Source organism: cyanobacterium endosymbiont of Rhopalodia gibberula (assembly GCF_003574135.1).
Lineage (GTDB): Bacteria > Cyanobacteriota > Cyanobacteriia > Cyanobacteriales > Microcystaceae > Rippkaea.
In genome coordinates, this window is record NZ_AP018341.1 from 1,960,832 (window position 1) to 2,018,502 (window position 57,671).

Consider the following 57,671-nt stretch of genomic DNA (forward strand, 5'->3'; position numbering starts at 1 on the left):
ATCCGGCAATTCCAGGTAACGTTAAGGTAACGCCAATCAAAGCGTAAAAAGCTAATGTGTATAAGGTATAAACCCCCAAGGCCAAATTAGCAATCATCCCAGGAAGGCGATAATAAATCGCCATGAAGATTAACACAAGGATCAACCCAGCCACCCCAGCATAAATGCTGCTTCGGATGCTTTCTTGTCCTAAAGTTGCCCCGACAGTACGGTTTTCCACCACTTCTACCGGAAATGGTAAAGATCCCCCGCGAATTTGAACGGCGAGTTCATTGGCACTATCAATAGTAAAATTCCCTGTGATGACAGCACTACCTCCCGTAATCCCAGTATTAGCAAACTCTACACCTACAATTGGAGCACTAATCAGTGTATCATCTAGAAAAATTCCGATACTACGACCAGTTCCCGCCAGATTTTTCGTGAGTTCGGCGAATTTTTTGCCCCCGTCATTATCAAATTCGATAGCCACCTCCCAACTAGTTCCTGCTTGGGTGGGACTAGGACGAGCATTCTTGAGGTTTTTTCCGTTTAAATCGACTGATTCAAACAAATCTAAGATAGCAAGGTTAGATTGTTTAATAGATTGAGTTAATTCGATAACACGTTCAGAATTTTCCTCTAATGTGCCATCACGCCTTAGAATTGCTAATTCTACTTCTAATTGTCGTTTAATCGTAAATTCCGCTTGAAACTGACCTTCAGTTCCTTGTTTTTGTTCTCGAAATTCCAATTGGGCGGTTCCTCCTAGCACCCGTTCAGCTTGTTGAGAATCAGTAACCCCTGGTAACTGGATAACGATTTTATCTTGTCCTAGGGTTTGCACAATGGGTTCAGCTACCCCCAAAGCGTTAACCCTATTCCCCAACACAACTTTCTGTGCTTCCAAGTCTTCTGGACTGATGTTTTGAATCTTGCCAGTGGGTTTAACTTGAATAGTTAACTGCGCCCCTCCTTTAAGGTCTAACCCTAATTGTAGGGGAATAGCTACTAAAATGGCGATCGCCCCAATAGCTAGGGCGGCGATTAAACCAAGGACTAAACGCTGTTGTTGCATGATAATTCCTTTATAAAGTTAGGGAAGAGGGGCAGACCGCAAAAGATGGACTCCTAGTCTTTCCTTTACATTTAAACCTGCAATGCGATTATTTTCCGCACTGCTTCAACAATTTTAGGAGGTTGAACAATAGTTAAATTTTCTAGGTTGCCGTTATAAGGGGTAGGGATGTCTTGGGATGATAAGCGAATAACAGGGGCATCCAATTCATCAAAAAAATTATCATTAATTAGAGCAATTAATTCAGCGGCAATTCCCCCTGTTTTCATGCATTCTTCCACAATAATCACCCTATGAGTTTTACTAATAGAATTCCCAATGGTTTCTAAGTCAAAGGGTTTGAGAGAAATTAAGTCAATAATTTCAGGGTCATACCCTTCTGGTTCTAATTTTTTCAACGCTTGAAGACAATGATGACGCATTCTAGAATAAGTCAATATAGTGACATCTTGCCCGGATCGAACGATTTCGGCCTTATCCAAGGGCACTATATATTCTGTATCGGGAAGTTTTTCTTTGAGATTATAGAGAAGAACGTGTTCAAAAAATAGAACAGGATTTTCATCTCGGATGGCTGCTTTAAGGAGTCCCTTGGCATTATAAGGAGTAGAACAGGCAACAATCTTAAGCCCAGGAACCGCATGGAAATAGGCTTCGAGGCGTTGAGAATGTTCAGCTCCTAACTGTCGTCCTACGCCACCTGGACCACGAATGACCATCGGAATTTTGAAGTTTCCTCCGGAGGTATATCGTAACATCCCTGCATTGTTAGCAATTTGATTAAAAGCTAGGAGTAAAAAACCCATGTTCATTCCTTCGATAATGGGGCGTAACCCTGTCATAGCAGCACCAACAGCCATTCCTGTAAAGCTATTTTCAGCGATCGGAGTATCGAGGACTCTTAGATCTCCATACTTTTTGTAGAGATCTTTTGTTACCTTGTAGGAACCACCATAGTGGCCTACATCTTCTCCTAAAACAAAGACTGTCTTGTCATATGCCATTTCTTCATCAATGGCTTGGCGGAGTGCGTTAAATAATAAAGTTTCTGCCATACATTCACCAGCGAGCGCACTTGTTATCCTATCATTTGAACTTCACATTTTAATCTTTTTGGTAGGCATCGTACCATGAGGTATTTTTTTAGATTATTCTATTAAATGTCCCCTACTTACTCTGAAATGATTAATCCTCAAGAAATTTATGATTTACTCCTAGATTATGGTACCGACACTACACCTATCCGAGAGGTTATCATCGGTTTAACCTGGACCATCTGTCATGGTGAAGAGATTGGACTGTGTATGAGTCCGACTATTCCTACACGTACCCTTTCTTGGTCAGGAACCCTAGTTAATCGAACTATAGCAGATATAGCCCCCTGGTTGCGATCTTGGGATGACTATCAAGCAACGATTGGAATGGCTGCAATTAATGCTGTAATCAATTCTAAGTCTAATCTCTCGGAAAAAAGTCAGCCTGTTCTTTCATCTGGTCCAGCTAATTTAGCAGTCTTTGAGCATTTTCTACCTCAATTGCGAGGAAAACGGGTTTCAGTCATTGGGCGCTACCCAGGGTTAAACCGTTACGAAACTGAAATGGCAATCAATATAATTGAACTCAAACCAAGGTCTGGCGACTTTCCCGCATCTGCATCAGAATACTTATTACCCGAGTCTGACTGGGTATTTCTAACGGGAACTTCTATACCAAATAAAACCTTTCCTCGCTTAGTAGAACTCTCTAGGGATGCAAAATTAGTGTTAATGGGACCAACAGTTCCCTGGTTAGCAGAGTTAGCCGAATTTGGGATAGATTACCTTGCAGGGGTGACCGTTATTGATCCCAACGCTTTACGACAGACTATTGCTGAAGGGGGTGGAGTTAGGATTTTTGAAACAGGGGTTCAGTACCGATTGTATGATTTTTCCTAACTATTTTGTATTTATACAATTTATTAACTTAAACAGAGTTAACATTGTTTCCAGTATTTCATCGATTTTTCTCTTTAACCAACAATAGATTATTAAATTTTCTGGAAAAAAGTATCCTAAACTCAAAAAATATGTGAGACAATCTGGCCATTAATCATAATTAATAGTTTATGTTAACTGTTGCCATCCCCAAAGGTGCACTTTTGTCCGATAGTATTAAACTCTTCCAAGAAATTGGATTAGATTTTGGTGTTTTTCTTGACCCCAAAAATCGTCAATTGCAAATTACAGACTCTACTAACACCGCTAAAGCATTATTAGTTCGGGCGACTGATGTCCCAGTTTATGTTGAATACGGACAAGCACAATTAGGCATTGTTGGCTATGATTTATTACTAGAAAAAACTCCCTTAGTAGCGGATTTAGCCGATCTGGCTTTTGGCTATTGTCGAATGTGTATTGCGGTATCTAAGACTAGTCTTTATAAACGTCCTGTTGATCTTCCCCCTCATGGTAGAGTAGCTTCTAAATTCGTTAATTGTGCTAAAAGTTATTTTTATAATTTAAATTTGCCCATAGAAATTATTACCCTTTATGGATCAGTTGAATTAGGACCTATAACCGGAATGTCAGAAGCAATTGTAGACTTAGTTTCTACCGGAAAAACGTTGAAACAAAATGGCTTGGTAGAAATTGATACGTTGTTTGAAAGTACCGCTCATTTAATTGCCCATCCTCTAAATTATCGCCTGAATTGCGATCAGATTAGTTTTTGGGTTGAAAAGATTAGAAAAATTAAAACCCGTAATTTATAGCGAAGAAATATAGCAAATAAAGCGCAATAGCACGATATTTTGTATATGTATTTTGAGCAAGAAAAGATTAAAAATTAAAACTAAATAAAGATCAAAATAATTATTATCAATTTAACTTGTTGATTCCGAAAATATCAAGAATTTCTATTACAGTCAACGGTAACTCTCTAATTGATAATACTGATATTAGGAATATGACTTTTTCTTTTCTTATTTAAGTGATAGTTTCGGTAAAACTATCACTTAAATACATAATTTAATTCCAGATATTTATTTTCTAAATAAAATCCTGTAACTAAAAATCCAGAAATATTTTTGTACACTCTGATTATCTAATCTTAACAAATCTTCAATTAATTAAAATTTTCTTTTTCCCTCAGAAGATTGCTATCTAAAGTTAATTTGATCACAGTCAGTATTATAAATTCTTTCTTCCAATTGCTTCTTAAATTAGTAGTGAAAGTATCAGATACTTTTTATAAAGTAAATCTTGAGAAAGCTATCGGGTGTATTAGCGCAGCATAATATACTAAAAAACCGTATACATACCACATTACAGTGCAATGAGGATTGTAGTCCGTTTCATCTCGAAATAACAAAAATTTGTCTAATGTATCTTAACTTAATATTTTTTTGATAAGTAGTCTTTCAATTATTTCTTTCTAATGCTAATTGAACCAATTGATCGACTAATTCAGGGAAGGAAACTCCTGTTGCTTTCCACAGTCGCGGATACATACTAAAAATAGTGAACCCTGGAAGGGTGTTAATTTCATTTACAAACACTTCTTGGCTATCCTCTACATAGAAAAAGTCTACCCGAGCTAGTCCCGCTCCATTTACTGCAGCAAACGCAAGGATGGCCATTTCTTGAATTTGAGTGATAATGTGGTCAGGAAGTTCAGCCGGAATACATAACTGCGCCTTACCACTTGTATATTTCGCCTCATAGTCGTAAAAATCAGTATTGTAAGTAATTTCCCCAATCACCGATGCTTTGGGGTTTTCATTGCCAAAAACTGCACATTCAACTTCTCTAGCGGCTACTCCCGTCTCAATGACAATGCGTCTGTCGTAACCTGCTGCATCATCCAAGGCTGCTTCAAGTTCTAAACGTGATCGCACCTTAGCAATTCCTACAGATGACCCTAAGTTAGCAGGCTTCACAAAACAGGGATAAGTTATAGTTTCTTCGATTCTATCGCAAAGTTTTGGAAAAGTGCAGGAATTAGACCAAATATCAGCTCGGTCTACCGCAATATATTTAACTTGGGGCAATCCTACCTGGGCAAAGACCATTTTCATTGCAATCTTATCCATGCCTACAGACGATCCTAAAACCCCACTCCCTACAAAAGGAGTTTGCATTAAGGTCAATAACCCTTGTACCGTCCCGTCTTCTCCATTTGGTCCGTGAAGAATGGGAAACCAAACATCCACTTCACTCACTTGGGGAGGAAATTGCCATAATTGTTGTGTGGTTGCATCTTTACAAGGCAAGGGAGTTCCTTGATCGAGTATCTGTTGTGCGGTATTTCCTGCTTGCCAAACTCCATTTTTTTGAATATACACAGGGAATACCTCGTATTTTTGGTAGTTTTCTGCAGTGTTTAAGGCAGTTGCGATTGCCTTTGCAGATTTTATAGAAACTTCATGTTCTCCTGATCGTCCCCCAAACAATAACCCTACCCGTAATTTGGTCATTAATTTTACTCCTTAATTCTTACAAACAGCAATTATACTTTCATACTATACTTTCATACTATAGATGACCTATCCTATCTTAAAGAAGTTCCACCACATTAACTAATGAAATAGGGAGAACTGGTTATTTTTATACTTCTAATGGTTATAACTTCTCTGAATAAATTAGCTGTCCTTTTTATTTAAAAGTAGAAAGTGATATAGGTGATTCATCCCAAAGAATTAGGAAGTTATGGTATAGATATCTAACGGAGTGATGCTCTTCACTCTTTGCACATAATAAAAACTAAAAATAAGTGTTTAACAAGTATCTTTATTTCTGTAGTTATAATAATTTATATCAAATCTTATTCAGAAAGATTTGTTTATGACTGGGACTGTTTTATCAATTACCAATAATATTATGTAATTAATGCCTACTACCCTCCATTTCAATTAGTCATCCGTAGTTAAAACTAAAATTAAACTGGTATGAAAATCTTTTAACTAAAATTATCTAAACTAATTTTAGTTAAAACAAAAAAGGTACGATAAAAAAATTACTTCAATTAGAATAATTCTATTATATTTATCTTTACATTAAATTAATTTGATTAAAATCAATACAATACCTACTATTATAAATCACCTTACTTATAAGTAAGGTGATTTATTTTAAAAAATTTTAGTTATTTTAGATAATAAAAAGTAGGGATTATTACTTTTATCTCAAAATAACCTAAAAAAGAAATATGAATTATATAGAGCATAATCTTATTTTTTAAAAAATATAAATGTTAAATATTTTAACTAGAGTTACTTATGAATTTGATTAAGATAAAAAATAAACATTCCAATTTACACTTATAAACCTAAATTAAATAAATTATTTTTTTTAAAAAAATGATTTATGATCTAAATCAACTGTGAATTTAATATATCTATACTCATCCTATTTTATGGACTTAAAATAGGATGTGATTGTAGTTATTATGCAGTTAATTGCAACCGAATTAATCCAGAGTGAAAAACTTCAAAAAAATTGAGAAATTAACTAATAAACTACAATAGTTGAGAATGGTATAGTTGTATAATATTGTTTCTAATTACAAAGACTATAATACTAAAAAATAGTAAATGTGTTACTAAATTGATTAGATTTAATTTAACAACAATTAATATTAATACGGACGGCTTTTTATGCCTAAGGTAAATTTATAATAATTAGTTTATTCTTTCAATGAAGTTTCCAGGTAGTTAAAACGCAATAAATATAAGTTGTTATTGAGTCTATTTTTAAATAAAACTAACTATCAGTTATTATCATTTCTTAAATGAAATGATAATAACTGATAGTTAGTTTTGCTCTATTGACAATCTCATTCATTAAATCGTTTAGTTTAGCATAATTTAATTAAAACATAATACTCATCGCGATACTGTTTATATAATTCAATTTAATATTTTTGACGATTCTATGATCAAACTTTGTCCTCATATATTTTATTTTCACATTACAGATTAGGTAGAACTAGATATTTTAGGATTAATTTAGCAATTAATGGCTAATTATCAAGATGAATAACTAAAAATATGAACAATTAATCAGGTTTTATAAACTAAAAAATAAAATTTAGCTAGTTCTCGACAAAATCCTATATTCCCATAGAAGTAATCAGACAATATCGAGAAAATCTAATTACCTTTATCAAACATCAAAATAACATTACCACAATCATCATCACATCTAGTTTTATAACCAATTTAGTTGATAAAAATACCCGGACTATAAAATAACTAGTGTGGAAATATCCTAGCTTAAATTACTTTACAAAAATCATACACTTCTCGGCAATAAATAATTAGTAATTGCTATATTTTTCTAGTATATGCCTTATATTTCCTCATTCCCAGGGAAATTATCATAACATTTTTCTATTGCTTTATTGGTCAAGAAACGTTTATAATAGACAGAAATAGAATTTTTAAAAAGTTTAGAAAATAATTTTAATGCTATTAAAAAAATAAACTGCTAATCCCCCAAGATGTCATATTATGATTACGGGAAACAATCATAAAAAAATCGTCAGGTCTTTAACCTTTCTACTTTCTTAAGTTTAACTCATACCAGGACTAAGCAAGATTAATTGTTGTTTACCCAACAACTAATTAAGTTTCGTCATCAACACCCTGTTTTTCGACGGCGTAAGTGGTTTCAAGGAAAAGCACTTCACGGATCAGACGTAAGGGAATTATTTGGTTTAATCCTAAAGGGTAAGAGATAACCGAGGAACAATGGGAAGACAGAAAGGTGAGGGCAATTAGCATTTTCCTCAACGGAGAAGGAATTAAAACCCTTAATATCGAGAGTAATTGTATAATTGATGCTGGTTTTCTTTTATTATTTAATGCTGAACAAAATACATTAGAGTTTACTTTTCCTTCTGACTCAAAAATTCAATAATGTAAAGTAGTAATTGATACTACTTTACATTATTGAATCGAGCAAAGAAAAGTTGATCAAGAAAATTGATCAGTTACTAGTATGAAAGGCAGATTATTGATGATTATATATTTAGAAAATATTTTATGATTTATATCATTTTTATAAATAATTTTATTATTGTCATTCTTTTTTCTTGTTAAAAATTTTAAAAAAAAATGTAGTTTTTATAGGGTATATAATTTAATTTAAAAATTAAATTATATATTATAAATTATTTTTAATTGTAATAAAATATTTCTTATCTATGAGAAATTCTAATTTTTTTGTGGGGCTTATATCCTAGACAGTAGTGTTTCTATACTATTTTTTACTGATCCACAAAGAAGAAACTGTAAGAATTAGTCCTATTGATTTTACTGAGACAGGAGTCTATTTATAATACCTTTAGCAGAAGACACCGAGTCTTTGAAGAATTAATTTGATGGAATCAGAATTCTGCATAATAGCATTAGAAATTTAACCCAGATTAAATCATAAATAACCACGACGAATTATTGACTTTTCAGTTAACTCCAGAAAATGCCGATGAAAATAAATATATTTATGAGTTAACGCAATATTTAATCATAAAACGATTTAAATACTTAAAACATACTGTTTACTAACTCTTTGAAAAGCTTTGTCAAAAAAGATTTCAATTAATGGTTTGTCATCGACACAATACGAAGCATGAGTGAGTCAAACTGAGTGATAGAATCTTGCTTTATAAGCTTTCTATCAAAAATATCTCTCAGATTGAACATTCGAGAAATCGAATGTTCAATCTGTCTTGTTACCCTTTTTGCTTGATTGATTGCTTATACTGATTTACTGAAAAAATCTTCTCATAATTGAGGATAAAAAGGTAAACTGGTTTTGTGTTATGCTGTTTTGTAAGTGACTACTTTAGTCTTGATTGTTAGTAATTGCTATTTTTTGATAATCATCAACATCGTCTTATTTTAACTTAGATACTGAGAATAACAACTGTGTTTCTAAATCTTGTTAAATTTACCTTGCACTAGGGTAAAATAAGAGCATAAATACTTATATTAGGCTGTTTATAGTAAAGGAAATACTTTGGAATTTATGCTGAGTGCTAAAAAACCGTACAAGTGGCTAAAAGACCTTGTAATTAACTTCGTTAACCATGAACATAATAAACAATCTAAAGTAATTAATCTATATAAAAACAAGGTTTATATCTAAGCTATTTAAAAACCTTAAAAAGATAAAAATCCTGAATAAAGATAGTAAATTAAGACAAGCGGAATGTCTAATTATATTCTCATCAACTTGGACTAAAGCTGCATATTATCTGTAGGAGTCAATGACCATTGACTCCTACAGATAATATGCAGCTAAACTTCAGGAAATTTATATAAATAGTCGAAGAGAACAAAATCATAAAAGAGTGAAGATGATAACCAACACTCCAAAAAATTAGATTGGCATATGGTACGATGGCTGTATACCTTTAAACTTTTGGCGACGGAACCTTAATTAATATTCAACAGTATGCCCTGTCCCTTCAATAATTTTTTTAATAGTTTCTTCAGAAACCGTTGTTTCAACAGTAACAATTTTTGTAGAAACATCAATAGATACGGTAGTCCCCGGCTTTTCACTTTGGACTGCTTTAGTGATAGTATTGGCGCAAGCTTCACAGGCAATAGTAGGGACTTTGAATGTGATATTCATAGCACAACTGGATCGTAATATATTTGAGATCATCCAAATTATAACTCAATCTAAATAAAATAAAGATCATCGTCAATAATATAATATTTCTATATTAATTAATAACTATTAACTATACGATAGCCATTACTAGTTTAAAGCTGAATATTTGGTACTATTTTTTATATAAATTTTACTTTATTTTTTATTTCTTCAAAAAATCTTATCCATAGAATATAGATTAAATTCTCATTTAATAATCTATCTTGGGATGAAAGCAATACTTTATGAGCATGAACGGATTTTTTAGAAGTCATAAATTGAGCTCAAGATCGTAATTTTTTCGTAATATCAGTGTAGATAGTAACTGGAAATTAATAGTTAATTTAGTTAGCTTGAATTAAGTACCCACAATTGTGTTCTCCTTTATTAATCCAGTGGGTTCTTTCAACAGTGCAATCAGGTAAAATTTCGGCAAACATTTCCAATTCGTGACCGCAGACTGTGGGGTAAGATTCAGCTACTTCAGAAATTGCACAATGGTGCTCTGCCAAGATATACCCTTCTTTTAAGGATTGACAACTATTTTTAGGATTAAATAAGTGTATTTCTGCCATATAACCTTCTTCTTGCCGTAATTTAACTAACTTACTTACCCTTTCTCCAAGTGGTCCATTACCAATGCGCTGGCGATAGTCTTCAGCTTTACGTTCCCATTGTTTGCGTAAAACTTCTCCTACCTGTTGTTCCCCTAAGGTCTCAGTGAGAGTTTTAAGGAAAGAAACTGCAAATTCTCCATAGCGACTAGGGAAGTGATCGCGTCCTTGTTTACTGAGATAATAAATATGTTGGGGCCTTCCTAAACCAACTTGTTGAGATTGATGTTGAATTAAGTCCTCAGTTTCCAAGTCTTTGAGGTGGCGGCGAGTTGCTTGAGGTGTAATTTCCAAAGCTTGGGCTAATTCAGAAGCCTTGGCTTGACCATGTTTAAGCAAATAATTCAGAATATCTTCTTTAGTTGAAGGGGGATGAATAATAGTCATCGTTTCGGTCACTGGCTAATTGGGTGGAACTGGGATAAGCAGTGGTATAGAAACGCTAGGAATATCTTAATCATTATGGCTTTATTCCTGATGCGCCGTTGTCAATAAATCTTCAAAAAAGATTTTAATGTGACTTTGACAACAATCACGTTGTTATTCTATTGTAGAATAAGGTTGAGCAATACAAAAATTGTTTTAGTAAACACAAGGACTTTTGCGAGAGAACCTCTCTGTCTGGACCGTCGTTGTCGACCGCATGTAACTAAAGCGCGTTTTTGACGATATATAAAATTGTGAGACCCAAAACATCTACTTCCGAGTGCGGTAGACTTTTCACCCTTGAAGCTGGGGACTCTCTAGATATCCTAAGAGAAATTATCAAATGGAAACGGAGAACAAACAACTTATGAGTGAGACATCAGTTAAAATCCTGGTTAACCAACCCTATAAATATGGGTTTGTTACCGATATAGAGTCCGATAAGCTCCCTCGTGGTATTAATGAGGATATTATTCGTCTGATTTCTGCGAAAAAAAAAGAACCGGACTTTATGTTGTCTTTTCGTCTAAAGGCTTACCGACAATGGCAAAAGATGACAGAGCCAACTTGGCCTCATGTCACTTATCCGCCCATTGACTATCAGAATATCATCTATTATTCTGCCCCTAAACAAAAGAAAGAAAAATTAGGCAGTCTTGATGAGGTTGACCCGACTTTACTTGAAACTTTCGAGAAGTTAGGTATTCCTCTATCTGAGCAAAAAAGATTAGGAAACGTAGCAGTGGATGCTATTTTTGACAGTGTTTCTGTAGCGACAACCTTTAAAGAAAAATTAGCTGAATCTGGGGTTATTTTTTGTTCCATTTCAGAAGCTTTACAAGAACATCCTGGTTTGGTTCAAAAATATCTCGGTTCAGTAGTTCCAGCCAATGATAATTTCTTTGCTGCTCTCAATGCAGCAGTTTTTAGTGATGGTTCTTTTGTATTTATACCCAAAGGGGTTAAATGCCCTATGGAACTATCTACTTATTTTCGGATTAACAGCGGAGATACAGGGCAATTTGAACGGACATTAATTGTGGCTGAAGAAAAAGCTTCTGTTAGCTATCTAGAAGGGTGTACCGCACCGATGTATGATAGTAATCAACTTCATGCTGCCGTAGTAGAGTTAGTAGCTTTAGATGATGCTGACATTAAATATTCTACTGTCCAAAATTGGTATGCAGGGGATGAAAATGGTAGAGGAGGAATCTATAACTTTGTTACTAAACGAGGTTTATGTAAAGGGGTTGATTCTAAGATTTCTTGGACTCAGGTAGAAACAGGTTCTGCTATTACTTGGAAATATCCGAGTTGTGTCTTAGTGGGTGATAACTCGGTTGGAGAATTTTATTCCATCGCTCTCACTAATAATAAACAACAGGCAGATACAGGAACGAAAATGATCCATATTGGCAAAAACACTCGTAGCACTATTATTTCTAAGGGTATTTCTGCGGGCGGTTCTAAAAACAGTTACCGTGGATTAGTAAAAATGGGACCAAAAGCTACAGGGTCAAGAAACTACTCCCAATGTGATTCAATGTTGATTGGAGATAAAGCTGAAGCTAATACCTTTCCTTACATTCAGGCAAATAATAATACTTCTACGGTAGAACATGAAGCTTCAACCTCTAAAATTGGAGAGGACCAATTATTCTACTTCGCCCAACGAGGGATCCCTGAAGAAGATGCTATCTCTATGTTAGTGAGTGGTTTTTGTAAAGATGTCCTTAGTGAGTTACCGATGGAATTTGCTGCCGAAGCTGATAGACTTCTAGGTCTTAAATTAGAAACATCTGTCGGCTAAGCTAGGGTAGATAATGCCCACTTTACTTCAAGTTTTAAACACACAAAGTCTAGTTATTAATTCTTACAAAAATCAATGAGTGAAGTTATCCTATCAGTTCAAAATCTAACAGCTAATGTTGAAGGAAAACCTATTCTAAAAGGTGTTAGCCTGGAAATCAAAGCCGGGGAAATTCATGCGATTATGGGAAGAAATGGGTCTGGTAAAAGTACTCTGTCAAAAGTGTTAGCGGGACATCCTGATTATGAAATAACTGGTGGAAATATAATTTATAAAGGGGAAGAAATTATTGGAAAAAGTCCAACTGAACGGGCAAATATGGGAATTTTTCTGGCTTTTCAGTATCCTTTAGAAATTCCAGGGGTAAGTAACTTAGATTTCCTGCGGGTGGCTTACAATGCTCATCGGAAATATCAGGGGCTAGAAGAAATTGACACCTTTGATTTTGAAGACTTAGTAGAAGAAAAGTTAGATGTTGTCAAGATGAGCCCTAGCTTTTTGGAAAGAAGTTTAAACGAAGGGTTTTCTGGGGGAGAAAAAAAACGCAATGAAGTTTTACAAATGGCCTTATTAGAACCTACCCTAGGCATTTTAGATGAGATTGATTCTGGACTAGATATCGATGCGTTAAGAATTGTTGCTAATGGAGTCAATAAATTGGCTACTGATGAGAACGCTTTTTTGTTGATTACCCACTACCAAAGGTTACTTAACTACATTGAACCCCAGTATATCCACGTAATGCACAATGGACAAATCGTAACGACAGGAGGAAAAGAGTTAGCTCTTGAGCTTGAAGAAAGCGGTTATGACTTTGTCGAAGAAAAGCTGTTGGCTAACGCCTAAAAGTATCCCCTAACAACTTAATAAATTATCCCATATCTGAATCTTTCATAAGGGAAGTGATTATATGACAACATCGATCATAAAAAAAAGTGCACGTATCAACCAAATTTGGGAGAATATTCTACTGGGATTGTCAAAAGAACGTCAATCTCAAGCAGTAGGTGAGCTGCAATTTCTATCAAAATTGCGGGAAGATGCAGTATCTGAGGCCCGGACACTGAACTTCCCGACAAGACAGGATGAAGATTGGAGATTTGCTGACTTGTCTGAATTGTCTAATATTCAGTTTAAACCGACAAAATCGGCTAATACCATTTCTCTAGAAAATTTATCCCCTTTCATATTACCCGAGGTACAAGAAAGTCGGCTCATTTTTGTTAATGGAGAGTATGTCCCTGAATTATCAAATTTATCTGCTTTACCTGAAGGGGTATATGTAGGAAATTTAATGGAGCTTCCCGAATCGAAGAAAGCCAAAGTTGTTCATTATCTGGGGAAAAATAACGAGGAAAAAGACTTTTTCACTCTGACAAATACGGCAGATCTTTATCAGATTGCTATCGTTTGGGTCGACCCAGATATTATTGTCGACGTTCCTATTGATTTAATTTTTGTATCTGTTCCTACAGATTCTCATAATTTAATTCAACCTCGTGTTTTAATGATAGCCGAAACAGGGTCAAATGTTACTTTTGTAGAAAATTATACGGCTATTGCCCAAGAATGTTCCAGTGTTGTAGAGAACAAACCTTATTTAGTAAATGGGGTAACAGAGATATTTTTGGAAAACAATGCCCACATTAATCATAGTCGAATTCAACGAGAATTAGGAGATAGCTTTCACATCGGAAAAACCACAATTACCCAAAATCAAGAGAGTCGTTATATTTGTAATGATATTAGTCTAGGTGCAAAACTCTCTCGCCACACTCTTAATGTGTTTCAACAAGGAAAGCAAACCGAAACTTACCTGAGTGGTCTGACAATGGTCGGAAGTTTACAGATTTCAGATACTCATAGCGCAGTCTATCTTGACTATCCCCATGGAACAATCCATCAATTACACAAATGTATCATTGATGATCATGGGCATGGGATATTTAACGGTAAAATTTTCGTTCAAAAACCAGCACAGTTAACTAATGCAACCCAATTAAACCGAAATTTGTTGCTATCTTCAAAAGCCCGTATTGATACTAAACCAGAATTACAAATTACTGCAGATAATGTTAAATGTTCTCACGGGGCAACTATTAGTCAATTAGAATCTGATGAACTCTTTTATTTACAAAGTCGTGGGTTAAGTCAAAACGACGCCCGTAACCTCTTAATTGATGCTTTTGCCACCGAAATCTTAGATAAACTTCCTCTTAAATCTCTGCGTCAAAGACTCGCTCAATGTGTTGCCTGTCGCACTTTAGAATCCTAAATAAATTATTAATTGCCTTAATAACTTATGTAGAAATATTTCAAGATGTTCAAGCCTCTAACTAACTCTTAACGTTTGAATTTGTCATGATTTCTGTAAAAGAAAAAACTCTCGCTGCTAAAGTTCGTTCTGATTTTCCAATTTTACACCAAGAAATTAACGGAAAGTCATTGGTTTATCTCGACAATGCTGCAACTTCTCAAAAACCTTTAATTGTCCTCGATACCCTGCGTCATTACTATGAAAAATATAACGCCAATGTTCATCGAGGGGCGCATAGTTTGAGTGTGCGGGCAACAGAAGCATATGAAGGGGCGAGAGACAAGGTAGCAAAATTTATCAATTCCGAATCATCTCAAGAAATTGTTTTTACTCGTAATGCTACAGAAGCCATTAATTTAGTCGCTTATAGTTGGGGATTAACCAACTTAAAGCCGGGAGATGAAATTATTATTTCCGTCATGGAACACCATAGTAATATTGTCCCCTGGCAAATGATAGCTCAAAAAACAGGGGCAGTAATCAAATATGTCTTCTTAACTGAACAAGAAGAATTTGATTTAGATCAGTTTAAATCCTTGTTATCTCGTAAGACAAGATTAGTAGCTATCGTCCATGTTTCTAATACGTTGGGCTGTATTAACCCAGTAAGAGAAATCACTTCTGCAGCTCATCAAGTGGGAGCAAAGGTATTAATTGATGCTTGTCAAAGTGCGCCCCATTTAGCTATTGATGTGCAGCACATTGGCTGTGATTGGTTGGTGGCTAGTGGACATAAAATGTGTGCTCCTACGGGAATTGGGTTTCTCTATGGTAAGAAAGAGATTTTAGAAGGTATGCCTCCTTTTCTTGGTGGAGGAGAAATGATAGGAGAGGTATTTCTTGAGGGGTTTACCCATGGAAAACTACCCCATAAATTTGAAGCAGGAACCCCTGCTGTTGGTGAAGTTATAGCCTTAGGAGCAGCAGTGGATTATTTAACAACTATTGGATTGGATAAAATCCATGTTTATGAAGAAGAATTGACTACCTATTTGTTTAAAAGATTAACAGAAATTTCTAAGATACGGATTTATGGATCTAAGTCTAATTTAGACGGTAAAGGAAGAGCAGCATTAGCTTCCTTTAATGTCGAAGGAATTCATGGGAGTGATTTATCAACCTTATTAGATAATGAAGGAATTTCCATTCGATCAGGACACCATTGCACTCAACCCTTACATCGCCTATTTAATGCCTCAGGAAGTGCCAGAGTAAGTTTATATTTTTATAATACCCTTGAGGAAATTGACAGCTTTATTTTAGCTTTAAAAGAAACGATTGATTTTTTCACTGAAATTATGTGATAATGAAAGACAGTCTGCGTTTTTTGGGGTGGGAAGGTCCCACCTCTTCTCATCTATTTTAGTATTTTCGCTTGAGTAATTGATAATTGCAAATATACAAAAAGTTGGTGAGAGTTATATTTCACTACTCTTCTGGACTAAGTGTGACGAGTTATTGAAATATGACTTCCTAATTTTTTTATGACTGTATTCTATAAACTACATAAGTTTGATTTTGATAAAAATCAAGACTTTAAATCTTTGTTTATTGTAATTTTATTACATCCCTTACAGAAGAAGCTATTTTACTAACTTTAAAATTTTTTCTAATCATTTCCCTAGAGTATGTTCCTTTTTTTACCCAAAATTCCTTGGAATCGCAAGACCATTAATTTAATTAAAATTAAGCAGGTAACCATCACACGAAATACACCTGTCTGATTCTGAGTAAACCTTCTTAATTGAGGGAGAATAAAACAATTTATATAATCATAACCCCAAATAATAATTGACCTTAAGATTATCCCTATGTTACTTTCTATACCTCCTAAAATAATAGAAATCCAAGTATTAAAAGTTAATAACAGTTCAGAACTTTTTTGATAAATAGTAGTTAATTGCTAAACAAAGAAAGATCTTATAATTTCTAAAATCGCTCCCTTAACAGGAAGGATTCTAATTTATAGAATAAAATGTTCTCCCCTAACGCTTTGGTAATATCTTCATCCTCTCTAATTACTTTTAAAATACGTCCCCAAGGGGAATAAACTAAAAATTATAATCCTGCATGAACAATGGCTAATGTCAATAAAGCTAACACCATCAATCCAGCTCTGTACGTATAGTTAGAAATAGTAACAGTCCCAGGAACTTAAAATAAGGTAATAAATAATGTGGTTAGAACTCTCCAAACAATCAAACTCAGAGGTTTTCTATGTTCAATACTTTTTCCTTGAATTCGTTGATATTGTCACCATTGTTAAGACAGGTTATTCCATAATAGCCATTCAGTATAAATTGTTAATAAGGTTAACACAGTGAGCAAAATAAATTTAGTCAATAGATTTTCTTTAAAATCTAAGGGAGTAGATAGTTTTTTGCCACAAAATTCTCACCTGTCAGCCATTCATCACTATTAACAATTAGGCAAATTAATTCAGATACACCAATGGTAATAATTGCTAAATAGTCTTCTCCTAAACGCAGTATCGATAGACCAATTCCTAACCCTAGAATCGCAAAAAAAATCGCTTCAATTAAGACAGCCAGAATAATAGGAAAGCCTTTAATCGTTAAGAGAGCAGACTTTAGCAAAGCTGTAGTGTAAGCTCCAAAGGTCATAAATACAACCACTCCGAAGTTGGTGAGTACTGTTGTAAATCTCCCATTGTAGGTTTAACCCTAATGCAAAAATACCATAGAAGGTTGATAAGATAACTAGAAAAACAATGTAATCACTGATAGCAAAAAGTTAATCCATAATATGGATGACTAATAGATAAATTAAGATATGGAGTAACTGTGATTGTATCGTCATTACGAGCAATTAAGCAGTAACTTCTTTGCTAAAGTCTGAAGTGTTTCTAGAAAACATTTAGGACCTCGTATAAGTCTTAAAAAACTAGCCTTGTTTTTTAGGACTTTACAATTAAAATCTCAAATTTAAATTATTTGACGCGGAACTTAAATCGGGGATAATGTTTAGACACGAAATTACACGGATGTTAACTCTTACTCTAATAGTTTATGACCTTTCTGCATTCCCATACTAGACGTCCCAGCGCAATTGACCTTGTTTTTGTCAGCCTTATGGCTATTTCTATCCTTTTAGCAGGGTATACGGGCAGGATGGAAGCTATAACCAAAGCTAGCGTAGACTCAGCCAAAAGTGCTGTCGAATTAGCTATTGGGTTAATTGGAATTATGGCACTGTGGTTAGGATTAATCCGCGTGTTAGAAGCTGGGGGGTTAATGTTAACTCTAGCACAATGGCTCAAACCTTTGATGATTCGGTTATTTCCTGGTGTTCCTCCTACTCATCCCGCGATGGGGGCAATGTTGTTAAACATCTCTGCCAATATGTTAGGACTAGGAAATGCCGCTACCCCGTTTGGATTAAAGGCGATGGCCGAACTTGATAAACTCAATCCTCTGCCAGGGACAGCTACTAACGCTATGTGCCTATTTTTAGCGATTAATACTTCTAGTGTTGCACTATTACCCCTAGGGGTCATTGGGGTGCGTGCGGCGGCAGGAAGTACCCTTCCTGCCGCAATTTGGATGCCAACTTTCTTGGCAACAACGGTTTCAACAGTGTTAGGAATCTTGGTTTCAGCTTGGTTAGGACAAAGAGATCAGAATTACGCTAAATTGTCGTTTCAACCTTCTCTGCAGACATCTGAGATAAAAGAGAAATCTATTAAAATAGATAGCCTAATAGAAACAGAAGAAAGCTACAATTTTGACCATCTTTTGTATTCCCCTAACTTATTATCTCGCTTTTTTTCCTGGGGATGTTTTGGAGTATTTTTAGGAGCCATTCTTTATCGGACTATCAATAGTGATAATTTAGGAGAATTTATCCGCAAAGAATTTCTCTCTCATTGGTTACTTCCTGCGTTAATTTTATTAATTGTTGTTTATGGTGTCGGACGGGGAGTTAAAGTTTATGAAGCAGTCACTGAGGGAGCTAAACAAGGGTTTGAGATTGCTATCCGAATTATTCCCTTTTTAGTAGTAATTTTAGTGGCTATTGGCATGTTTCGTGCATCGGGGGCAATGGATAAAGTTATTTATTTTTTAAGTCCCTATACTAACTGGATTGGTCTTCCAGTGGATGTATTACCGATGGCTTTATTACGTCCCTTGTCTGGGAATGGTGCATTTGCCTTAATGACTGAGGCGATAGAACACGATCCTAACTCCTACAGTGCCTTTGTTTCTTCAATTATTATGGGTAGTACAGAAACTACTTTTTATGTGTTAGCGGTTTATTTTGGATCAATTGGGATTACGAATATTCGCCATGGATTAGTAGCTGCTTTGTTAGCAGATACTTCAGGAATTTTATCTGCTTGTTTGTTTGCTCGAATTTTTTGGTCAGGTTGATATTTTTCTCCCTGAACTAGGTAGGTGAGTGAGTTCAAATAAGTGAAAAATGACAAGGTAGTTAAAAAAAAGTGATTGCTAGATACTAGCCTGCCTTTCTAATTCTGTTGAAATTATCTCCAGAACGGAAATAAAATCAGGAGTTTTGTATTCAAATATAAGAGAATGAAAAGTTGAAGAAATTGCAGATCGTGTTGAATCTATACTAAGATTTGATTGAAAGGTTAGTTTTTATCTTTTCTTCAAAGAAAAGAAAGATTTTATAATTCTCTGAAGAAGTGGAAGAGAAAAAACTTAAAAAAAGCGTTAACTTTAACTTTGTTGAATAATTTTTCAAAAAGGAACAAAACACTCAATGATGATCAACAACTATTTAATCATCTAACTGACTCTTTGCTTAATATTGAAAAGGTGGAGTTAGAAAGAAAAGTTAAGATCGTCATTTAGTCAAGTCTTAAACAACAATCAGTTTATCAACTGTGTTGCAAATATAGTTAGATGTAGTTAGAACAAATAGATGATTTCCTCTAAAATTATGGCAATCACAAAGTATCAAGTTACGGGGAACTAGTGATATCGTTATTGACTTATGTTGTGAGTGAAATTGACCGTGGAATTTGTTTTCTATAAAAATGAGTATAGAAGATTTAAAAAAGCTTAGCAAGGAATAACAGGATAGAAAATCCGAGACAAAGAAGTAAAAGATGACTTTTCAATTGTTCATCCAAGCTAGAAGTGGCATCTAGTAAAGCTAAAAGTTACGGAGATACAGGAATCTAGTCCAAAACAAAACTGTTAGCTAATTGGGTAGAAAATTTTCTAACAAAAATAATTGAAAAAATAAAAAAAATTAGAATTGTTAGAAATTAGCGATAATACTGGGATTATATAAGGAAATATTTAAGTCTAACCTAAAATTGAGAAAGAGTTATCACATGAGAAGAAAGGATAGCTATTTACTCGGCAAAATCTATCATAATCTTGTTAGATTAATTTTTCATATTAAATACTTAAAAAGACATTAATTTTTCCCAAAAATTTTTATTTTTCTGTAAAGATACTAAATAAAGATGAGAAGTTACTTGCATACAATATTTAATGAATTTTGAATAATTATCGTTTAAATTTTAATTAAATATCTAAAATTCTCAATTGAGAAAATGATTAACTATAAAAAAGTCTATATAAAGTTATGAGATCGGCAGTGTTAAGTTTTCTTACTGACAAGTTTTTGTCTTAAAATTAATTATCAACTGGGAACGTTTGTAAACTAAAATTTAGGTTTTCGAGACAATCCCCCTAAAAGAGTCATTTACATGCTCTACCAATTTATTTTGAAAACTAGGAGAAAATTACAGAATTGATGTCTTTATTAAGCATTGTGTTCAAAATTTTTATTTTAATGGAGTTAGTGATGCATCGTTAATTTCATTACTCTCAGTCCATTTTAGCTGGATTTTATGAAAGAAATTATAAACGCGTTGTTAACCATCTATTTACTGAAAAAATTTTAAACGTTTTTGAGCTTATCACTTTATATATACATCGAGATGACTCAAGAACAATTTCTGTACTCAATTTTGTATAACAAAAAATCTTAAGATTAATGAATTTAGAAAAATATATTTATATTACCGACTACTTTACCTCGAGATAAAACTACGTTAGCTCAAGTAATTCAATTCTTAATTAAGTAAACTTTTTAACCTGTTTCCCCTTGTAAAAAAAATGAATAAACGATAGATACTAAAATTTAAAAAAGGGAGAAAAATAAAATTAACTTCCTAAAAAACCGATAATATCTAAAAAAATACTGAAGATAAACATAGACAAAAGTAAAGATGAGTATTTACTTATTTCCTGGAGATAAAGAAGCAAAAAAAGTAAATTTTAGAATACTGTGTTCTCTAAAAACAATGTGAGTATAAGACTACAAAATTTATATCAATAAAATTTTAGTCTACAGAGTTAAGTAAGTTTTACTTATATAAAAGTAGGAAAATAGAAAGTAATTATATAGAGTCGAAAAAATTACAAAACTAAATATAATATAAATATACTAACTAAATAAAAGTCTTGATTAACAGAGCTCAACAGAAAGTGATGGAGAGGGGAGGAGTAATGCTGTTGGAAGTAGTGTTTATTGAGAGTTGATGCTATAGATGTCAAATCTTATCTTGAGCTTACCGAGGTATTTTGTAATGTTGTATATCACTTATATCAAGAACTTTAACATCATTGTTATTTTGTTTTCTAATTGACAGTATTTTTTAAATAAAAAATGCCGTTCTCGTTTAAAAAAAGGCTAACTTGTGACCATTGTAATCGCTCTTTATCAGTCGTGCTCTCAAACCTGTAATGTATAAAATCCTTTGCAAGTTATTTCCCATTACAAAAAGGAATTTACTAGCAGAGGTAACCAGAATCATTTTGCAGAGATTATACTCAAGGTAATCATTTTCCTGCCCTATCTCCTACAGACTTACAAAGGCAAAATTACCAGAATTAGTTTCACTAATTACAATTAACTTAGGAGTCTATTATCAGGTTTATAGTAGAGTAATTGACTGTTTAAAGATTTAGTTAGATAACATAAAAAATCCGTAGAATTGCATTCTAAATTTAAATCGCACTTAGTTGCAAATAACTATGGTGAATTATTAACTTTGAAATTAACTATAGGCAACATACATGGTCGTTAATATGTTTCTGATTTGAGGTAAGACTCAACTAGTAAATTATTTGGAGACTGGAATTTTTTTCTAAAAAACTTTTTGACGAGATCTATCAATCAAAACTTTAAGTAATTGCCAGTAATCAATAGGAGATGGAGCAACAGTTAGTGAAACTGATTAATAAAATTTAATCTGCTAAACGTTCTTTGATTGAAACAACCAATGAATCACTCAAAAATACCGCTCATATTGAACATTTGATGAATTTAAATATTTGTAACTTTTTTATTAACCTTTTTACTCGACTAATTTCTTGTACTTCATCTAGACAAAAAAACTTATCTAGAAGTTGGGGAAAAATGTTTATCGGCCTTGTCTATTAATGTTTTTAGACAAAAATTTTAATCTTAGTTCCTGCGGTTACTGTTTAAAATACTCATAAACTTCGTCAGATTTATACTTAAAATATTAAAGATAACAACTACGTTTTTAAGTATATTTGGACTCATGCTTTAAACAAGACTTTCAGCTTTTGTCTATTATAATGTTGTCACAGTTGCTCTGTAAGAGTACTATTTTTTAGTTTGATTAGTCGATTTCCTAATTGACAATCTCCTTACTAACAGTAAGGAGATTCATAACTTATCCTTCTTGTTTACTGATATTTCTTAAAAGCTAAAGTGACATTATGTCCACCAAATCCAAAGGAATTAGATAGGGCAACTTTGATATCAAAAGAGCGACTTTCATGAGGTACATAATCGAGATCACACTCAGGCTCAGGATTATCTAAATTAATTGTAGGAGGAACTCTTCCTTTAGCGATCGCCATGGCAGTGGCTACTGCTTCTATTCCTCCAGACCCCCCTAATAAATGGCCTGTCATTGACTTGGTAGAACTAATGAGAATTTCGTAAGCGTGTTTTCCCAAAGCCTTTTTAATAGCTTTAGTTTCCGTTACATCATTGGCTAGGGTACTAGTTCCGTGAGCATTAATGTAACTCACTTGTTCTGGAATCAGTCCCGCATCAGCTAACGCTAGTTCCATCGCTCGGGTTGCGCCGTAACCATCAGGAACGGGGGATGTCATATGATAAGCATCACAAGTCATGCCATAGCCGACGATTTCAGCATAGATTTTAGCCTCACGATCAAGAGCGTGTTCGAGTTCTTCAAGGATTAGGATTCCTACCCCTTCACCCATCACGAACCCATCGCGATCACGATCAAAAGGACGACAGGCCATTGCTGGATAATCATTGCGAGTTGACAAAGCTCGAGCTGCCGCAAATCCGCCTATTCCCAAGGGCGTAATAGCAGCTTCGGTTCCCCCACAAATCATCGCTTTGGCGTAACCTCGTTGCACTAGGCGAAAAGCGTCTCCCACAGCATTAGAACCAGCAGCACAAGCAGTTACCGTACAGCTATTTGGTCCTTTAGCTCCCGTATGGATTGCTGTTAATCCAGCAGCCATATTGGCAATCATCATGGGAATCATGAAAGGGCTACAACGACTGGGTCCACGGTCAAGGTAGATTTTTTGTTGATCTTCGAGCACCTTTAGACCGCCAATCCCCGTCCCAATAATGACTCCCACTTGGTCTGCGTTAAGCTTATTAATCACTAACTGGGAATCGGACAAGGTTTGTAAACTCGCCGCTACCCCAAATTGTGCAAAACGGTCCATCCGTTTAGCTTCTTTCCGGTCTAAGTAATCGTGGGGGTCGAATCCTTTGACTTCTCCGGCAAAACGGCAGGCATGCTGGGCGGCATCGAAATGAGTAATTAAACCAATCCCATTGCGGCCACTAACTAATCCGTCCCAATATTCCATCAGGTTATTGCCAATGGGGGTTATTGCACCTAGTCCTGTTACGACAACGCGCTTTAATTCTGAATTGGTCATGATCTTCGCTTAAAGATATTAGGCTAACTCTGCCCCACAGATTATAGAGAGAGTAAGGGATGGGGACAGCAACCTCTCCCAACAAGTAAGGTTAAGTGGTTGCTGTAATTTTTTCACCGATGTGTTCAACAGCTTTGCCAACTGTGTCAATTTGTTCGGCCACTTCGTCAGGAATTTCAATATCAAATGCTTCTTCTAATGCCATAACCAGCTCAACAGTATCTAGGGAATCTGCTCCTAAGTCATTAGCAAAACTTGACTCCGGTGTTACCGTTCCCGGCTCAACTTCAAGTTGTTCGATAACGATGCTTTTAACTTTCTCAAAGATTTCTTGGTTCATTAATCCTTAATTTGCCGCTAGGTACCCCTTCCGAGGGTGTCGTCATGGGGAGGAAATGGGGCGGGTAATGCCATTCCCTAAGGTCTGTGTCACTAATTAATTGGAGTGAGCATTTTCTATATTATCGGTAAATGGTCAGTCGGGGAATAACTATTTCTCTCAGTCTTCCATTCTCAGCCTCTTGTTCTAAACAAGAGGCTGAGAATGGAGGAGAGGATTTAACTTCCCTATTACCATAGTTTTTGAGATAGACAAAATTCAATACATATTAGCAAGAGTTAATGCTGATATTTTTGGGTTAAAAAATCTTTATTTTTCAGTAAGTTTAAAATCTAGACTATAATTTTTATTCCCTCATCATTGCGATACTGACGATTATATTTTACAGATAATAAAATACAATTGATTCTTGTTTTAGTCTTCTATTTAATTTTTTTAACTAACTTATTAAAGATTTAATTGATTCACTTTGTTAAATTTATTAATTTTTTTAAAAATTTAACAAAAGAAATTTATTTAGTTCTAGTAGCATTTGTAATGCTGATTACAGCATAGACTTTTTCAAGTTTAAGGATAAGTCTAATTGCAGATTAAACTTTTCGAGTAACGCTCGTATTTCTAGTTCAGGTAAAATCTCAATCAAGGCTAATATTATTTACTTTATCAAGAGTTATTTAATACCAGGAACTCCTTTAATCTGATACTTTTAAACCAATTAAAGCCCTTAATAAATCTCAATCATATAAATAATATAGTTATCTCTTTTAAAGAGAATTTTTAGAATAAATTTTAGCAATTTACACAGGCATACTAAATGGTGTAAAAATAGATAATTATGGGTGTTAACAAGCCTGTTATTTATAACGATAATTTGTCTTTATGTTTAAAACAAAATACTAGATTTATTAAATCCCCAAAAAATCTGTTTAAAAGTACTTGCTTGATAAAAACTTATATCAACTCAAGATTAATTAAAATTTACCCGCGAAATTTATTTCCAGAATGGATGTAAGCTCAATTTTTCCTTAATGATAGGGATACTGCCCTAATTTCATAATAATTACCACACGGTTCTATATTTTTCAGTTCCATTTACAAAATAGAATCGTCAAGTTTTTTTAATATAAGTTCGATTATATTTAAAGAAACTCTTATCATTATTAACTTCAATATAAATACAAAATTATCGATTATCTGAAATAATAACCGCTAACGCTTAAGACTATAATAGGGTTTCTAAAAAAGCAGAATATAAGGCTAGTTTACTTTTTTATCCTATCGTAGCAAAGTACGGATAACAGCTTCAGGACCTGTATAAGAATAGATAATATTCATAGCCTTGACAAGTTCTTAGGAACTATCAATTCACAGGAGACATTCCTCTTATCTTTCTTTTTCTTGGTCTAACGAGCCTCTAAAATCGATGATATAACGGCGATTATTTTCCAAAATATTGGGAATCTGGGTAATGTGTTAAACTCGAGGTTTTGTCATTTGAGGCAAATGATTCATATGGCTAATTTACATAGAGAGTCGTGCTTTCTAGTTTTCCATACAACAACGAGTTTCTTATCTTGACTCTATATTTAGTAAATTTCAACGTAAACTCCTATATCCAATTCAATTTCAATCTAAACAATTGGAGGAAAACGTTAAGAGCTAAAGCTCAAAAAACAATACATGTGAGTTTAATCGACTCTTTTATCTCAATTTAAGTCATCTTCTAAACAACCTGATATACAATACTTAGAGTGGCCCAGGCACTGCTATCAAGAGCATAGCTATCAGCGAATGTTCCTCCTGACTCGTTTGAAAAAGCTCTAGGAGTATTTAAGTCTCCTAAGAGTGATTGTGTGATCTTGAGAGGCTCCTCTAGAGTAAATATTTGCCCTTGATCAAGTTTAAATCCTGAAAACTCTGCTAAGGTTTCTAAAGTTTTCGTAAAAGGGAATTTAGACCCGACAATCATCATTTGACCCCATCCCTGACTACTGGCTAGTGTCCAGTTAAGTCCTCGCGAAGAAAAAGGGACAAGCCTGGTTTCTCCTGGGGATAGGTGGGCTGTCTGTTGGGTTTGATTTTTTTGTTGGGGAGGTAAGTAGGCGGTGGTTTGTCCACTGGCATCTACTCCTAAAATTAGGTAATAGATAGGACAATCACCTCGATTTTCTAATCGACATTGGAAACGACTTCCTTGGGGTAGTTGAGGTAAATGCTGGAGTTGTAGGGAATCGGGAGGAAAATTTGTCGACGGCAAGAAATTAGCCTGAGTTAGATCTGAAGATGTTTTAACCGATGGTAGTTTGCGTAGAGTTTGTCGTTGTAGCACTAGGGAAGGATCTTGATCAAGATTTTTTAGTGTTACCCCTAGCCCCAATCCAGAAGAACCTTCATTAAGAGTAAGCCTCCACCACTTGATAGCCAAAAGTTTTTTTAAGGCGGGTTGAAGCCTCTCGACAGCTGATTTAATGGCTTCTCCCGATTGACCGAAGGTATTAGGAACGGGAATACCTCCTTGTAAAAAGAGTCCATAGCCTCCCTTTGTTTCTAATTCAGACGAATCTCCCTCATCAAAAATTAATGTCTTTTGTTGTCGTCCCAAGACGCAGTCAGCTCCTGACTCTCCTGCAGTAATGACTGATGAGACAATTTTTACAGAGGCAAAAGCACTCGTCGCATCGACCCGTTCAATTCTCTCTAAGTTTTTATCGAGGGCAACATTAAGTCCTAGAGTTTTGGGAATCACACGCAAGGTTTCTTGAAGTAATTGCCCCTTTTGTAAGGGATATATATCAGTTTGGTCTTGTGGTATCTGAAGCAGTCGAACCTTACCAGTTAGTCCTTCAAGAGAGTATAATTGTACGATAATGGGATGTAAAGATTGGGAGCCAACCACCTTAAAGCAAGAATTAAGTCCGTAATGTTGCATAGCCGATAGGGGCAGTCCAGTTAGTTTAATGGTGGCGGTAGTTCTTTCTTCTACTTGTATAATCACTCCCTCAGCTCCCTGGGGGGTGACTGGAAGTAGGTAGTAGGTAAAAAGAGACTGTTTTTGGTTTGCTTGGAGTTGAGGTTGTTGTTGTTGTCCCCTGATGGGAAACATGTGTTCGCTGGAATTTTCCAGAAAAACTATAGTTTTACTGGTGGGGACTGCCTGCCAGAGACATTGGGTTAAGAGATAGGTGAATAAACCAGTACTAAAGCCATTGCTCATGATTTCGGTGGCTACTTGCTGGTGTTGAGCAGCCCTTAGCAGAGTGCCAACTATTTGCGATGGTTTAGCTTGAACGTTTTTAGCTTTGAGTATTTCTTTTAATTGAGTTTGAAATGTCATTTCTCCTGGACTAGCTTGTTGAGCCTCATAAGGAAAGGAACGTCCTTGTAGATTTCCTTCGAGTTCTCTTCCTAAATACTGATGACTGGTGTCCAAGACCATGGTCAGTTTATCAGTAGCTAAAGACTGACCTAACAGTAGGAGAGTTTCTTCAAGAATATCGTTGGTTGTAGGAGTACCTTTAGTTAGGAAAATTCCATCTTTGGGAACTAGACCCCGTTTTCGCGTTGACGAGAGAGGGGAACCATCATGAAGATTTTCTTTGACATAATTGCCATAGCCACTGAAGTGAAACAGTACAACATCGCCTGCTTTCGCCTGTTGAATCAGATGTTCGGTGAAAGCCTGTTCTATTCTTTCACGAGTTCCCTGCTGTTCCGTTAAGGTCAAGATATCTTTACGGGCAAATCCAAAGCGATAAATTAGTAATTCTCTTTGTCGCTCAACATCGGTAACACATCCTTTCAACTTGTAATGACTACTATAGTCATCAATACCTACCAACAATGCCAGTTTACGGGGGGTTGGCGTAGCTAAGGTTTGATAGTAACGTTTAATTTTTGGTTGTCTAGAGAACCATTCAAGCCCTGCTTGACTAATTCCCCAGATGAGCAAGGTCTTTAGAAAAGTCCGCCGATCCCATTCCATTGTTTTTCAGTATGCCGTTAGTGGGACTACATTTTAATAGTCTAAATCTTTTTAGCCTAATATATGGTTTGCAGAAGTTCAAATTTATGATCTAGCATAAGCAACACAGTACATGTTAACTTAACACGCTTTTTCATACAGTACCATTGACTCTTGTCCAAAATGTGCCATTCCTGCAGGGAATTTAATATTTTTTTTAGACGAGTTCTTCTTATTAAATATGGACGTAACTGGAATCGAACCAGTGACCCCATCGATGTCAACGATGTACTCTAACCAGCTGAGCTATACGTCCGCGCAGACTCTCATCCTAACATATTAGTTTTTAAAAGAGCAATTCCTCTCTCTAACTTACATAGATTTCCTTAAGAGATGAACGAATTGATTCGTTAGAGGAGTGTAATTAAAAGACGACATTAAGCATAAAACAATTCTATGTACGAGAAACTAATATCTCCAACCACCGGTTCTAAAATTACTTATGAAGACGGTAAACCTATTGTTCCTGATGATCCCATCATTCCCTTCATTCGAGGTGATGGAATAGGTGTAGACATTTGGCCAGCTACTAAAAAGGTAATCGATGCTGCGGTCGCCACTGCGTATGGAGACAAACGCCAAGTTAACTGGTTTAAAGTCTATGCAGGAGATGAAGCGTGTGACCTGTATGGAACCTATCAATACTTACCCGATGATACTCTTAAAGCTATTGGAGAATATGGTATCGCTATCAAAGGACCCTTAACTACTCCCATCGGTGGGGGGATTCGTTCGCTTAACGTTGCATTACGGCAAATTTTTACCCTCTATGCTTGCGTTCGTCCCTGTCGTTACTATCATGGGACTCCTTCTCCCCATAAGTCGCCTGAAAAACTCGATGTTATTGTTTATAGAGAAAATACCGAAGATATTTATTTAGGAATTGAATGGCGTGAGGGCACAGAAATTGCTCAAAATTTGATTAAATATCTCAATGATGAGTTAATTGCTATAACCCCTGAACATGGACAAAAACGTATTCCCCTTGACGCGGGGATTGGGATTAAACCTATTAGTAAAACGGGTTCCCAAAGACTAGTTCGCCGTGCTATGGAACACGCATTACGTCTCCCAAAAAACAAACAAATGGTTACCTTAGTCCATAAAGGGAATATAATGAAGTACACCGAGGGAGCTTTCCGCGACTGGGGTTATGAACTAGCTACGACAGAATTTCGAGATGTCTGCGTTACAGAACGGGAATCATGGATTTTAGGTAATAAAGAAGGTAATCCTAGTATTAGGATTGAAGATAATGCGCGCAAAGTCGAACCCGGTTACGATTCTTTGACCTCTGCAAAGAAACAAGAAGTATGTGCTGAAGTTAGATCGATTTTACAGTCAATTTGGGATAGTCACGGGGATGGAAAATGGAAGAATAAAATCATGGTCAACGACCGTATTGCTGACAGTATTTTCCAACAAATTCAAACCCGTCCCGATGAATATTCTATTCTTGCAACTATGAACCTGAACGGAGACTATCTCTCTGACGCTGCTGCTGCTGTGGTTGGTGGTTTAGGAATGGGTCCTGGTGCTAATATTGGGGATACTTGTGCTATTTTTGAAGCTACTCACGGAACCGCACCCAAACATGCAGGTTTAGATAGAATTAATCCTGGTTCAGTAATTTTATCTGGAGTAATGATGTTAGAGTATCTAGGATGGCAAGAAGCGGCAAATTTGATTAAAAAAGGCATTGGAAACGCGATCGTTAACCGCGAAGTGACTTATGATTTAGCAAGGTTAATGGAACCTCCTGTTGATTCTCCTTTAAAATGTTCGGAGTTTGCTCAGGCAATTATTGATCATTTTGTGGATTAGACTAATAATAGGGGTTGGCACTGCCAACCCTGCTCTGTTTTTATCTAATAAGTTGGTTATTTCGAGACTCAAAAGTTTAGGTTAGAATACTTCTAAAAATCTCGTAAAAAGAAGCTTTTTCAGTTGATCGTGGTTTTTGTTTAAAATTTAACTAAAAGAAAGGATGTTTAGGTTCAGAGAGGAGACTGTATAACCATTCTAGTCCTACCTCACTGATCCATTTTAGTGAGCGACTTTTACAACCCGCTTCAAAGTCAATAGTTGCTCCAATTACCAGAAAGACTCTAACATTGGATAGTTATTTTTTGTATTTACCGCTCCACTTTTCTTGTTTAGGAGCTCCTAAACTGACAGCCAGAAATGTTGCTCCTGAGGTACGAATTTTTTCTAGGAAATTTTTGTATGCTCTATCACCTTTCTCAAAACCAAACCTGGGAGAATAACAATTAAATAATAATCTCACGCTCTAGTTTTTGATTGATTTCATTTTGGGCTTGTCGGGCAATTCCTTTTTTAGACCCTAGTAGAAATATCTTAATACTTGAATTATCTCTATTTTTTTCTAAAAAGTAGGAAATAAGTCCGAGCCGGAAAATTTTTCTACAAGAGGAGTTCCCCAAAGTTTAGAGGCATATTGAACAATTTTGCTGTCGCACACTCGTTAATTAGACTGTCGATAAGCCTATTTTAGTTCGGGATTCGTGCGTAATTTTATTAAATGATCCATATTTAGGTGTAACGATAAATCCTCCAAAAATATCAAAATTTTCTAAAAACTCTGACATAGAGAAAATATAAACAACAATATTAAGAATATTAACTATATTTATCTTAAACTAGAAAGTTTGTTTTATCTGTATATAATCGGATTTAAACATATAAATTAAGTTTGAAATTTTGTGCAACTTAACTCTATTTTTTTTAGAAAAAGTAATTAAAATATGTAGTTTTTTAGAATCATAAAGTGCGATGCTGCAATTTTGAGATGGTTAAAAACCAAAAGTTATGTATGCTACAAAATAGAAAACCTACTAAATAACTTAATACCGAGAAAAAAATACTAATGTTAGCGACACAAAGATATCGAGAATTCTTTGTTTCAGAGAACTTATAAGTACAAAATCTGTTATGGAGACTATCTACTCCATATCTAAAATAGAGGGAAAATACTCGAAGTAGCTATTTTATATTCAATTAATGCTGTCTTTTTTCATAACAAACAACTTTTGTAAAAAGCCATCTGACCTTGAACATTGGCAAACTCCCATAAAAGGCAAAATACTATAAAGCCATGCTTGTTTAGAACTCAATCGCTCTTGTTGTTAACAACGATAAATCCGATAAGCTAGGACAGGATAACCACCAAATAGAAGTAAACTCAAGTTAGTCATTATAGGAGCTAATACCAAAGCTATCACGGGCAAAGTTATTCCTCAAAACCAAATACTGTGACTTTCTTTAACAAGAATGATTTTCAGTAGTTTTCCCTGTAACCAAGCCCCTTTTCCGTAGGGGTGACTAGTGCAAATACTCCGTTTCCATCATTGACCAAACTTAGTCATTTGAGCATTGTGTAAGGTCATTTCCCCCTCAATACAAAGAATTTTCCATCTCTGTTGTCATCGTCTCATACATAACTCAGATTCTTCTCCAGCAATCATTGACAAGTTAAAAGCTTTTACGTATTGAAATGCTTTAACTCGCATCATTAGAATCTCTTCTACAGTCCTTGGTCTCTCCTACAGGAATATCTCATTCAATATCGCATAAACTGCTCAGGATAGCGTTCTCCTCGGCGGACGCAAACTACAACTACTTGCTCTTGTTGTCCCAGTTTTTTTATACCGAGTTTAGCCAGCTGTCAACAACTTCACAGTTTCTATCTACAAATTTAACACTTGTTCAATTTGTATTAATTTCTGCAGGGCAGCGATTAAACCATGATTTTTTTAGCACGGGCGGCAGTAAAGGAGACATAATAAATCTAATTCAACTACTTCAACTCCTAGTAATCGCGCTAATTTTACACTACCATTCAGTTGATACTGAATTAACATAAGCTAAAAAATCTATCTAATTAACCGCTGATTCTAAGCACCGACAGAGCTTTTCTCTTTCATTGCGTCCAATGGACACTAATCCAATTTAGTTCACTTTAACTTCTCTATCAAAAATCTTATATAAGGTTCTCTAATTTTAGAAAAAATGTTTGAAACTCTACAGGGTAGAAAAACGGAGCCAATATTTTTTTGCTAATCAACTGAACAACTTATGTCGCAGAAGCAATAGCCTTTTCATATAATTTATATACTAGATAAATTTTTATATAATTTAAGTATCATCATCTTCACTAAATAAATAAATATTCAAAATAGTAATTAAAGAAGAGATAAAAGTTAAAATTAACTATTAAAATAATCTGTAAAAATCAAGAAATTATTGAAAATAAAAATAAATAAAAAAATGCTGTGTTTTTAACAAAAAAATAATTGTATAGTCCGAAATACTTGCCTTTAAAACTTATGTTCTATAAACAATAATAATTGGTATTTGTATAAAAGCTATAAAACTGAAGTAGTTTAACAGAGTCAAAGTAAAAAAATCAAATATATAAATAAAAAAGTAAGCAAAACTAAAAATACCACAAAAAAAATAAAAATAAATACAGTAATTGTTTTTGATAATTACTCATTGCATACAAAATAAATGATACTTCATTTCTACTCTCATACGGTCTCAGTCTCAATTATTGTTAATCTCTTTGAGAGATAATTATATTTTTGAGTTTTCTGTTCCATTCTTTATAAAATTATTGTTTTTTATCAACTTTTGGTTTTTGTAAAAAACAAATTTAAGGAATTGCTGAATAAACAGCATACATTCTCAAAGAGAATTGTATAAAGTCTGTGTTTTGAGATGGTTTGTAATAGGCTATAGTGTTGAATGAGCTTGTTTGTTATAAGGGTCAATAAAGACTTAAGACTAGTCAAAGAGATGCTATTCTGTCCTCTTTCATCACGAGCTAAAATCGATTAGTGACCATTGCGTTGTACATAAACATGACCGAAGTTATAGGTAAACAACCAAGTATATAATTTTAATCCTTTCTTATCACTTGAGTAAATAAATAAACTAAAATTTCTTGCCCCAATAGTTTTAATAACATATTTCTAAGGAATAAGATTATCTGTGAGGGATAATAGAATTTGACTATCGCAAAATACTTCTACATGGATCTCATTAAAATATAATCTAACGCCCCTCCAATAAACCCTGAACGAACATCACATAAATATAATCTTAACCAAATAGTCTGTTTTAAAAATTAAATTTGAAAATGACAACAGCCTAAAGTAGCACTATAATTTTCAAATTAAGATTTTATAATTTTAACTAGCGTTAGGATCACCTTGTAGAGCTCATTGTAGAAAATTTTGCTTTTCCATTATCTCTTCTAAAGAGATTTAACAAGAATTTTGAGGATACTGTGAACGAGAGAACTCCATCTCAAAGAAATAAACTAACTTTCCATGATGAAAAATTTGCCTATGATTCTAATCTAGCTATTGACTGAAGGATCGTTTAGTCACTAATTTTTACTCCTACAACCTTAATTTCTATCTCTATTTGATTAAAAAAGATCTCATCTCTTGATTTCTCTACTCGGCTCTCAATTTCATGGCAACAAACTAGTAAAGTCTTTATTTTCTCTTAAAGCCGATGAGCGGACTTGAACCGCCGACCGTTCGATTACGAATCGAATGCTCTACCACTGAGCTACATCGGCACTACCAACTACTCAGTATATCGCAAATGACTAGACTGAACAGCAACAACTATCACTAGAGCCCTCTAATGACTATATCTTCTAATCAAAATCTACGTTCTCTTTGATCTCAACGAGACTCTAAAAAATATGCCACACTCAAAACAAAAGCTCAGCTTCCTTATAAAGGGTTGAGACAGTTTTTTGTCATCGCTTTTAGTACATAGGAGTTGATTAGAATTGTAATATTTTTCTCGCATTTAACGGGCAGATGTAACGTCGCGGAGAATTTACACAATCTTAAGCTAAAGAGAGGATTGTAGCTTTAACAATATGGTTGTTCAACGTCGAAATCTTATCGTAAGACTTATGTACAAAATATCAATGATAGAGAAATACATTTTTAATAGATTCGGAGAAATTTTCTGTCCTATCCAGATTACAGAACAAGAAAGGGAAGTTACCTGGACTTCTCTTCAACTTTGAAAAGATTGAGTAACAATTTAAGTCGTTTTAAATGTCTATCTAAATAGGAAAAGCTAATTTTCTCCCCAACAATCCTAAATTAAAAACTAAGGTCGTACTCTAATTCCACTGGAATTAGAGTACGGCGGCTCTCTACTTTTGTACTTATTACTCCTCCGTCCTATACTTAAATCACTTGTACCACAGCAATTTTGAAGAAGAATGGTTGGACACGATCACAGGAATTATCAAATTTTTCCTATTCTCTAAGGTTTCTGTCTGATGTTCCCTTACTGTCTGTCCTTTACTTCTAAAATCTCTTATCCCTTCTTTAATTTTTACGTATTGAAGTCCAGAATCAGTTTCAACAGCATTGTCTAGCTCCATTTCGTTAATTCCCTTAATTAAAGTGTTTAGGGCTATTTGTAAAAATTCTCTACTCGTTAAAGAGACAATCATTGAAAGCTTACCTTCAGTGATTGCCTGTATTTTCTTTGGCGTGTTAAACAAAGATCCTCCCGACAACAATAAGCTGAAAACGGCAATAACCCTAAAACCAATATAAATCTCCAGTATAATTCTTTTGTTAAACTTTACTTGCCTTACTTAACGCCACATTTTGTTTTCTAAATCTCTAATCTGACGTTCTAAACGATCAATACGCCCACGCAATTCATCCATTTCAGACTGACGAGGAACGCCTAAATTCTGTAGCATGTTTCGCAGTTGACGTTCCATCGTACTTTCAAAGTTACCTTGTCCTGCTCTAATCTGTTGCATTATATCCTCAACAAATCCTTGAGCTTCTTCCGAATCGATTCTGCCATCTTTAACCCACTGATCACTCACTTCTTTGATTTTTTCAGCAACTAGTGAGGTTGTGCCGATTCCTACCAACAATAATTGTTTCATCCAGTCATTACTATCCATGAATTTTCATTACCTCCGAAATCATGCTCCTGTACTCCTAACTGATAGTTATAAAGACTCACTAATTGTAACCATACCAAAATTTTCGATAACTTGATCTCTCCGTTGATAATTAAAGTTAGGTGAGGTATGTAAAGTTAAATAATTAACCAATAATTAGTTCAGAAGTAAAGACTGTAATTTTTTTTGATTTACACTACAATGATTTTAATTAAACTTCAAACTTAACGTTGTGATTTTTATTACTTTAAAGCACCTAAATCAGATTTATAACCACGCCTTTATAATTTATCCAGAAGAATGTTGTGGTTTGCTTCTTGGTGTTATCAAGGATAATCAAAAACATGTAATTGAAGTTTTTCCAACAAAAAATAATTGGAGTCTAGAAGAAAATAAAATATTACCCAATATCACTAATAATCATGAAAAATATTTAAGTAAACACAACCGTTTCAGTATTGCTCCGTCAATACTTGTAAAAATACAAAAAGAAGCCCGTGATCGCCAATTACAGATTATTGGTATTTACCATTCTCATCCTGATCATATAGCCGTTCCCTCAGAATTAGATCGGGCAGTCGCTTGGGCTGAATATTCATATATTATTGTTTCAATTACCTCAAATCAAGTTAATGGGGTTACAAGTTGGCAATTAGATAATACAAAAAATTTCCAACCTGAAGATATAAAAATTATAAGAATTGATTCCAATTGAGATATTGTCCATTTAAACTAAGTCAACTCTAAATTATTTAACGACAGTAGATATTATCTTTTACTGCATTAGTACGTAAGTTGATGTCAGTTAATTTCTTTATTTTTTTAAAATTATTAAAATTCAAAGTAGCTTAGTTTTAAGTATCTTTTTAAGATTATTTAAAATGGGTATAATGAGAACTGAGTTTAAGTAATATTTCCTGGTGAACTTGTCGAGTAATTGGATAAAAATAGGCTAAAATTAATCCTATGAGTAAAATCCCTGTGGAAATAGGGCCGATAATAATCCGAATTGCCCATAGAGCTGATTCAGTTTGTACTCCTTCACCGGAAGGAATATACCCTGACCAATCTAAGATTTGACCGACAAAAAACAAGGCTAAAGCAACTCCTATTTTTTGCAACTGTACTACCACTCCAAAAAAAATACCCTCTCGTCTTTCTCCAGTATTTAATTCATCTAAATCTATAACATCAGGCAACATTGACCAAGGAACAATATAAGCAGTTGCAATTCCGATACCAGCCATAAAAGCAAGAATGTACAGTAATACTACTTGTCCTGATTGTAGAAAAAATAGTCCTAATCCTGCAATAATTATAGACTGTATACCATATAAATATATATACTTTTTTTCAATTTTCTTACTCATAAAATTTAATAAAATTAGTACAAATAATGCTGTGCTTTGAACTGTGATAGCCATTTGGGTGACATGAGTTTCTTGTAATTTCATACAATTAATTACAAAAAAAGGAAGAGTTGATGCAATGATTTGAATACCCAACCAAGAACAAAGATAAATTCCCATGACATATAGAAAAGGACGATTATTAAATGCCAAGTACAATTCTTTTTTAAAAGATAGGGGAGAAGTTTTGTTGCTTTTTAGATGTTTTTGTTGAACTTGATGGTAACGATGATAAGTTCCCCAAACACTGATGTATATCATCAGCATTGCCAGCAATCCACAAATTAATCCTATTAACAAATACTGTTGTTTTATATTATAGATTTTTGTAAAAATTATTTGTGCTAAAACTAGAGAGAAAATACTACCACCAATACTAAAAGCTGAGCGAAAACTAATTAAACTTGTACGTTCATCATACTCTTGTGTTAACTCAGCAGATAAAGTTCCGTAAGGTAAAAGAACTGCTGTAAAAGATACATAAAATAAAAAAGAAACCACTCCATAATAAACAAATAAAAGTATCTGATTAGTAGTAGGAGGAACCACCCACAATAAAATAGAAGTTATTCCTAAAGGAACTGATCCAAATAACATCCAAGGATAGCGTCTCCCCCAACGAGAACAAGTATGATCGCTCAACCAACCAATAACTGGATCATTAATCCCATCCCATACTTTACCTACCAACATCATCAATCCCGCCAAACCTGGACTTAAACCAGCTACATTTGTTAAGAAGAATAGAAAGAAGAAAATCAAAATATTACTAGGAAGAGCTCCACTTAATTCTCCAATTCCATAGAAAAATTTTGTATGGAAAGTTAATTTTTTTTCTTTGCTGAGCATAAGTGATTTTAAATTTATTAAAGATTAAATAGCTATTAAAACAATCGCTGATTTTAGACTAGGAAAAAAATTGACTTTTGAATGATTGAGCAAAGAGATGTTAATGAAAGTTAATAAAAGTAGGAGCATAAGCTAATGTTTTTCTATATTGTAGATATTCAGTCGAAAAAAATCTGCTACAATGATCTGGTTGAGCGCCTATCAAGAAACCAATGTGACGCTTAAAACGTGACGCTTAATTAGTCAGGCGACGCCTATGCTAAATCCCAATTTACAAGAAATCGAACTCGACAAAGAAGAGTTTCAAAGATACTCTCGTCACATTATTCTTCCAGAAGTAGGACTAGATGGACAAAAACGCCTCAAGGCCGCCAGTGTTCTGTGTATAGGGACAGGGGGACTTGGATCTCCTTTACTCTTATACTTAGCGGCCGCAGGAATTGGATGTATTGGAATTGTTGACTTTGATATTGTCGATAGTTCTAACTTGCAACGTCAAATCATTCATGGAACATCTTGGGTAGGAAAACCGAAAATTCAATCAGCAAAAGACCGGATTTTACAGATTAACCCCTACTGTCAAGTGAATTTATATGAAACTCACTTATCTTCAGAAAATGCACTAGAAATTCTTAAACCCTATGATATTGTTATCGATGGGACGGATAATTTTCCGACTCGGTATTTAACTAATGATGCTTGCGTTTTACTTAATAAACCTAACATCTATGGGTCTATCTTTCGTTTTGAAGGACAAGCAACGGTCTTCAACTACCAAGGAGGTCCTAACTACCGTGACTTATATCCCGAACCCCCACCTCCTGGAATGGTTCCTTCTTGTGCAGAAGGAGGAGTTTTAGGTGTACTTTGTGGCATTATTGGGACAATCCAAGCCACTGAAGCTATTAAGATTGTTTTAGGAGCGGAAAATACTCTCAGCGGACGTTTGTTGCTTTATAATGCCTGGGATATGAAATTCCGTGAGTTGATATTACGACCTAACCCTGAACGTCCGCTAATTAATAAACTTATTGACTACGAACAATTCTGTGGAATCCCCCAAGCACAGGCAGTGGAAGCGCAGGAAAAAGCAACTGTTCCTGAAATTACTGTTAAAGAATTAAAAAAATTAATTGATCATGGTACAGGTACTTTTGTCTTGATTGATGTTCGTAATGTCAACGAGTACGAAATAGCCAAAATTCCAGGGTCAACTTTAGTTCCTTTGCCAGATATTGAAGATGGAAAAGGAGTAGAAAAAATCCGCGGATTATCACAAAACAGAAAAGTTATTGCTCATTGTAAGACGGGAAGACGGTCAGCTAGGGCGCTAGGAATTCTCAAGGAAAAGGGGATTATAGGAGTTAATGTTAAAGGTGGAATTACAGCTTGGAGTAAAGAAGTTGATCCTGATATTCCCCAATACTAATGTTGCTACTGCTCCTCAGATTTCTAACTAAGTAAAAATAGTAGTAAAGTAATCTACCTTTTCCTAATTTAGAGGTAGATTTTTTTTAGGGTGAGGATTTTATCATGAAATTTCTTGATAAGTAGATAGGTAAAAATAAATGGTTATCTTAGACTGACGAGATTGAATTTTTCTTTTATTAAAATTGGCAACAATTTCTCTAATACAATATCTGAAAAATCAGGTATTTTTAAGTGCAATAAATAAGTTATTTAAAACTAATTAGCTAATTTCAATAGTTTTGATACCAAGTATGGGTTGTTATAAAAAGGTTTCTAAACTTATATTTATTTTTAAGTGAAGTATTTTTGATATGATTAGTGAGTTTTTATACACTTAGTTTAATTTAGCTTTTTGTCCTTTGCTTAAATATTTTTTATTTTAGAGCAAATATCTTTACTCTTATTTTATACTCGCGGTTCTTCTTTTAAACTACTATTGGAAGCTCTTTAGCTTCCTGTTTAAGAGGTTCTCTTTGATTATTAAATGGTTGGTTTCAGTTGAATAGCTAATAATAACAGCAGTTTATAAAAAAAATAATTATGTATTAACATGTTACTAAATCAATCAATGAAGTGATTTTTATTCTACAGTTTTTAATGAGGTTTAAATCAAGAAGATAAAAAGATAGAATACAACCATTACTTCTATAGATTCCATATTTTATCTGATTTTACTGCTTTAAAAGCCTATAAATAATCCATAAAGTACAAGTTCATAGCAATATTTTTTGTGTCAGTACCTGCGTTATATAAGTGAGAAAAGTTTCTTTAATTTGTATATACTTTAAAGGTAGTTTCGTAAAAAGACGATGAGTGATTGATTTAATCAACGTAATATTTTTTCCCCAATTATTAGTGCATTTTCCATAAGCTCGTTTTCCTGTAGTTGCTCCAGCAAAGTGATGAGTAATAGTTAGCCAAAACCCAGTTCCATCAATAAAAACTAGGTCTGAAAGTTTGACTTATCTAAATGTAGTCAAATATTCCATACCTTGAAAGCCTATTAGTATAAGTTTTCAAGATATAGAGTATTTTTTTTGTGTAAGCAAGTACTTATTTCTTGTAGAAAAGTCTCTTTATCTAGTTCTAGCAATTTTTTTATAGCATTAAGTTGTTCTGTATCAATTACTCAATTAAATAAGATTGTCCTTGACTACTACTTAGGTAATAGTTCTAGACTTTGAGTTTAATATTTTATTGAACTAGATTGAAAATTTATGTTTATTTGGTAAGGAAATTCTCCATTTTTTTTAGTACTAGTTAACGGCTTATCTACTTATAGTATTATTTATGTATGTATAACTAATTAGAGCATAAAAAAAGTAGTCTACATTAAGAAAATAATTAAGATTTAGCTGCCAAGTATGTAACTAAAGAAATATCAATAAATTATTCATAATATGTCTATTATTATTCCTGACTTACAGTAACAAAATACTATCTTTATTTCAAATTTGTTAAAATACAAAATATTTAATACTTAAAATATTTCATACTTGTTTATATTCAAAATATATACCAATTTTAAAATCGTGGGTAATACCTCTACAAACAGATAATATTTTTTGTTGTAACTTAAGTTAGCTTTTGAGAAAAGACGTATAAGAAACGTATAAAAAGATTATTTTTTATACGTTTCTTATAAAAGATAAAACATTAAATTAATTTAAATATCAATTAATAAGAAATATTGTTGTAAACAATAGATCTAAATTAGCTAGATGTTTAAAACATATTTAACGCTAAAAAAAATATCAATTTCTTAGTAAAAAATAGAAGGCTAGATCATGAATTATCTATAAATAATTAATATTAACTTTTAATTATTAATTGGATACTTTTGGGTAAGCAATCAATAGTGATTTATTAAATATTGTGATCACAAACAAATAATACTACTGTCCTTTTTTTAGTCGTTAAATACACTATCAATGATCAGATAATTGCTTTAGATACGTGGGCCGATTATTATCTAGTTAGAACTTTTAAATTACGGAAGTTATTAATGCGAGTTTAAGTCTTACTGTATCGTTCTCCCTTATATTTAAAATAAATACATTCACCCATACTAAAATCAGCATATCTAGAATTTTTAGAAAAAATTCAAATCACTTACGATCAAAAATAAAGAATAAATTTATCAAATAAATAAATTCAGCTTATCTCCTATTTCATGCAACATCCAGGACAATTTCTTATCCGTAAATAAGCTTACCAATATCTACGGATAAGAACAAAATTAAACCAGTAGTAATGTTGTGGCTGTTTTAATTCTTCATTTTACGGTGCAAAATTTCACCAGATAGTAGATTCACCTTAATTCAAACTGTGTATAGACAAGAATATCGCCTTTATAACTAAAATATGATGATCATCCCTCTTTGAATCCTAAAATTCAAGGTTATTTAGTCTGACGAAATAAGAGATAGATAAACATTTTAAATGTCAATTAGAACAACCCTAATAAGATCTAGATAATTTTTTTTTCTCATTTGACCTCCAACCTTCCATCGTAGAGCTTAGCCTAACCATTTCAACAGCTTAATGCTAAGCTTAAACTTAAATTTTTCATTCTTTTAACCGATGACCGCCGAGCCAAATATTGTCTTAGAAGGGACAAACCCCCAACCATCCTCTTCCTCTTCTGGAGTTTATTCTCAAGTTCATTTAAAGAGTGAAGGGAAAAAACTCCTACTGATATTGCCCAAGATAACTAAAGAGGAACAAGATCCTCTGAAAGATTGGACGAAGATCTTCCAGGATCTAAAACATTGTCTAACCTATCATCAAGGAACGTGGGTATCGGGAATGTCAGTACACTTAGTAGTACAAAATCGTTTACTCGATAGTAGACAATTACAAAGTATTGGTGAGGTTATTGAAAATGTTAATCTAAAACTCAGTAGTATTCACACTAGTCGCCGTCAAACCGCTGTAGCAGCGGCAATTGCAGGTTACTCAGTAAAACAAGAAGTTTTTAGAAGATCATTGTTTTCTGAAAGACAACCGACTTTATCTCCCTTAGCTGAGCCTCTTTACCTAAAAACAACGGTACGCTCAGGAGTCACTATTCGCCATCCTGGGAGCATTATTATCCAAGGAGATATTAATCCTGGAGGAGAAATCATTGCTGATGGCGACATTCTAATTTGGGGATGTTTGCGAGGAATTGCCCATTCGGGAGCAAAAGGGAACTCAAAATGTTGCATTATGGCACTACAAATGCAACCGACACAACTACGCATTGCAGAATTGGTTGCCAGAGCACCGTCAGGAACCCCTGAATTTCTCAGTCCTGAAGTTGCTTATGTTACTTCCGAAGGAATTCGTTTGAAGCTAGCCCCAAATTTCAGTAAAACCCATATCCTAAAACATAAAAGAAAAGAGTAGAGCTAAAAAACTAATAATTCGTCATAATATCGATGAAAGTTAAATTATCATCGGTCATTGAAATTGCACATTAAAATTAAATTATGAGTCGTATTATCGTAATCACCTCCGGTAAGGGAGGCGTTGGTAAAACTACCACCACTGCTAACTTAGGATTGGCTATAGCCAATTTGGGGCACAAAGTTGCTCTAGTTGATGCAGATTTTGGATTAAGGAATTTAGATTTATTACTTGGACTCGAACAGAGAGTTGTCTATACCTCAATCGATGTTTTAGAAGGACAATGTTCTATCGAGAAAGCCTTAGTTAAAGATAAACGTCAACCTAATCTGGTACTGTTACCAGCCGCCCAAAATCGAACTAAAGAAGCTATTAGCCCCGATCAGATGAAGCAGCTAGTAGGACAAATTAATGAGCACTTTGACTATATTCTGATTGATAGTCCAGCCGGAATTGAAATGGGTTTTCGTAATGCTATAGTCCCTGCAAAAGAAGCTATTGTCGTCACGACACCAGAAATGGCTGCGGTTCGGGATGCAGACCGGATAGTTGGGTTATTGGAAAGTGAGGAGATCGAAAAAATTCACTTAATAGTTAATCGAGTTAAACCAGAAATGATAAAACTAAATCAGATGATTAGCGTTGAAGATATTATCGATCTTTTGGTTATTCCTCTCATTGGAATTATTCCCGATGACGAACGAATCATTGTCTCGACCAATCGAGGAGAACCCTTAGTCTTAGAAGAACCTCCTTCTATTCCAGCTATGGCTTTTAACAATATTGCCCGACGCTTGGATGGTCAAGCGATTCCTTATCTGGATTTGATGGCGGCTCATGATAACTTAATGACTCGTATTCGTCGCCACTTTTTCGGTAGTTAAGTCCTTTCTATGAAAATTAAACCTATGATTTTTGAACAACTAGAAAAACTTTTTCCGTGGAAAAGTCTCCCAAAAAGTGGAGAAGAAGCCAAACGCCGACTAAAAGTAGTTATTGCCCATGATCGCGCTGGACTCAGTTCAGAAATACTTGAATCTATGCGTCAAGACATCCTAGAAGTGGTAAGTCGATATGTAGATATTGATCATGAAGAAATGGAGTTTGCCTTAGAAAGCGATCAACGAATTACCGCCCTTATAGCTAACTTACCTATTCGTCGCTTAAGTCAAAAAAACTTAATTCCACCCCAATCTGATTGAAAAATTAATTACAGTTAATTTCTTTTGAATAGTGGGATAAATAGAAACTTTAGCCACCTTGGCTATTTTTTTACTTTTCTCTTGTTTTTGGAGTTTTTTGAGTTTATATTTTAATTAGTCGACGGCAGTTGAATATTTCCAATACTCTCTCTGAAAAGGTAAGACTATAGCAATTTTATAATGTTAATTTTTCTATGTCTTTGTTTATAAGAAGTGTTTAAGGTATAAATACTAGTTTTTATTCTTTGTTTTTCTTATTCTAGTTCTTTGAGTATGGTATAGATTTATAGATATAATTTCGGGTTGTTGTTCAGAAATCGTTCCAGTAGGAACTCGAAATTATCTATAATTTCAAGTAGTGTTCTCTTAATTTCAAAGAAAATAGCTTATGAGGTTCTAAACTCAGTTTGATTATTAATCGATGAACCTACACAACAAATTCAGTGAACATCATCAGCAACTAAATAAATTACTGAAGATGTTGGTAAAAGAGCCAAATTATTAAAGCGAATAATTAAAAATTCTTCAACTAATAGGAAGTCGAATAAATTTGTCATATTTTTTCAGTAAATGAACTTTACAGGATTGATGAAGAGCCTGAACCCCGTCTACAATAGGTAAATATGGAAACCATCCTTGACTATTTATAGTTAGTTATCAACTTTACAAAAACAACATCCTATGTTTGATGCTCTCGCCGAACATTTAGAAGACGCTTGGAAAAAAGTACGCGGTCAAGACAAAATCACTGAAAATAACATTCAAGAAGCTCTTATAGAAGTGCGTCGTGCTCTACTAGAAGCAGATGTTAACCTCCAAGTCGTCAAAAAGTTTGTCGCAGATGTCGGAAAAGCGGCCGTCGGTGCAGAGGTCATTGCTGGGGTTAAACCTAATCAACAACTCATAAAAATTGTCTATGACGAATTAGTTAAAGTGATGGGGACCAGTAATGTTTCCCTTGCTAAAACTGAAACGTCCCCCACCGTCATCTTGATGGCAGGGTTGCAAGGAACAGGGAAAACCACCGCTACCGCTAAACTTGCTCTTTATCTTCGTAAAGAAAAGCGTAGTTGCTTGATGGTGGCTGCCGATATCTACCGTCCGGCAGCTATCACTCAGTTAATTACCCTTGGACAACAAATTAATGTTCCTGTCTTTGAACTCGGAAGTGAAGCGAACCCAGTTGATATTGCTCGTCAAGGGGTAGAAAAAGCCAAGGAAATGGGACTCGATACTGTCATTATCGACACTGCCGGACGACTGCAAATTGACGAAAGTATGATGGTAGAATTAGTCCGCATCAAAGACGCCACTAAACCTGATGATACCCTCCTGGTGGTAGATGCTATGACCGGTCAAGAAGCGGCTAACCTAACCCGAACTTTTCATGAACAAATTGGCATTACCGGCGCAATTCTGACTAAAATGGACGGGGACACGCGTGGAGGAGCAGCTCTATCAATTCGTCAAATATCAGACAAACCAATTAAATTTATTGGAGTTGGGGAAAAGGTAGAAGCACTACAACCATTTTATCCTGATCGCATGGCATCCCGTATTTTAAACATGGGGGATGTTTTGACCTTAGTTGAAAAAGCCCAAGAAGAAATCGATATTGCAGATGTAGAAAAAATGCAGTCGAAAATTATTGAGGCTAAATTCGACTTTAATGACTTTCTTAAACAAATGCGCATGATGAAAAATATGGGGTCATTAGGAGGTCTTTTAAAGATGATTCCAGGGATGAATAAACTCAATAATATAGATATTGAGAAAGGAGAAACTGAACTTAAGCGAACTGAGGTGATTATCAGTTCCATGACTTTTGAAGAACGAATAAATCCTGATTTATTGGCTAAGTCCCCCAGTCGTCGCCGTCGTATTGCCAAGGGGTCAGGCCATTCTGAAACCAAAGTCGGAGAACTGGTGAAGAATTTTACACGTATGCGGAGTATGATGCAGCAAATGGGACAAGGAGGAATGCCAGCTATGTCTGAAATAGGCAGCAGAATGTTTGGGGGCATCGGTGAACAAATACCTCCAGGGTTTCGTGGTCATGGTGATACAAAGAAAAAAAAGAAAAGGGTCAAAAAGAAAAAAGGATTTGGCCAACTTTAAAAGATAGTCTAAAGTTGGCATTGCCCATCTTGAAACAGCCTAAAAGAACCTTTTAGATATAAAGAGTGATTACAATGGCTTTCTTTAACTCAGACGACGTTCTACAACAAATCGGCAACCAAATTTTGGAGGTTACGCGGTCCGAGTTCCCACAATTAGCTCCTGATCAATTAGCATTAACTTGGATTGTTTATGATCCTCCGGTGATTGCTAATACAGGAGGCGCAATCTCTGCCGAAGAATTCTGGAAATATTCTGTTAGAGGATTCAGTTATCGGGGAATTGAACGCGTCTACCCAGCAAGTGTCGTCAAATTATTTTATTTAGTAGCGATTCATGAATGGCTAGAAAGTAAAATGATTCCCGAGTCAGTGGAGTTAAACCGAGCCATTCGGGATATGGTAGTAGATTCTAGCAATGATGCAACTAGTTTAGTCGTTGACGTACTGACAGGAACCACCAGTGGACCGGAGTTACCGGCTAGTCCATTTGACACTTGGCAACATCAGCGTAACATTATCAACCGTTATTTTCAATCATTTGGATGGGAAGGATTAGCTGCTATCAATGTTAATCAGAAAACCTGGTGTGATGGTCCCTATGGTCGAGAACGAGTATTTGTAGGGGAAATGATGGAAAATCGTAATATGTTGACGACCAATGCCGTTGCTCAATTGTTATATAGTATCGTTGGCGGGGTAGCTGTCTCTTCAAAGCGATCACAACAAATGATGGAACTGCTCAAACGAAATCTGACCGCGAAAAATTTAAATATGACGGGGGAAGAAAACCAAGTTATTGGTTTTTTAGGGGAAGGGTTGCCTCCAAATGCCCAATCATGGTCAAAAGCAGGTTGGACTAGTAGAGTTCGCCACGATGCAGCTTATATTCAAATTCCTGGATATCAACCTTATTTATTAGTTGTTTTTACGGAAGGACAGAATAGTAAAAATAAAACGATCATTCCTTTTATTTCTCAAGAAGTCGTGATAGCGATGGCTAATCTTTAGAATGTCTCGCCATCAGCGAAATAGATTCTATAAAGAAAATTCAGGAAATTAATTGAAAAAATTTTTCATCAAGATCATAGCCAAACATTTTTGCCATCGACTGAAGACGAGCGATACTAGGAATTTTTCTACATTTTAACCAATCAGACAAGGTAAACAATTTGTGCATAATAAAAATTTCTAGAGCTTCTGGATTATATTGAATTCCCTCAGTCCGGCTAAATTGATGAGGAACCAACATAGCGAAATAACGGGCTAATTCCCCATCTTTCCAATCTAAAATAAAAGGTATCCAGGGATAAATTGAGTCTAAACGAACAAACCACAGGCGAACCTCCGGAATTTCTGATAATTCTCTGGGATCAGTGGGACTACGAGGATAATTAATTTCAAAACTTAGAGTTTGTTCATAGGAGACAATCCCATTTTGGGAAGCCTTTGGCTGTGCTGTTTGTATCAAAATCGGTTCAACAATGGCAGTGACAGGAGATAAATCCAATCGCATTAGATGATCCGGTTGTAAGACAATTGTATGAGTCATTCTTTAAGTGTTTTGTCAGAAGCTATCTAATCCATCGTATTCTAGTATAAACCTATAGAATTGGTATAAACACTGACGTTAAAACATGAAAAAAGCGGTTATTTGTGGTTATTATGGTCAAGGAAACGGTGGAGATGAAGCCTTATTAGTCTCTTTATTGCAGATGCTTCCGTCTCAAGTGCAGCCTATTGTTCTCTCAGCAAACCCACGGCAAACCCATAAACGTTATGGAGTTAAAAGTTGTTCTAATCGTTCGGTTTTTGCCATCTTAAAAGCTTTAAAAACTTCTGATTTGTTTATTTGGGGTGGAGGGAGTTTAATGCAAGATGTCACAAGTTGGACAAGTCCTATTTATTATGCTGTATTGATGGCTTTGGCTCAACAACAAGGCTTAAAAACTATCGCTTGGGCTCAAGGAATTGGCCCCTTACGACGTCCTTTCACCCGTTGGTTAACCCACCAAGTTCTTTTAGGTTGTACGGCTGTTAGTGTGAGAGATGGGGCTTCGGCTAAATTAGTATCTCAATGGCAAATAAATCCTTTAATTGCTCCTGACCCAGTTTGGGCTTTGACAGGGAAATCAATCCCAGGGTTAGTAGATATCCCTGCCCCTAGAGTGGCGGTTAATTTACGGAAACATCCCCAATTAACTCCCCAAAGACTAAAAATTTTGACTAAAGCGTTAATTGATTTTCAAAAAGCTGCTAATGTTTGTTTATTATTAGTTCCTTTCCAAGCCTCCCAAGACTTATCAATTGCTCATTCACTTGCTTCAGAATTACCTGGTTCTCATCAGATTATTTACCTAGAAGATCCTAGAGAATTGAAGGGACTATTTCGTGAAGTTGAAATGACTATTGGAATGCGTCTTCATAGTTTAATTATGGCAGTGGCTGAAGAATCTCGGTGTTTTGCACTGAGTTATGATCCTAAAGTTAGCCGTTTGATGGAAGAAATTAATTTACCTGGATGGAAATTAACTGAACTTCCTGATGATTCCAGTATTATTAGTAGCGTGTGGTTAGAATACTATGCTAATGGGAAAACACTAAACCGCAATCACCTTCAATCTTTAGTAGATCGGGCTTTAATACACCAAGAAATCTTCAAACGGGTTTGTGAGTGATGAAAGAGAATTACTAACGTAAACTCACCTGTTCTTGGAAAGTCACTCTAGAATCATCAGATGTATTTCAAATTACTGTAAAATAGATGATTTTAAAATAAACTTTTTTTGATTATATTAGTAAGTTTTTTAAAAATTTTTATATTTTTTTATAAACTATGCCTATTAAAAATTATCAAGTATATGATTAATAATCATAAAGTGCTCAGTGCGGTAGGCTATCTATAAACTAGCAATATATGACGATTGTAAAGACTCCAAAAAGTATTAATTTTACCATAAATAATTTAGTTATATTGATGTTTTATATCTTAGTAGTTAAGGCATTAAGCTTTTAACTAAATTTAAAATTTTTTTTTCTTTATATGAGAAGTGTTCTTTTAGATAAGAAGCATTTATTTCAGGATTGATAAGTGAATATAATTCGATACATAAATCTTTTTTTGTTCGACTATTCAGTATTTGAAGAGAAAATACTTTTAGATATAGAATCACTTTTTTTGAGTCGATCTATATACTTTTATTTTGCAAGTTTTTTAAAGAAAATCTTCTTTTATTTTTCTTTGATCTTGATTATAAAAATCTTTATTATTATGATCTTATTAAGGTTTAAATGTTAAAATTATGTCTATATATGACCTAGTTTTGTTTAGCAACAATATGATAATAAGCAATTTTTATAAACTAGAATTATTCCTAAATAAGATATTCAAAATGTTAACATCGATAGTTTTACATTACAGGTTTAGTAAAACTATTCTTATCTATTAAGATAATAATCTCTTGTTTTGCTTCTTAGGTAGAGCAAACTTGAAGAGAAATAGTACAAATTCTAAGAAAAACTGGATTGTGTGGGACGATATGTTCCTGTTGTTTAAGTGAGATATAAAAAGTGAGCAATTCATGATATTTTCTCAAAGAGCCAATGGTATTTTATTACATCCAACATCTCTACCCAGTCGCTTTGGTATTGGTGACTTGGGAGAGGGATCCTATCGTTTCATTGATTTTTTGGAAAAAACCGGTCAAACTATTTGGCAAGTTCTTCCTTTAGGCCCAACTGGATACGGCAACTCCCCTTACTTATCTTATTCTTCTTTAGCAGGGAATCCCTTATTAATTAGCCCAGATGTTTTGTACGGGGATGGGTTAGTTAACAAGGAAGATTTGGCTTCTTTTCCAGATTTTCCAATTGATTATGTCGACTACGACCTCGTCATTAGAACTAAGTTTCCTCTTTTAAAAAAAGCTAGTAATGCTTTTAAAACTAATGCCTCATATGAACTACGCCAAAGCTTCGAGACTTTTTGTGATTATCATTCCTATTGGTTAGAAAACTACGCCCTCTTTATGTCTCTCCATGAAGCCCATCCAGGAAAGACTTGGAGACACTGGGAAAAAGATATTGCTACTCGTCAACCTGAAGCAATACAGCATTGGACAAAAAGATTGGCTGAATCAATTTTTTACCATAAGTTCCTTCAGTTTGAATTTTTCCGTCAATGGCAAAAAGTAAAAAAATATGCCAACGATCGCAACGTTAAGATTTTTGGAGATATTCCCATCTATGTCGCTTACGACAGCGTTGATGTTTGGGCTAATGTTGAATTTTTCTGTTTGGATAAAAAAACTCAAGCCGCATCGTTAATGGCTGGCGTTCCCCCAGATTATTTTAGTGCTACGGGGCAATTGTGGGGAAATCCGGTTTACAATTGGGAAAAACTTGAAGAAATCAACTTTAAATGGTGGATTAGACGGTTTAAAAGAACATTAGAATATCTTGATGTTGTTAGGATTGACCATTTCCGAGGTTTTGAAGCTTATTGGGCAGTTCCCCAAGGAGAAACCACAGCTGAGAAGGGGAAATGGTTAAAAGCTCCAGGAGAAAAATTTTTTCAGTATCTTAAAAACGAATTGGGTGAATTGCCCATTGTTGCTGAAGATTTAGGGGTCATTACTCCAGAAGTTGAAATATTACGAGATAAATTCAATCTTCCAGGGATGAAACTTCTCCATTTTGCTTTTGATAGTGACCGTGCTAATCCTTTTCTCCCTTACAATTACACCAACCATAACTGTGTCGTTTATACAGGAACTCACGACAACAACACTACAGTGGGATGGTTTGCAGAACGTAGTTTCGAAGAAAATGCGAGAATTACAGACTATTTGGGTGGTATTTGTCCCCAAGGAATTCACTGGAGCCTAATTCGCTTAGCTATGGGATCTGTCGCTAATCAAGCCATTTTTCCCTTACAAGATTTACTCGGTTTGACGGAAACAGCAAGAATGAATACCCCTGGTTTAGCTGATGGTAATTGGGGATGGCGATATTGTTCTGATGTACTAACTCCAGAATTGACTAAGCATTTACGATTTTTAACGGAATTATATGGACGTATAGTTCATTGAGAAACCGAAAATTGGAATGCTTAGATTGCAGCTATTAATCTTAGAGACTATTTATTAACAAAACATTAAGCAGATGCATCGGGCACAAACTATAGTAGTTTGGGTAACTTCTTTATTTTTCGTGTCGTAACGTATGAAAATAGTTCTTTTGGTGTATTGATGTAGAGCAGTACACCCTACAGTTCTCTTGGAATATACTGTGTGAACAGAGTATATGATGTAACTTAGGCTAACTGTTCTGATGGTAACCTAAGCTAGGGTGAGATTATGCTGTAATTCGTAAAAATGAATAGGCTTGTGGATCTACTTTTTTCTTTTTTCTTAAGGATTATTAAAAAAGCCCCTGGTGGTGTTGAAGACAACAACCTCAAGAAAACTAGAGTTTTGTGACTTCAATAAACCACCAGAAGTATAGAGTAATTCTTGGTGACAAGAGAAGTTCTTGCAAGAGCAATGAACCTCTGCATTGGAAGAAGAAAATCGATTGATAATAGTTCCCTAGAGCTCAGTAAACAGTTATGAGTAAATAGCTATTAATAATCCGTTAATTTTCAATGAAAAAACTAATTGTTGCCACAAGTAATCCAGGAAAACTTAAAGAGATACAAAACTATTTAATTGAGTTAGACTGGAAATTAGAATTAAAGCCAGATACCTTAGAAATTGAAGAAACAGGAACGACATTTGTTGAAAATGCCCGCTTGAAAGCTTCTCAAGTAGCTAAAGCCTTAGGAGAGTGGGCGATTGCTGATGATTCAGGGTTAGTAGTTGATGCCCTAAACGGTGCCCCAGGAATATATTCAGCTCGATATGGTACAACAGATGAAGAGCGCATTGAACGGTTATTAAGAGAATTGGGGAAGACAGACCAGCGTCAGGGGCGATTCGTGTGTGCTATTGCGATCGCTCGTCAGGATGGTTCGATTGCCTTACAAAGTGAAGGTGTTTGTCGTGGAGAAATTCTGACCAGTCCGAGAGGAACAGAAGGGTTTGGTTACGATCCTATTTTTTATGTTCCTCAATATAAACAAACCTTTGCCCAAATGCCGCCAGATATTAAATGTAAAGTGAGTCATCGAGGCCAAGCATTTGAAGCTTTACTTCCCCACTTGTCTGAAGTATGAATTATACTAATATAACTGTAGAAAAAAGGTTGTTAAAAATTGTCATGATGCTTATTTTATTTACCGTTTAGTTTTTTGTTAGATAGCTGTTGATATGGATAAAGATACTCGATTTGCGTTATTAGTGTTAGGACTTCCCATTTTAGGCTTACTTTACTGCGGTGGAATTATTGCAGTTTTAAGGAGTATTCCGTTTGCTAGAGAGCATCCTTTAGTGATTGGTTTTGGAGTAATGTTTTTCCCATTTACTTTGGCGGCAACGATTTGGATCAAAGCTTCTGCTAAAGCTTACAAAAAAAATGAGTTTATGATGAAATTAGAAGACAAAAATAAATAAGATTATCTAACTTCAATTTAGTGATGAACTAAGGAAGTGACATAAGAATTTCTTAATTGAATTAAGTGGTTCTTATGTCAGGGCTAGTGCTGTTAGATTAAGCTAAAAAAAGCTAGGTTGATGACGAACCAAATTTAGGAACTCTTCGCGGTTTTTCTGTTCTTCTTGAAAAACTCCTAACATCGTACTGGTAACAGTCCAAGATCCTAGTTTTTGCACCCCTCGCATCACCATACACATATGAGTTGCTTCCATTACGATTGCTACTCCTTGAGGATCTAAAATTTCTTGAATTGCTTCCGCAATTTGACGAGTTAAGCGCTCTTGTACCTGTAAACGACGGGAATACATTTCCACAATCCGCGCCAGTTTACTGAGTCCGACTACTTTTTTATTAGGAATATATGCAACGTGAGCTTTTCCCATAAACGGAAGCATATGATGTTCACATAGACTATAAAAATGGATATCTCGCACTAAAACCATCTCATTGTGTCCCTCGTCAAAAATAGCATCATTGACTAAGGTTTCTAGAGATTGATTATACCCATCAGTTAGAAACGCCATGGCTTCTGCAACTCGTTTAGGAGTTTTCAATAATCCCTCTCGATTAGGATCTTCCCCTAGTGCTTCTAACATAGTTCGGACAGCCGCCATTATTTCTTCTTTATTGGCTTCCTCTGCTGGACGGAAATCTACTTGTTCTCCATTGTGAGCATTACGGTCAGGTCGGCTGGAAACACACTCAACCAGACTGGGGCTGAGATCGGGGCTGCGATCGTTAAAGTCATTAGAATCAAGGGGATTGAATCCTTTAGAAGACGCTATTGTCATGATTAAAGTAAAAACACTTATCTGGGCTTACAGAGTTCCAGCACTAGGTAAAATAGTCATTTCTTCAATGACAGCTTCTGCTGGCAAGAGTGCCGCCTGAAGAATAGTTTGAGCGACGGTATAGGGGTCGAGCATAGCAGAACGATTCAAATCGGCTTGAACAGTGTCTGTATCCCAGATGGGGGTATTAACTGCTCCAGGGTTGATGGTGATGATACGAATACCATTAACTTGTTCTTCAGCTGCTAAAACTCTAGAAAAAGCGGCTAAGCCAGCTTTGCTGACGCTATAGGCTCCCCATTTAGGGAATGTACTAGAAGCAGCGATCGAAGATACATTAATAATCGTTCCATATCCCTGCTTACGCATCTGGGGTAAAATTCCCCGAACACACTGAAACACACTGGTCAAATTTAAATCCATCACCTTTTGCCAGTCTGATAGAGAGGTATCTGCCAGGGGATTGGTATAACCCATTCCCGCATTATTGACAATGATGTCAATACCTTCAAAACTATCGGCAATTTGTTGTACCTTTACTGGTATCTCGGTTAATTTACACAAATCGACCCCGTAGGCTCGAGCTAATACTCCTAACTCTTGGGCTGCCTTAGCAACTGCTTTTAATTTATCTGAAGGACGGCTAATTAGGGCGAGATCTATCCCAGCCTTTGCAAAAGTCAGGGTGGTGGCTTCCCCAATACCACTGCTGGCTCCTGTAATAATAGCTCGAAGTTGACTTGAGGGAAAACTCATGATACGCTTCTGCATCAGTATCTACACTGCTCCCTGGCTGAAAGTTGTTAGAATTATACTAAGCTAAGCCTCCAAGCAACTTGTATAGATTCAGAAAACAATAGGAATTGATTTGTTAAGAAATCTTCAGTTGCCTAGGAGATGAGACCCCGGACAGGGGGATAGTGATACCCGGGCGAAAACGAGCCGAGCTCGCCTTGCTTCAGATACTTTCATGGATCGTCATCTGAGTAATTATAACATCCTAAGACTATGAAGTCCTAAATTTCAGGAAGCAAATTTTAGGTTATAGATAATTTATTACTCGAAAAAAAAACATTATTCGTTGGGAATGTTCTTCAATTCTCAAAAAATTTACCAATTTGTCTATACTTTTGATAGCGTAATTCTCGTCGCTCCTTAGCCGTCATAGCAGAGAGTTCATCGAGAGTATCTAGAAGGGTTTGTTTCAGTATAGCTGAGGCCTCTAGCGGTTTCGTGTGAGCTGCTCCAGAAGGTTCAGGAACGATGCTATCTACAATACCTAATTCCTTAAGATTTGAGGACGTAATTTTTAGGGCTGTGGCCGCTTGGGGAGATTTTTTGGCATCTTTCCAGAGAATGGCAGCACAAGCTTCCGGAGTAGCTACCATATAAACAGCATGTTCAAGCATTAATAGGCGATCACCTACTCCAATACCTAATGCCCCACCTGATCCTCCTTCTCCAATAACAGTAGAAATAATGGGGACATCTAAGCAAAACATTTCCCGTAAATTGTAGGCGATTGCTTCTCCTTGTCCTAATTTTTCAGCTTCTACCCCTGCCCAAGCCCCAGGAGTATCAATAAAAGTTAAAATTGGCTGATTAAATCGATTGGCACGTTCCATCAAACGCATTGCTTTACGATAACCTCCAGGAGAAGCCATTCCGAAGTTACGGGCGACATTATCCTTAGTGTCCCGTCCTTTTTGTTCTCCTAAAATGGTGACAGGACGACCTCCTAAACGCGCTACTCCTCCCACTAAAGCAGGATCATCGTACCCGCCGCGATCACCATGTAATTCGAACCATTCATCAGTAATTGCTTGAATGTAGTCAAGGGTACTGGGACGACGGGGATGACGAGCTAATTGCAGCCGTTGGGATGGGGTAAGGTTACTAAAAATTTCTTTGCATAGCTGATTAGCCCGTCGTTCAAGTTGAGCGATTTGTTCAGATACATCAACATTATTCTCTTCGGCAAGCTCCCAAATTTGGCTAATACGGGCTTCCAATTCTGATAAGGGTTTTTCAAAGTCTAAAAGAAAGGTCCGGCGTTCGGTTTTTGCCATTGTTCGTTTTTATCTGTTGAATGTCTATTAACGGTTAGGGATAGAGAGCAATATAAGATACTATTGATTTTAACCTAATTGAGTGAGTATTACGGTTAATGTCCATCATTTGATAGAACATAGAACTTGACGATCTGTTTTCTTGCCTATTCTAAATAAATATAGATTGTTAATCTACAATGAAGGGTAATTATTTTATGAATTTAACTAAGTAAATACATTTAAAGACTTCTGCTCTTTTAGTCTAAAAATGACAGACTGGCGGCTAATAACTCTTATAATTTTTATTATGAGTGCATTCTGCAATTTTAAAAGCTTAGTTTTAGACAAATCAAGTCGGTCAGTATAGTTGAATGTGTTTGTAATAAAATTTCTATTTTTGTGATTTAAACTACATCGCAAAGTGTAAAAACAATAAGTAGCATATTCTATATATGATAGAATAATTAAAAATATTTAAATCCCATTTTGAGAATTTAAATTCGTTTGGAACAGTAGAATTTATTTCAACTGATTGAGAGAAGTTACAGGAACTACAATTCTGTCACAACTAGCATGTCAATATTAGGAGTATAAGTGTAAGGAAAGAATCTGATTACCAATGATAATTTTATAAAAAACTATCATTAGTGTGTCTACTATCATAGTAGAGTCTATATTTAGATTAACTTATGCTAAGCTCAATGTTTTTACTGAATTTATGTTTATAGCATCGAGTGCTCAACTCAGTTCAACGAATAAGATTGTAAATCTACAAGGGTTTATTATTATTTATTACTAAAATCTTAAATCGAGATAGAAATACTTTGATTAATATAAAAAATATACGTAACTTAAACTCATGTTTATTATAGCTAAACTGCCGAAAATTTCCATCTAAATAATGAATAACTATTAGAAAATTTTCTTGGGTGTGGAAAGCTCTTAAGAGATCTTAAAAAGAGAATATTAAGAATATAGAAAACAAATAAATTAAATAAATCAAAATAATTATCTAGATCTTGATATTAAAAATTACAAATAAAAACCTATTGCTTAAAAATAAGATTTAATCACAAAATAGCGAATAGGTTTAGACTTAAAATATAAAACTTCACTCCTTTTTAAGATATACTCATTAAATGAAAGATAAATTTAAAATAAAAATTGAGAATAATTTTTACGCAAAACATATAGCTTTTATATATTCAAGTATGATTAATTATTGATTAATAAGTTCAAAGCCAAGCAATACTTTAAGTATTTAACTAAGTACTAATAAAAAAATAAACCCCTATTCTACACAAATAAAGTCAGCAAATACTGATCTTATTTGTGTAGAAACTTTTATCTATATAGCTTAACTATCCACTAATCTAAATCAATTATTGACAATAAGTCAGCACAACTGATATCATGCACTCTCGTTTATTTGATTATCCTAAATAAGTGAACGTGCAACTAAAATACTCCCAATAGTAGTTAAAAAAGATCCCGCACATAACCATATCATAGATACTTGGGTCCATTCATTAAAAATAATCAGAGCTATGAGGACAGCCACTAAAGTATTAGAATTATAAATGGGAGATATAACTGAGAGAGGAACTGAAAATTTTTGAATAGCTATGGCAATCATTAATTGCCCCAATGCCCATGTTATTCCAACACATAAGGCAGAAAAAGTTGATTGAAAGTTAGCTATAAAGTGCTGTTCCGCCGTAAAGCCACTAATGATTCCTACTAAAGTAACTGCTATTCCAACAATGGTTATATAGGCACTTGTTGACATTCCGCCAGAGATACTAACTTTAGTAAGAATATTAGAAAACCCAAACATTAATGCTGGTAAGACTCCACCGAGGATCAGTGCCGTTGTTTGTTGACTCATTTTATTTTTTTCCTTTCATTTAATTAATGTCCTGTTTGTAGCTACCTTAATGTTATTCTTTTTATCGAATATTAAACGTCTATTAAGTTCAAGCAGATTATTATGACTTTCGAAAATGATTTAAGACAGTATGCTCCCGCAACACGACGAAACCGTGATTCTATTTTTGAGACTCTGGTGAGTGTTTTACCTCCCAAAGGTAATATTTTAGAAATCGCTAGTGGCACAGGGGAACACGCCGTTTATTTTGCTCCCAAACTAAAAAATTATCAATGGATACCCTCTGAACCTGATGCGATGCAACAGAAAAGTATCGATGCATGGCGAGAGTTTTGTCATTCTCCTAATTGTCAGTCTTCTCTAAATATAGATGTACTAAATCCTACTTGGACTGAGGAATTAAAAAATCTCGAAATCATAGCAATTGTAAATATTAATATGATTCATATTAGTCCTTGGGAGGCTTGTTTAGGGTTAATTAAAGGAGCAGGCAATCTATTACCTTCAGGAGGTATTCTTTATCTCTATGGACCCTACAAACAAGGAGGCAAACATACTGCTCCTAGTAATCAGTTGTTTGATGAGTCTCTTCGCATTCAAAATCAAGCTTGGGGAGTTCGTAATCTTGAGGATGTTATCAATATTTCTCAACAGCAGGGATTAAAGTTCGTGAAAAAAGTTAGTATGCCAGCAAATAATTTATCTGTTATTTTTAAAAAAAATTGACTT

General features: G+C 34.8%; 39 protein-coding genes, 2 tRNA genes and 1 pseudogene (1 of these 42 cut by a window edge). 21 read left to right on the forward strand and 21 right to left on the reverse strand.

Annotation, left to right across the window (positions count from 1 at the left end):
• Positions 1-1,057, reverse strand: the 5' portion of a protein-coding gene (gene secD, locus RGRSB_RS06255) for a protein translocase subunit SecD (RefSeq protein ID WP_119260310.1). The gene continues 356 nt to the left of window position 1, outside the view; only the first 1,057 of its 1,413 coding nucleotides appear in the window; it begins with the start codon at positions 1,055-1,057; its stop codon lies off the left edge, out of view.
• A 71-nt stretch (positions 1,058-1,128) separates the two neighbouring features.
• Positions 1,129-2,112: an alpha-ketoacid dehydrogenase subunit beta gene (locus RGRSB_RS06260; protein ID WP_119260311.1), complete on the reverse strand. Its 984-nt coding sequence runs from the start codon at positions 2,110-2,112 to the stop codon at positions 1,129-1,131.
• Between the two features lie 126 nt (positions 2,113-2,238).
• On the opposite strand from RGRSB_RS06260, the gene RGRSB_RS06265 reads away from it, so the two are divergent.
• Both RGRSB_RS06265 and hisG read left to right on the forward strand, forming a co-directional pair.
• Entirely contained in the window at positions 2,239-2,991 is a 753-nt protein-coding gene (locus tag RGRSB_RS06265) for a DUF364 domain-containing protein (RefSeq protein ID WP_119260987.1), read from the forward strand.
• Between the two features lie 170 nt (positions 2,992-3,161).
• Positions 3,162-3,806, forward strand: coding sequence for an ATP phosphoribosyltransferase (gene hisG, locus RGRSB_RS06270; RefSeq protein ID WP_119260312.1), 645 nt, complete (start codon positions 3,162-3,164; stop codon positions 3,804-3,806).
• Positions 3,807-4,454: 648 nt separating this feature from the next.
• Here hisG and RGRSB_RS06275 read toward each other — a convergent pair.
• From RGRSB_RS06275 to sufR, 4 genes are all read right to left on the reverse strand, one after another.
• A complete protein-coding gene (locus RGRSB_RS06275) occupies positions 4,455-5,510 on the reverse strand; it encodes a D-alanine--D-alanine ligase family protein (RefSeq protein ID WP_119260313.1) in 1,056 nt (351 codons plus the stop codon).
• A gap of 2,148 nt (positions 5,511-7,658) precedes the next feature.
• Positions 7,659-7,817 (reverse strand): hypothetical protein, encoded by a 159-nt coding sequence (locus RGRSB_RS10150; RefSeq protein WP_172582059.1) that lies wholly within the window; start codon positions 7,815-7,817, stop codon positions 7,659-7,661.
• A 1,660-nt stretch (positions 7,818-9,477) separates the two neighbouring features.
• A complete protein-coding gene (locus RGRSB_RS06280) occupies positions 9,478-9,675 on the reverse strand; it encodes a heavy-metal-associated domain-containing protein (protein ID WP_119260314.1) in 198 nt (65 codons plus the stop codon).
• A gap of 365 nt (positions 9,676-10,040) precedes the next feature.
• Positions 10,041-10,697 (reverse strand): iron-sulfur cluster biosynthesis transcriptional regulator SufR, encoded by a 657-nt coding sequence (sufR, locus tag RGRSB_RS06285; RefSeq protein ID WP_119260315.1) that lies wholly within the window; start codon positions 10,695-10,697, stop codon positions 10,041-10,043.
• On the opposite strand from sufR, the gene RGRSB_RS10765 reads away from it, so the two are divergent.
• The 5 genes from RGRSB_RS10765 to RGRSB_RS06305 all read left to right on the forward strand — a co-directional run bounded on the left by RGRSB_RS10765 (position 10,683) and on the right by RGRSB_RS06305 (position 16,167).
• Entirely contained in the window at positions 10,683-10,805 is a 123-nt protein-coding gene (locus tag RGRSB_RS10765) for a hypothetical protein (RefSeq protein ID WP_269460771.1), read from the forward strand. The genes sufR and RGRSB_RS10765 overlap by 15 nt on opposite strands.
• Positions 10,806-11,103: 298 nt before the next feature.
• Positions 11,104-12,546 (forward strand): Fe-S cluster assembly protein SufB, encoded by a 1,443-nt coding sequence (gene sufB, locus RGRSB_RS06290; protein ID WP_119260988.1) that lies wholly within the window; start codon positions 11,104-11,106, stop codon positions 12,544-12,546.
• 75 nt (positions 12,547-12,621) lie between these two features.
• Positions 12,622-13,392 (forward strand): Fe-S cluster assembly ATPase SufC, encoded by a 771-nt coding sequence (gene sufC / locus RGRSB_RS06295; RefSeq protein WP_119260316.1) that lies wholly within the window; start codon positions 12,622-12,624, stop codon positions 13,390-13,392.
• Positions 13,393-13,456: 64 nt separating this feature from the next.
• A complete protein-coding gene (sufD, locus tag RGRSB_RS06300; RefSeq protein ID WP_119260317.1) occupies positions 13,457-14,821 on the forward strand; it encodes a Fe-S cluster assembly protein SufD in 1,365 nt (454 codons plus the stop codon).
• An 86-nt stretch (positions 14,822-14,907) separates the two neighbouring features.
• The gene (locus RGRSB_RS06305) at positions 14,908-16,167 is read left to right on the forward strand and encodes a SufS family cysteine desulfurase (protein WP_119260318.1); all 1,260 of its coding nucleotides are present in this window, start codon (positions 14,908-14,910) and stop codon (positions 16,165-16,167) included.
• Positions 16,168-17,223: 1,056 nt separating this feature from the next.
• Here the strand turns inward: RGRSB_RS06305 and RGRSB_RS10920 are convergent.
• Entirely contained in the window at positions 17,224-17,487 is a 264-nt protein-coding gene (locus RGRSB_RS10920; RefSeq protein ID WP_338063322.1) for an ABC transporter permease subunit, read from the reverse strand.
• Positions 17,488-17,892: 405 nt separating this feature from the next.
• Here RGRSB_RS10920 and RGRSB_RS06315 point away from each other — a divergent pair, with 405 nt between their 5' ends.
• Entirely contained in the window at positions 17,893-19,254 is a 1,362-nt protein-coding gene (locus tag RGRSB_RS06315) for a nucleoside recognition domain-containing protein (RefSeq protein WP_119260319.1), read from the forward strand.
• A 3,330-nt stretch (positions 19,255-22,584) separates the two neighbouring features.
• Here the strand turns inward: RGRSB_RS06315 and fabF are convergent.
• The 4 genes from fabF to RGRSB_RS06335 all read right to left on the reverse strand — a co-directional run bounded on the left by fabF (position 22,585) and on the right by RGRSB_RS06335 (position 28,452).
• Positions 22,585-23,835 carry a beta-ketoacyl-ACP synthase II gene (gene fabF, locus RGRSB_RS06320; RefSeq protein ID WP_119260320.1) on the reverse strand — a complete coding sequence of 417 codons (1,251 nt, stop codon included), beginning with the start codon at positions 23,833-23,835 and terminating at the stop codon, positions 22,585-22,587.
• Positions 23,836-23,926: 91 nt separating this feature from the next.
• On the reverse strand, positions 23,927-24,175 hold the full coding sequence (gene acpP, locus RGRSB_RS06325; RefSeq protein ID WP_119260321.1) for an acyl carrier protein: 249 nt from the start codon (positions 24,173-24,175) through the stop codon (positions 23,927-23,929).
• 1,723 nt (positions 24,176-25,898) lie between these two features.
• Positions 25,899-28,157 (reverse strand): caspase family protein, encoded by a 2,259-nt coding sequence (locus RGRSB_RS06330; RefSeq protein WP_119260322.1) that lies wholly within the window; start codon positions 28,155-28,157, stop codon positions 25,899-25,901.
• Positions 28,158-28,378: 221 nt separating this feature from the next.
• A tRNA-Val gene (locus RGRSB_RS06335) sits at positions 28,379-28,452 on the reverse strand.
• Between the two features lie 140 nt (positions 28,453-28,592).
• On the opposite strand from RGRSB_RS06335, the gene RGRSB_RS06340 reads away from it, so the two are divergent.
• Positions 28,593-30,020 carry an NADP-dependent isocitrate dehydrogenase gene (locus RGRSB_RS06340; protein ID WP_119260323.1) on the forward strand — a complete coding sequence of 476 codons (1,428 nt, stop codon included), beginning with the start codon at positions 28,593-28,595 and terminating at the stop codon, positions 30,018-30,020.
• A 151-nt stretch (positions 30,021-30,171) separates the two neighbouring features.
• Here the strand turns inward: RGRSB_RS06340 and RGRSB_RS10585 are convergent.
• The 4 genes and pseudogenes from RGRSB_RS10585 to RGRSB_RS06360 all read right to left on the reverse strand — a co-directional run bounded on the left by RGRSB_RS10585 (position 30,172) and on the right by RGRSB_RS06360 (position 35,181).
• Positions 30,172-30,483: pseudogene (locus tag RGRSB_RS10585) on the reverse strand (WecB/TagA/CpsF family glycosyltransferase).
• 3,252 nt (positions 30,484-33,735) lie between these two features.
• Positions 33,736-33,807: transfer RNA gene (locus RGRSB_RS06350), tRNA-Thr, on the reverse strand.
• Between the two features lie 636 nt (positions 33,808-34,443).
• Positions 34,444-34,761, reverse strand: a complete 318-nt coding sequence (locus RGRSB_RS06355; protein ID WP_119260324.1) for a hypothetical protein — start codon at positions 34,759-34,761, stop codon at positions 34,444-34,446.
• Positions 34,762-34,857: 96 nt separating this feature from the next.
• Positions 34,858-35,181: a phasin family protein gene (locus tag RGRSB_RS06360; RefSeq protein WP_119260325.1), complete on the reverse strand. Its 324-nt coding sequence runs from the start codon at positions 35,179-35,181 to the stop codon at positions 34,858-34,860.
• Between the two features lie 232 nt (positions 35,182-35,413).
• On the opposite strand from RGRSB_RS06360, the gene RGRSB_RS06365 reads away from it, so the two are divergent.
• Positions 35,414-35,896, forward strand: coding sequence for a M67 family metallopeptidase (locus RGRSB_RS06365; RefSeq protein WP_119260326.1), 483 nt, complete (start codon positions 35,414-35,416; stop codon positions 35,894-35,896).
• A gap of 157 nt (positions 35,897-36,053) precedes the next feature.
• Here RGRSB_RS06365 and RGRSB_RS06370 read toward each other — a convergent pair whose 3' ends face one another.
• The gene (locus tag RGRSB_RS06370; RefSeq protein WP_119260327.1) at positions 36,054-37,439 is read right to left on the reverse strand and encodes an MFS transporter; all 1,386 of its coding nucleotides are present in this window, start codon (positions 37,437-37,439) and stop codon (positions 36,054-36,056) included.
• A 256-nt stretch (positions 37,440-37,695) separates the two neighbouring features.
• On the opposite strand from RGRSB_RS06370, the gene moeB reads away from it, so the two are divergent.
• From moeB to RGRSB_RS06400, 6 genes are all read left to right on the forward strand, one after another.
• Positions 37,696-38,868, forward strand: coding sequence for a molybdopterin-synthase adenylyltransferase MoeB (gene moeB, locus RGRSB_RS06375; protein ID WP_119260328.1), 1,173 nt, complete (start codon positions 37,696-37,698; stop codon positions 38,866-38,868).
• Positions 38,869-41,492: 2,624 nt separating this feature from the next.
• Positions 41,493-42,299 (forward strand): septum site-determining protein MinC, encoded by an 807-nt coding sequence (minC, locus tag RGRSB_RS06380; RefSeq protein ID WP_119260329.1) that lies wholly within the window; start codon positions 41,493-41,495, stop codon positions 42,297-42,299.
• A gap of 83 nt (positions 42,300-42,382) precedes the next feature.
• Positions 42,383-43,183 (forward strand): septum site-determining protein MinD, encoded by an 801-nt coding sequence (minD, locus tag RGRSB_RS06385; protein ID WP_119260330.1) that lies wholly within the window; start codon positions 42,383-42,385, stop codon positions 43,181-43,183.
• Positions 43,184-43,207: 24 nt separating this feature from the next.
• A complete protein-coding gene (gene minE, locus RGRSB_RS06390) occupies positions 43,208-43,501 on the forward strand; it encodes a cell division topological specificity factor MinE (RefSeq protein WP_119260989.1) in 294 nt (97 codons plus the stop codon).
• A 681-nt stretch (positions 43,502-44,182) separates the two neighbouring features.
• Positions 44,183-45,619 (forward strand): signal recognition particle protein, encoded by a 1,437-nt coding sequence (ffh, locus tag RGRSB_RS06395; RefSeq protein ID WP_119260331.1) that lies wholly within the window; start codon positions 44,183-44,185, stop codon positions 45,617-45,619.
• A 74-nt stretch (positions 45,620-45,693) separates the two neighbouring features.
• Complete coding sequence (locus RGRSB_RS06400; RefSeq protein ID WP_119260332.1) at positions 45,694-46,629, forward strand: serine hydrolase; 936 nt, start codon at positions 45,694-45,696, stop codon at positions 46,627-46,629.
• 40 nt (positions 46,630-46,669) lie between these two features.
• Here RGRSB_RS06400 and RGRSB_RS06405 read toward each other — a convergent pair whose 3' ends face one another.
• A complete protein-coding gene (locus tag RGRSB_RS06405) occupies positions 46,670-47,170 on the reverse strand; it encodes a CRR6 family NdhI maturation factor (protein WP_119260333.1) in 501 nt (166 codons plus the stop codon).
• An 85-nt stretch (positions 47,171-47,255) separates the two neighbouring features.
• Here RGRSB_RS06405 and csaB point away from each other — a divergent pair, with 85 nt between their 5' ends.
• From csaB to RGRSB_RS06425, 4 genes are all read left to right on the forward strand, one after another.
• Complete coding sequence (gene csaB / locus RGRSB_RS06410) at positions 47,256-48,296, forward strand: polysaccharide pyruvyl transferase CsaB (RefSeq protein ID WP_119260334.1); 1,041 nt, start codon at positions 47,256-47,258, stop codon at positions 48,294-48,296.
• A gap of 903 nt (positions 48,297-49,199) precedes the next feature.
• Positions 49,200-50,708, forward strand: a complete 1,509-nt coding sequence (gene malQ, locus RGRSB_RS06415) for a 4-alpha-glucanotransferase (RefSeq protein WP_119260335.1) — start codon at positions 49,200-49,202, stop codon at positions 50,706-50,708.
• 554 nt (positions 50,709-51,262) lie between these two features.
• On the forward strand, positions 51,263-51,832 hold the full coding sequence (gene rdgB / locus RGRSB_RS06420; protein ID WP_119260336.1) for an RdgB/HAM1 family non-canonical purine NTP pyrophosphatase: 570 nt from the start codon (positions 51,263-51,265) through the stop codon (positions 51,830-51,832).
• Positions 51,833-51,926: 94 nt separating this feature from the next.
• Positions 51,927-52,169, forward strand: coding sequence for a hypothetical protein (locus RGRSB_RS06425; RefSeq protein ID WP_119260337.1), 243 nt, complete (start codon positions 51,927-51,929; stop codon positions 52,167-52,169).
• Positions 52,170-52,271: 102 nt separating this feature from the next.
• On the opposite strand, the gene folE is transcribed toward RGRSB_RS06425, so the two are convergent.
• The 4 genes from folE to RGRSB_RS06445 form a co-directional block, all read right to left on the reverse strand.
• Positions 52,272-53,003 (reverse strand): GTP cyclohydrolase I FolE, encoded by a 732-nt coding sequence (gene folE, locus RGRSB_RS06430; protein WP_119260338.1) that lies wholly within the window; start codon positions 53,001-53,003, stop codon positions 52,272-52,274.
• Positions 53,004-53,030: 27 nt separating this feature from the next.
• Positions 53,031-53,759, reverse strand: coding sequence for an SDR family oxidoreductase (locus RGRSB_RS06435; protein WP_119260990.1), 729 nt, complete (start codon positions 53,757-53,759; stop codon positions 53,031-53,033).
• Positions 53,760-54,097: 338 nt separating this feature from the next.
• A complete protein-coding gene (gene accA, locus RGRSB_RS06440; RefSeq protein ID WP_119260339.1) occupies positions 54,098-55,072 on the reverse strand; it encodes an acetyl-CoA carboxylase carboxyl transferase subunit alpha in 975 nt (324 codons plus the stop codon).
• Positions 55,073-56,492: 1,420 nt separating this feature from the next.
• Positions 56,493-56,942: a hypothetical protein gene (locus RGRSB_RS06445; protein WP_119260340.1), complete on the reverse strand. Its 450-nt coding sequence runs from the start codon at positions 56,940-56,942 to the stop codon at positions 56,493-56,495.
• A 102-nt stretch (positions 56,943-57,044) separates the two neighbouring features.
• On the opposite strand from RGRSB_RS06445, the gene RGRSB_RS06450 reads away from it, so the two are divergent.
• Entirely contained in the window at positions 57,045-57,668 is a 624-nt protein-coding gene (locus tag RGRSB_RS06450; RefSeq protein ID WP_172582060.1) for a DUF938 domain-containing protein, read from the forward strand.
• Positions 57,669-57,671: the final 3 nt, after the last annotated feature.

What these genes read in the sequence shown, in the direction of transcription:
- RGRSB_RS06260 (WP_119260311.1), bottom strand. Translation starts at nt 2,112, where the DNA reads ATGGCAGAAACTTTATTATTTAACGCACTCCGCCAAGCCATTGATGAA.
- RGRSB_RS06265 (WP_119260987.1), top strand. Translation starts at nt 2,239, where the DNA reads ATGATTAATCCTCAAGAAATTTATGATTTACTCCTAGATTATGGTACC.
- hisG (WP_119260312.1), top strand. Translation starts at nt 3,162, where the DNA reads ATGTTAACTGTTGCCATCCCCAAAGGTGCACTTTTGTCCGATAGTATT.
- RGRSB_RS06275 (WP_119260313.1), bottom strand. Translation starts at nt 5,510, where the DNA reads ATGACCAAATTACGGGTAGGGTTATTGTTTGGGGGACGATCAGGAGAA.
- RGRSB_RS10150 (WP_172582059.1), bottom strand. Translation starts at nt 7,817, where the DNA reads ATGCTAATTGCCCTCACCTTTCTGTCTTCCCATTGTTCCTCGGTTATC.
- RGRSB_RS06280 (WP_119260314.1), bottom strand. Translation starts at nt 9,675, where the DNA reads ATGAATATCACATTCAAAGTCCCTACTATTGCCTGTGAAGCTTGCGCC.
- RGRSB_RS10765 (WP_269460771.1), top strand. Translation starts at nt 10,683, where the DNA reads ATGAATAATAGTCATCGTTTCGGTCACTGGCTAATTGGGTGGAACTGG.
- sufR (WP_119260315.1), bottom strand. Translation starts at nt 10,697, where the DNA reads ATGACTATTATTCATCCCCCTTCAACTAAAGAAGATATTCTGAATTAT.
- sufB (WP_119260988.1), top strand. Translation starts at nt 11,104, where the DNA reads ATGAGTGAGACATCAGTTAAAATCCTGGTTAACCAACCCTATAAATAT.
- sufC (WP_119260316.1), top strand. Translation starts at nt 12,622, where the DNA reads ATGAGTGAAGTTATCCTATCAGTTCAAAATCTAACAGCTAATGTTGAA.
- sufD (WP_119260317.1), top strand. Translation starts at nt 13,457, where the DNA reads ATGACAACATCGATCATAAAAAAAAGTGCACGTATCAACCAAATTTGG.
- RGRSB_RS06305 (WP_119260318.1), top strand. Translation starts at nt 14,908, where the DNA reads ATGATTTCTGTAAAAGAAAAAACTCTCGCTGCTAAAGTTCGTTCTGAT.
- RGRSB_RS10920 (WP_338063322.1), bottom strand. Translation starts at nt 17,487, where the DNA reads ATGACCTTTGGAGCTTACACTACAGCTTTGCTAAAGTCTGCTCTCTTA.
- RGRSB_RS06315 (WP_119260319.1), top strand. Translation starts at nt 17,893, where the DNA reads ATGACCTTTCTGCATTCCCATACTAGACGTCCCAGCGCAATTGACCTT.
- fabF (WP_119260320.1), bottom strand. Translation starts at nt 23,835, where the DNA reads ATGACCAATTCAGAATTAAAGCGCGTTGTCGTAACAGGACTAGGTGCA.
- acpP (WP_119260321.1), bottom strand. Translation starts at nt 24,175, where the DNA reads ATGAACCAAGAAATCTTTGAGAAAGTTAAAAGCATCGTTATCGAACAA.
- RGRSB_RS06330 (WP_119260322.1), bottom strand. Translation starts at nt 28,157, where the DNA reads ATGGAATGGGATCGGCGGACTTTTCTAAAGACCTTGCTCATCTGGGGA.
- RGRSB_RS06340 (WP_119260323.1), top strand. Translation starts at nt 28,593, where the DNA reads ATGTACGAGAAACTAATATCTCCAACCACCGGTTCTAAAATTACTTAT.
- RGRSB_RS06360 (WP_119260325.1), bottom strand. Translation starts at nt 35,181, where the DNA reads ATGGATAGTAATGACTGGATGAAACAATTATTGTTGGTAGGAATCGGC.
- RGRSB_RS06370 (WP_119260327.1), bottom strand. Translation starts at nt 37,439, where the DNA reads ATGCTCAGCAAAGAAAAAAAATTAACTTTCCATACAAAATTTTTCTAT.
- moeB (WP_119260328.1), top strand. Translation starts at nt 37,696, where the DNA reads ATGCTAAATCCCAATTTACAAGAAATCGAACTCGACAAAGAAGAGTTT.
- minC (WP_119260329.1), top strand. Translation starts at nt 41,493, where the DNA reads ATGACCGCCGAGCCAAATATTGTCTTAGAAGGGACAAACCCCCAACCA.
- minD (WP_119260330.1), top strand. Translation starts at nt 42,383, where the DNA reads ATGAGTCGTATTATCGTAATCACCTCCGGTAAGGGAGGCGTTGGTAAA.
- minE (WP_119260989.1), top strand. Translation starts at nt 43,208, where the DNA reads ATGATTTTTGAACAACTAGAAAAACTTTTTCCGTGGAAAAGTCTCCCA.
- ffh (WP_119260331.1), top strand. Translation starts at nt 44,183, where the DNA reads ATGTTTGATGCTCTCGCCGAACATTTAGAAGACGCTTGGAAAAAAGTA.
- RGRSB_RS06400 (WP_119260332.1), top strand. Translation starts at nt 45,694, where the DNA reads ATGGCTTTCTTTAACTCAGACGACGTTCTACAACAAATCGGCAACCAA.
- RGRSB_RS06405 (WP_119260333.1), bottom strand. Translation starts at nt 47,170, where the DNA reads ATGACTCATACAATTGTCTTACAACCGGATCATCTAATGCGATTGGAT.
- csaB (WP_119260334.1), top strand. Translation starts at nt 47,256, where the DNA reads ATGAAAAAAGCGGTTATTTGTGGTTATTATGGTCAAGGAAACGGTGGA.
- malQ (WP_119260335.1), top strand. Translation starts at nt 49,200, where the DNA reads ATGATATTTTCTCAAAGAGCCAATGGTATTTTATTACATCCAACATCT.
- rdgB (WP_119260336.1), top strand. Translation starts at nt 51,263, where the DNA reads ATGAAAAAACTAATTGTTGCCACAAGTAATCCAGGAAAACTTAAAGAG.
- RGRSB_RS06425 (WP_119260337.1), top strand. Translation starts at nt 51,927, where the DNA reads ATGGATAAAGATACTCGATTTGCGTTATTAGTGTTAGGACTTCCCATT.
- folE (WP_119260338.1), bottom strand. Translation starts at nt 53,003, where the DNA reads ATGACAATAGCGTCTTCTAAAGGATTCAATCCCCTTGATTCTAATGAC.
- RGRSB_RS06435 (WP_119260990.1), bottom strand. Translation starts at nt 53,759, where the DNA reads ATGAGTTTTCCCTCAAGTCAACTTCGAGCTATTATTACAGGAGCCAGC.
- accA (WP_119260339.1), bottom strand. Translation starts at nt 55,072, where the DNA reads ATGGCAAAAACCGAACGCCGGACCTTTCTTTTAGACTTTGAAAAACCC.
- RGRSB_RS06445 (WP_119260340.1), bottom strand. Translation starts at nt 56,942, where the DNA reads ATGAGTCAACAAACAACGGCACTGATCCTCGGTGGAGTCTTACCAGCA.
- RGRSB_RS06450 (WP_172582060.1), top strand. Translation starts at nt 57,045, where the DNA reads ATGACTTTCGAAAATGATTTAAGACAGTATGCTCCCGCAACACGACGA.